The sequence below is a fragment of the Nocardioides turkmenicus genome (genome assembly GCF_011045035.1).
In the GTDB taxonomy this organism is placed as follows: Bacteria; Actinomycetota; Actinomycetes; order Propionibacteriales; family Nocardioidaceae; genus Nocardioides; species Nocardioides turkmenicus.
On record NZ_JAALAA010000010.1, the window covers coordinates 111,916 to 168,056 of the forward strand.

Sequence of the window (56,141 nt, forward strand, 5' to 3'; positions counted from 1 at the left end):
CGACGACCTCGTTCTTCTTCCCCTCCTCGATGACCTCGATGACGGACATGCCGCCAGTGCGGACCTTGTTCTTGACAGCAGCCCGCTCCTGGCGCGAGGCCGCGGCTTTGGCGAGCGCGGCAGCGCGCTGTTCAGGGGTGATGTCCGGAGGCAGAGCCACGAAGACTCCCTTTCACGATCAAATGTGTAGTCAACAGGGCAACCGGGTCGCGCGGTACAGGGATCGTGCCCCCCGGCCGAGCGCTGAAAGCAAGCGCTCGCGCCAATCTAGCCATTACGTTGCCAGGGCGGCAATCGGGGTCGCCTATCTGGTGTCCATCCGGTTCACAGCGTCAGCGATGTGTGACAGACGTCCCGTGCGTGCTGCTGGACGCGTACGGACGCCTCCTGCGTCTTCGTGCTGCTCACCTTCGTGGCCGCGTCGGCGATCTTCTTCGCCTCGGCGTCGCTGACACCCTCGGGCGGCTTCCCGTTCTCGTAGTCGTCGGCGGAGACCCCGGCGTCCTCCAGGGCAGTGCTGAGCCCCGAGACCGCCCCCGTGATCGTCGCCCAGTCCTTCTCGATGTCGTCGGGGGCGTTGCTCTCGAGGTCCTCGAACACGGGCAGCGCGGCGATCAGCCCGCCGGTGCCGCCCTCCCCCAGCGTCCGCGTCAGCTCCTCCTGGTGGCCCTTCAGGGACTCGCAGTAGCCCTCGATCGGGTCACCGCACGAGCTCAGGGTCGTGGCGAGGATCGGGAGTACGAGGAGGTGGGCGGCCATCCGGAGACTGGTCATCGGGCCAGTGTGCCAGCGATGTGGGTCACCCACATCCTCAGCCGAGCTCGTCCCGCAGCCGCAGCGCCTCGTCGCGCAGCGCGGCCACGTCGGGCCCCTTCCGGAGCAGCCCGCGGCTGGTGCTGGCGACGACGTGGGGGTTGGCGGGGCCGAAGATCCGGGCGAGGTCGCCCGGGGTGCCGCCCTGCTCACCGAAGCCCGGCGCCAGGATGGGGCCGTTGAACCCGAAGTCGTACGCCACGCCGGCACCGTCCGCGCCGTCGATCGTCGCGCCAACGACGGCTCCGAACGAGCCCAGGGGCGTCTCGGCCTCGTTCAGCCGTCGTAGGTGGTCGAGCATGACCCGCCCGACGCTGCGGCCGTCCTCCACCGTCGCGTGCTGCACCTCGGGGCCCTCCTTGTTGGAGGTCAGGGCGAGCACGAACAGCCCGGCGTCGAACTTGGTCGCCGTCTCGACGAAGGGCGTCAGCGAGCCGAACCCGAGGTAGGGGCTCACCGTCACCGCGTCGGAGCCCAGCGGGCTGGCCGGATCGAGGTAGGCGTCGGCGTACGCCTGGCTGGTGGAGCCGATGTCGCCGCGCTTGATGTCGAGGAGCACCAGCGCACCGGCGGCCTTCGACTCGGCGATGACGCGCTCCAGGACCGCGACGCCGCGCGAGCCGAAGCGCTCGTAGAAGGCGCTCTGCGGCTTCACCACCGGGACGTACGGCGCCAGGCCCTCGACCGCGGTCAGCGCGAACCTCTCCAGGCCGGCGAGGTCGTCGTCGAGCCCCCAGTCGAGGAGCAGCGAGGCGTGCGGGTCGATCCCGGCACAGAGCCGCCCACGCTCGGCGAGGGCGGAGGTGTAACGAGCACCGAAACTCATGCGCGGACTCCGTTCGCGATCCGGCGGGCGTAGAGCGGGCCCTCGTAGATGAACCCGGTGTAGCCCTGGAGCAGATCGGCCCCGGCCGCCACGCGCTCGCGGGCGTCCTCGACGGTGGCGATGCCGCCGACGCCGACGAGGGTCATCTCGGGGCTGACCCGGCTGCGGAGCAGCCGCAGGACGTCGAGCGCGCGCGCCTTGAGCGGGGCGCCCGAGAGGCCGCCGGCACCGGCCGCCGTGATCTCGGCGGGCGCCGAGGCCAGGTGTTCACGGCCGATGGTGGTGTTGGTCGCGATGATCCCGTCGAGCCCGATCGCGCTCGCCAGGTCGGCGACCTCGACCACGTCGGAGTCGGCCAGGTCGGGAGCGATCTTGACCAGCAGCGGGACCCGGTGCTTGGTGACCTGGTCGGCGATCGAGCGGACGTGCTCCAGCAGCGGCTGCAGCTTCTCGACCGACTGCAGCGTGCGCAGTCCGGGCGTGTTGGGCGAGGAGACGTTGACGACCAGGTAGTCGGCGTAGGGCGCCAGCAGCCGGGCCGACTTGGCGTAGTCGGCCTCGACCGCGGCCTGGTCGTCCTCGGGGACCACCTTGGTCTTGCCGATGTTGATGCCCAGGATCGGCCCGCCGGTGGCGGTGCCGCGCCGCTCCAGGCGGCTGGCCAGCCGCGCCGCGACCGCCTCGGCACCGTCGTTGTTGAAGCCCATCCGGTTGATCACGGCGCGGTCTGCGGGCAGCCGGAACAGCCGCGGAGCCGGGTTGCCCGGCTGGGCCTCGCCGGTGACCGTGCCGATCTCGACGTGGCCGAAGCCGAGCCCGCCCAGGGCGTCGATCCCGACCGCGTTCTTGTCGAAGCCCGCGGCCAGGCCGATCACGTTCGGGAAGGTGAGCCCCATCGTGTGGACCGGGGCTCCTGGCGTACGCGTCTTGGACAGCGCCGGGCCGGCGGCCCGGATCGCGGCGAACGCCTGCTGGTGGGCCCGCTCCGGATCCGTCTTCGTCAGCACCTTGTCGAACAAGGCGCGATAGGCCCTCACTTGGCCGACACCCCGCCGTCGTGGTGGCCGACGACGTCGCGCCACTCCTGCAGGCTGCGTACGTCGATCTCGCCGCGCCGCAGCGCCTCGATGCCCTGCACGGCGGCGCCGAGGCCCTGGACCGTGGTGATGCAGGCGATGTTGGCCATCACCGCGGCGGTGCGGATCTCGTAGCCGTCCATCCGGGCGGACTTGGCGTTGGAGGTGCCGTTGGGCGTGTTGATGACCAGGTCGACCTCGCCACCGAGGATCCGCTGCACGGTGGTCTTCTCGCCGTCGGGACCGACACCCTCGGAGTGCTTGCGCATCTGCCGGGTGGCGACGCCGTTGCGGCGCAGCACCTCGGCGGTGCCCTCGGTCGCGAAGATCTCGAAGCCGTGGTCGGCGAGCACCTTGATCGGGAAGATCATGGTGCGCTTGTCGCGGTTGGCCATCGAGACGAAGATCCGGCCCTGGGTCGGCAGCGGGCCGAACGACCCCGCCTGCGACTTCGCGAAGGCCCGGCCGAAGTCGGAGTCGAGCCCCATCACCTCGCCGGTCGACTTCATCTCCGGACCGAGCACCGTGTCGACCTGCTGGCCGTCGGGGGTGCGGAACCGGTTGAACGGCATGACCGCTTCCTTGACCGCGATCGGCTGGTTCGGCGGCAGCGCTCCCCCGTCGCCGGTGGCCGGCAGCACCCCGGCCGTACGCAGCTCCGCGATCGACTCGCCGAGCATCACCCGGGCCGCGGCCTTGGCCAACGGCGTCGCGGTCGCCTTGGAGACGAACGGGACGGTGCGGGAGGCACGCGGGTTGGCCTCGATGACGTAGAGGACGTCGGAGCCGAGCGCGTACTGGATGTTGAGCAGGCCGCGTACACCCACGCCTTCGGCGATCGCCAGGGTGGCCGCGCGGATGCGCTCGACCTCGGCGGCGCCGAGGGTGATCGGCGGCAGCGCGCACGAGGAGTCGCCCGAGTGGATCCCGGCCTCCTCGATGTGCTCCATCACGCCGCCCAGGAACAGCTCGGTGCCGTCGTAGAGGGCGTCGACGTCGATCTCGACCGCGTCGTCGACGAACTTGTCGACCATCACCGGCTTGTCCGGGGTGACCTCGGTCGCCGCCTCGATGTAGGAGCGCAGCGCCTCGTCGTCGTAGACGATCTGCATGCCGCGGCCGCCGAGGACGTAGGAGGGGCGCACCAGGACCGGGTAGCCGATCTCGGCGGCGATCTCGCGGGCCTCGTTGAACGTGGTCGCCATGCCGTGCTTCGGCGCGACCAGTCCGGCCTTGTGGAGCACCCGGCCGAAGGCACCGCGCTCCTCGGCGAGGTGGATGGCCTCCGGCGAGGTGCCGACGATCGGCACGCCGTTGTCCTTCAGCGCCTGCGCGAGACCCAGCGGGGTCTGGCCGCCGAGCTGACAGATGACGCCGACCACCGGGCCGGCCAGCTGCTCGGCGTGGACGATCTCGAGCACGTCCTCCAGGGTGAGCGGCTCGAAGTAGAGCCGGTCGGAGGTGTCGTAGTCGGTCGAGACCGTCTCCGGGTTGCAGTTGACCATGACGGTCTCGTAGCCGGCCTCGCTCAGCGCGAGGGAGGCGTGGACGCAGGAGTAGTCGAACTCGATCCCCTGCCCGATCCGGTTGGGCCCGGAGCCGAGGATGATGACCGCTTCCTTCTCGCGCGGCGCGACCTCGGTCTCCTCGTCGTAGGAGGAGTAGTGGTAGGGCGTACGCGCCTCGAACTCGGCCGCACAGGTGTCGACCGTCTTGTAGACCGGCCGGATGTTCAGCGCGTGGCGTACGCCTCGGACGACGTCCGCGGTCATGCCACGCATCTTGCCGAGCTGGTAGTCGGAGAAGCCGTGGCGCTTGGCGTAGCGAAGCACGTCGGCGGTCAGCTCCGGCGCCGCGATGATCTCCTGGGCGATCTCGTTGATCAGGAAGAGCTGGTCGATGAACCAGGGGTCGATCTTGGTCGACTCGAAGATCTCCTCCGGCGTCGCGCCGGCCCGGATCGCGTCCATGACCCGCTTCAGACGGCCGTCGGTCGGGGTCTTGATCTCCTCGAGCAGCGCGGGCTTGTCGAGCTCGACGACCTCCTGGGTCCAGTCGAAGACCGCCTCGGGCTTCTCCAGCGACCGCAGGGCCTTCTGGAGCGCCTCGGTGAAGTTGCGGCCGATCGCCATCGCCTCGCCCACGCTCTTCATGTGGGTGGTCAGGGTGGTGTCGGCGCCCGGGAACTTCTCGAACGCGAACCGCGGGACCTTGACCACGACGTAGTCGAGGGTCGGCTCGAAGGACGCAGCGGTCGATCCGTTCGGGCCGGCGGTGATGTCGTTCTCGATCTCGTCGAGGGTGTAGCCGATCGCCACCTTGGCGGCGATCTTGGCGATCGGGTAGCCGGTCGCCTTGGAGGCCAGCGCACTCGAGCGGGAGACGCGCGGGTTCATCTCGATGACGATGATCCGGCCGTCGGCCGGGTTGACGGCGTACTGGATGTTGCAGCCGCCGGTGTCCACGCCGACGGCGCGGATGATGCCGATCGCTAGGTCGCGGAGCTTCTGGTACTCGCGGTCGGTCAGCGTCATCGCCGGGGCGACCGTGATCGAGTCGCCGGTGTGCACGCCCATCGGGTCGAGGTTCTCGATGGAGCAGACGATGACCGAGTTGTCCTTGCGGTCACGCATGACCTCGAGCTCGTACTCCTTCCAGCCGAGGATCGACTCCTCCAAGAGCACCTCGGTGGTCGGGCTGGCGGCGAGACCGGCGCCGCCCAGACGCCGCAGGTCGGCCTCGTCGAACGCGAAGCCCGAGCCCGAGCCGCCCATGGTGAAGCTCGGCCGGATGACCAGCGGATAGCCGAGCTCCTCGGCGCCCTTGAGCAGATCGTCGATCGAGTGGCAGATCACCGACCTGGCGCTCTCGCCGCCGAGCTCGGCGACGATCTTCTTGAACTCCTCGCGGTTCTCACCGCGCTGGATCGCGTCGATGCTCGCGCCGATCAGCTCGACGTCGTACTTCTCCAGGATCCCGCGCTCGTCGAGCGCGACCGCGCAGTTGAGCGCGGTCTGGCCGCCGAGGGTCGCCAGCAGCGCGTCGGGGCGCTCCTTGGCGATGACCTTCTCGACGAACTCCGGGGTGATCGGCTCGACGTAGGTCGCGTCGGCGAACTCCGGGTCGGTCATGATGGTGGCCGGGTTGGAGTTGACCAGGACGACCCGGATCCCCTCCTCGCGCAGCACGCGGCAGGCCTGGGTGCCGGAGTAGTCGAACTCGCAGGCCTGGCCGATGACGATCGGGCCGGAGCCGATCACGAGCACGGACTTGATGTCCTCGCGCTTGGGCATCGCTCAGACCTCCTTCGCCATGAGAGAGATGAACCGGTCGAAGAGGTAGGCGGCATCGTGCGGGCCGGCCGCTGCCTCCGGGTGGTACTGGACGGAGAAGCCCTTGAGCTTCCCGGTCTCGGCGTCCTTGAGCTCGAGGCCCTCGACGCAGTCGTCGTTGAGGTTGACGTGGGAGACGGTCGCGATGCCGTAGGGCGTCGTGGTCTCCTCGCCGATCGGGGCGTCCACGGCGAAGCCGTGGTTGTGGGCCGTCACCTCGACCTTGCGGGTGGTGAGGTCCATGACCGGCTGGTTGATCCCGCGGTGGCCGTACTTGAGCTTGTACGTCCCGAAGCCCAGCGCTCGGCCGAAGAGCTGGTTGCCGAAGCAGATGCCGAAGTAGGGGATGTCCTCGGCCAGCGCCGCCTTCAGCAGTTCCACCTGGCCGGTGGTCGCGGCCGGGTCGCCGGGGCCGTTGGAGTAGAAGAGCCCGTCAGGGTTCACGCTCTTGACGTCCTCGAGGGTGGCGGTCGCGGGGAGCACGTGCACCTCGATGCCGCGCTCGGCCATCCGCTCCGGAGTCATCTCCTTGATGCCGAGGTCGAGGGCCGCGACGGTGAACCGCTTCTCGCCCTTGGCCGGGACGACGTACGCCTCCTGGGTGCTGACCGCGTCGGAGAGGTTCGCACCGCTCATCTCGGCGGAGGCGAGCACCTTCTTCAGCAGAGCCTCGGGGTCGGTCTCGATCGTGGAGATCCCGACGCGCATCGCGCCGCGCTCACGCAGGTGGCGGGTGAGGGCGCGGGTGTCGATCCCGCTGATACCGACCACGGACTGGTCGCGGAGGTCGTCGTCGAGGCTGCGCTGCGCGCGCCAGTTGGAGGAGACCCGGGCAGGGTCGCGGACGACGTAGCCGGCGACCCAGATCCTGCGCGACTCCGGGTCCTCGTCGTTCACGCCGGTGTTGCCGACGTGGGGCGCGGTCATCACGACCACCTGCTGGTGGTAGCTCGGGTCGGTCAGCGTCTCCTGATAGCCCGTCATGCCGGTGGAGAAGACCGCCTCGCCGAAGGTCTCACCCTCGGCGCCGAACGACTCCCCCCGGAACGATCGACCATCCTCGAGTACGAGGAGTGCTTCTTTGTGGGCATGCAGCGGCACGCCGTACCTCCTTCTCCGCCTCACGGGACGGTGCTTAAAGGATGTCGGTCAACTTGCTGGTGACAGTATCAAGCAGATGCCGGTTGACGGCAGTTGGCGTCCGCCGCGTACGCCAGCATGTGACGTACGCGGCAGTCGGCCCTGCTGGATCGCGCTCAGCTGTGCGAGTGGGGCGGGACGACCGCGCCCTCGGACGGCTGCACGATGACGAACCCGGCGCCCTGGAAGGCGACCTGGAACGCCTCGCCGCTGCCGCGGCCGATGAGCGCACCCGCGGTGAACGACTTCTGCAGGCTGGTCTGGAGGCCGAGCGACCAGCCGACGACCGCGTTGGTGTCGGTGAAGGTCGGCGCCTCGGCTGCGTTGAGGACCACGGGGTCGCCCTCGGTGGTGACCGCGACCCAGCCGGTGCCGCGCAGGGTCGTGTTGAAGAGGCCGCCGGTGAGCATGCCGGCACCCTGGACCCGCTCGATGTTCCACTGCAGGCCCCCGGAGAAGGCGAGCACGTGGTCGCCGTTGATCGAGATGCCGGAGTTGTTCAGCCGGAGGATGTGGACCTCCTTGGCCGCGTCGGCCAGGAACACGTCGCCCTGCCCCTCGACGCCCATCAGGCTGAGGCCCTCGCCGGTGACGGCCTTCTTGAGGAACTTGCCGACGCCGCCGCCCTGGTACTTGAACTGCACGTTGCCCTGGTAGGCCACCATCGACCCCTGGCGTGCCTGGAACGGCTCCCCGACGCGTACGCGCAGGAGCTTCTTGTTCTGCAGCACCGCCCCGTCGCCCTCGATCTCGGAGAAACGACCGTCGATCAGGTCACCTGAGATTCCTGCGAACGCGTCGCCGGCGGGCTGCTGGGAGTGGGCAGGCTGCTGCCCGTACTGGGCCTGCTGCGCCTGACCGCTGTCGCCGTACGCCGCCTGGGCGGCCTGCGCCGAACCGACCTGCGTCGGGGCCTCCTGCGCCACCGTCGCCTGCGGCGGCGTCAGCGGCGCCGTCGACTGCTGCCCGCCCGTGGACACGTGCTCGGTCCACTGGCTCCCGTCGTAGTATCGAAGCTCGGCCTGTCCGGTCGGGTCCGGGTACCACGCTGCGTCCGTCATCTCTAACCCTTGCGTTCACGGACCCACATCGGTCCTTCTCGGCTCCATCCTGGCATGCGGCCGATGTGCGACTCACCGGTGTTCCGCACGCTCGTCATATTCTGTGACCGTGGCGACCAGGTTCGGGGCGGCCGACGCCCGCTACCCGCTATCCGGCGGTGGGCATGCAGCGCTCGTGGCGAGCGACGACCCTAGGTTCGGCACGATCGTCGAGCAGCACACGGCGTGGCTCGACGAGGTGGCCGACTACGCCCCCGGCAGGTTCTACGAGCGGGAGCTGCCCGCACTGACGGCCCTCCTCTCCGACGTCGACCCGCTCGACGTGCTCGTCGTCGACGGCTACGTCGACCTCGACCCGGACGGACGGCCTGGCCTGGGATGGCATGTCTGGCATGCCGGGCTCGCTCCCGCGGTCATCGGTGTCGCCAAGACCAGCTTCCACGCCGCCACCCATGCCGCACCCGTCCTCCGCGGAATCTCGACCAGACCCTTGTACGTCACGGCCACCGGCATAGCGCAGGCCGATGCTGCCGACCTGGTTCGTGCCATGTCCGGTCCTGCTCGCCTCCCTGACGCGCTGCGACTCGTCGACCGCCTTGCTCGATCCATGTCCTGACGGTCTGGCTCTCGTTCAGCCGCCGGTGTTTGTGCAAGCACCCCTTGCACACTAGCGAGAGAGCCTGGACTGGGCATGGGTGTTTGCGCAACGGCCTGATGCACAAATACCCAGGTGACTGCGACACGATGTGACGGTTGTCGCAGGTCATTGCGTTGCATGTCGAGCGCCGCTAGCGTTCCGATGTTTCATCAGATTCCGTGCGGGGGTACGCAATGACCGAGACGTCGATCAGCATCGACAAGGAGCTGTTGGCCGAGGCGAGGAAGATCGCCGGCACGACGACCAACCAGGCTGCGATCGACCACGCGCTGCGTGACCTGGTCGAGCGGGAGGCCGCCTCCGCGGAGTTCGACCGCATCGTCGAGCGCGAGCTCGGAGACACCAAGGTCACGCTGGAGTTCTGACCTCGCCGAGCGCGTCCAGCGGGATCGGCCAGAAGTCCTGGTCGGTCGCGAGGTGGATGACGTCGATCGGCACCCCGGCCACGGCACACGCACCGTAGAGCTCGGCGGCGTTCCTCCGGTCCGACCGGTTCGGCGGGTCACCGCCCGGTCGGCAGAGCAGGAGCTCGACCCGGTCGAAGCCGTGCTCGTCGACCAGTTCACGCAGCAACGTGGCCAGCTTGGCAGCACCGTCGTCGGCGATCTCTGCCGGCACGGCCTCGATCTGGCACAGCTGCGGAAACGGGACGCCGTCGGCATCGACGAACATCAGCCACAGCCGCGGCTCCGGCCAGCCGAGCGGGTTGATCAGATGTCGCCAGGCGGCCTCGACGTCGGCCTGGGTGCGGAGGACTGGGGCGTACGGAATCTTGTCGGTCATGAGCCAACCGCACCACGACCCGCCGAGGAGGACAACGACGGTCCGAAGCCCTGTGGACAACGCTGCTCATCCACAGGGCTTCGCCCGTAAGTGGCCCGCCCGCGACCCGTTTCAGGGCACCAGGCGATGCTCCGGGCCCGACCAGCCGCGGCGCAGCCAACGGTCGTGTGAGGCGACCACCATGGTCCCCGGCGTGGCCGCGATCGCCTCCTCCAGCTCACCGGCCAGCGTGAGCGAGATGTGGTTGGTCGGCTCATCGAGGAGCAGCAGGTCCGGGCCGGTCGCGATGGCGATCGCCAGGTCGAGCCGGCGCCGCTGCCCGACGCTCAGGGCACCGACCGGGCGGTTGAGGTCGCGCGGATGGACGAGCCCGAGATCACGCAGCGGCACCTGGGTCGCCAGCACCTCCCCCACCGACTCGGTGTAGACGTCGGCGACCTTGCGCCGCAGGTCCCCGAACTGCGGGTCCTGGGTGAGCTCCTCGACGTGCCGCGCACTCACCTGGACCTCACCGGACGTCGGCTTGAGACGCCCGGAGATCACCCCGAGCAACGTGGACTTCCCGCTGCCGTTGGGGCCGGTGATCAGCAGGTGCTCACCCGCCGTGATGTCCAGGACGGGCACGCTGACCCGGTCCTCGACCACGAGGTCGCGGACCACGACCGTCCTTCCGCTCGCGCCCGCGGCCGACAGCGAGGCGTTCAGCCGCAGCGGCGGAGGCGGCTTGCGTACCTGCGCCTCCTCGGCCTCCTCCAACCGCCGGTGGGCGTCCTTCTTGCGGCGGGCGACGGTGCGCTCGACGTTGCTGCCCTTGAACTTGTAGATGAACTTGTCGTTGTCGGTCGGGCCGCGGTTGTGGGCGATCGCGTCGTTGCCGATCTTGGTCGCCGTGCGGAGTCGCTTGAGCTCCTCCTGCTGCTCCGCGTACGTCTGCTCCCACCGCTCCCTGGCGGCCTTCCGTGCCTCCTCGTAGTCGCTCCACCCGCCGCCGAAGAGCCGCCCACCGGCTCCGTCGGTGCCGAAGGCGGTCGGGTCGAGGTCGAAGAGCCCGGTGGCGACCTCGTCGAGGAAGACACGGTCATGCGAGGCCATCAGGACGACACCAGGCAGGTCGCGGAGGAACTCCCCCAGCACGCCGACCGCCTCGTCGTCGAGGTGGTTGGTCGGCTCGTCGAGCAGCAGCGCGTCCGGGCGGCGGGTGATCGCGGTCGCGAGCGCCAGCCTGGTGCGCTGCCCGCCCGAGAGCGTGCTGATCGGACGGTCGCGGTCGAGACCGCTCAGGCCGAGCCGCTCGGCGGCCAGGATGGCGCGCCGGTCGGCGTCCCAGGCGTCGTGGGCGACGGCGAAGTCGAGCGCGCTCGCGTACGTCTCGGCGACCTCGGGATCGTCGAGCCGGTCCGCGAGCGTCTCGACCGTGGCGACGGCCTCGCGGAGCGGCCGCAGGGTCGTGGCGAGTACGTCCTCGATGCTCGCCTCGTCGCGGAACGGCGGCTCCTGCGGCAGCCAGACGAGGTCGTCGGGCGCCTCGAGCGTGCCTGTGCGTTGGGCGGTCCGCGGCAGCCGGTGTGCGATAGCGCGGAGCGCTGTGGACTTTCCGGCGCCGTTCTCCCCGACGAGCGCGATCCGCTCGCCCGGGGAGACGGTGAGGTCGATCCCGGTGAGAACGGAGCCGCTGCGGAAGGAGACGGAGAGGTAGCGGACGACGATCGGGTTCATAGACATGAGCGCTGGCCTTCACGAGAGACAGGAAGACCCGCCGGGCGGTGCCGCGGTCGCGGGTCGAGGTCAGCGCTTGGTGATCATGATGAGACCAGCGTACGCGACCCCGACCCGCGACCGCGAATGATTAACGCGCGACCTCGTCGATGATCCCGGAGAGCCGCTTCATCCAGGTGTACTTCGAGGCGCTGATGGTGTCGTCGCCGTCCAGCTTGCCGTCGCGGTCGAGGGCGTAGCTGAAGATCCCGCCCTTCCCGCCGCCCTCGGGCTGCCAGTTGGCGTACGCCGCGGCCCGGCTCTCGCCGAACGGGACGGTGGTGTCGAGCCAGTGCCAGCCGCGCTCCTCGTAGAAGGAGAACCCGGGCAGGAACTGGCACGAGCTGATGTAGGGCGCGAAGGTCTCCCAGGTGCCCTGCAGGCGGCCCGGGTCACGGCCGTAGGCCTGCAGCAGGACGTAGTCGACGTACTCGGCGATCTGCGGGAAGAGCGGGTGGTTGCCGGTCATGTTGGTGTCGTAGATCAGGTAGCGCCCGGTACCGGACTGCGGGCCGAGATACTTGCCGAGCGCGCGGATGATGCCTGCCGCCCGCTCGGTCTGCTCGGGGTCCAGGCTGCGCTCGGTGTCGATGTCGAGACCGTCCAGACCGGCACGGTCGACGTACTCCTCCACCAGCCAGCGGGCATGGGCGTCGTAGGCCGCCTCGTTCAGCTCGACGTCGGCGTCGGCGATGTCGTCGATGAAGATCGTGAAGACGACCTCGGTGCCCTGGGCGTGGAGAGCAGGGACGTACGTGTCGCGCAGGGCCACCCAGAAGTCAGGGTCCTGCGCCGGCTTGGTGGCGAAGGCGGAGACGATGTCGAGCTGCGGCGGGATCTCGTCCATCCGCTGGACGTTGGGCGCGCGGTCCTCCTCCTTCGTGGTCTCGACATCGCGCCACTGACGGTAGTAGCCGAACGCGATCGGGTCCTTGCACTCGGTCGGCCCTGTGGTGGCTGTGGCGGACGGGACGGTTGCCGGTGCCGGCGCTGCGACCGCGGGCGCGGTCGCGGCACCGAGGGACGCGACGGCACCGGCGGCCACGGCGAGGCGAAGACTCTGGATCAGGCGGGGGCGATCAGACATCAGGCATTCCTCTCCTGGGCGCCCGGAACCCGATCGGCACTCTGCCGCCACCCGGACGCGACTGTGACTCGCCCCACAACCTGGCAGACTAAACCGATTTAGTCCAGAGGGCTCACAAACCTAGCCGCGCAGGATCTTCTCCATGGCCTTGCCCTTGGCCAGCTCGTCGACGAGCTTGTCGAGGTAGCGCACCTGGCGCATCACCGGGTCCTCGATGTCCTGGACGCGCACGCCGCAGACGACCCCGGTGATGAGCTCCGAGCTCGGGTTGAGGTCGGCGGCGGCGAAGAACTCCTCGAAGCTCGTCTCCGCCTCGATGTGCTTCGCGATCGTCTCGTCGTCGAAGCCGGTCAGCCAGGTGATGACCTGGTGCAGCTCGGCCGTGGTGCGGCCCTTCTTCTCCACCTTCGTCACGTAGTGCGGGTAGACGGAGCCGAAGGGCATCCTGTAGACGCGCTCGAGGTTATCCACGCGTGCGAGCCTAGGGCGTGTCCGGCCGCTCCGCGACGAGCTGGTACATCCCGGCGATGCGTACGAACGGCTCCTGGTCGCACAGCGCCCGCTCGAGCTCCAGGAGGCGGTCGAAGTAGTCGGGATCGTGCTTGGCGGCGTCGTCGGTGAGGAGGTCGTTGGCGACCCTGCTGCCGAAGCGACCGGTCACCCGGAGTCCGGAGGCGGCGATCTCGGCCTCGAGGTCGGCCATCGGCACCTTCCGTACGTCATGGTCGAAGGTGACCGTGCGCTTGGTGTCCGCGCGCAGCTCGGTGAGCGCGGCCTCGGGACCGCCGGTGACCAGCTGCCGCAGCACCATGCTCGCCGGGTTGGGGACCATCACCGACAGCCGGCCGCCGGGGCGGACGGCGGCCGCGAGGCGGTCTATGTCGCCGGCGTCAGCTGGGCGGTAGTGGAGCACGAAGTGGCACAGCACCAGGTCCCACTCGCCCTCGGGCAGGTCGTCGACGCCACCGACGAGAGTGGTAATCGAGGCGCCGGCCTCCGCGGCCCGCCGCTTGGCCTCCGTCAGCCAGGACTCCGACGGGTCGAGGATCGTGACGTCGTGCCCGGCGAGCGCCAGCGGCAGCGCGTCCATCCCGTCGCCGCCGCCGACGTCGAGGATCCGCAGCCGCTCCCCCAGCTCGGCGCACTGGCGCCGGAGGACCTCCTCGACCACGGTGTAGCGGATCCGGCCCCACGGGGTCGCAGTGTAGGCGCGCCACTGTGCCAGCTTGTCGGAGAAGACGTCGGTCATGGCCGGGGAGCCTATCCGCACGTCTCGCCGAGTCGGGTTGAATCCTGCGCCGGGCGTGGCCCCCGCGACTGCTCACCGAGGTAACTCGGCCAGCAACCACTTCCTTCGTGGAGTCCCACGAAGGAAGTAAGCCCTCACCGAGTTACCTCGGTGAGCATCCAGGGCTATCCGGCGTAGGTCTGCTTCCCTCGCAGGAAGGTGGAGACGACGCGGCCGGTGAGCTTGCGGTCGTGCCAGGGGTTGTTGCGGGAGAGCGAGCGCGAGCGGTCTCGGTCCACGACGTAGGTCGCAGCCGGGTCCACCAGGGCCAGGTTGGCCGGCTCGCCGACCGCGATCGGGCGGCCGTGGCCCTCCAGACCGGCGATACGGGCCGGGGTCGTGGACATGACTCGGGCGACGCCGGCCCAGTCGAGCAGCCCGGAGGAGACCATGACGGTGGACACGACCGAGAGCGCCTCCTCGAGCCCGAGCATCCCGAAGGCGGCGTCGACGAACGCGTGTTCCTTGTCCTGGCGGGCGTGCGGGGCGTGGTCGGTCGCGACGGCGTCGATGGTGCCGTCGGCGAGCGCCTCGCGCAGCGCCTCGACGTCCTCCGCGGGACGCAGCGGCGGGTTGACCTTGAAGGTCGGGTCGTAGCCGGCGAGCAGGTCGGTGGTCAGCAGCAGGTGGTGAGGCGTGACCTCGGCGGTGACCGCCCAGCTGCCGTCCTTCTCGGCCTGGGCCTTCGCCCAGCGGAGCACCTCGACGGTGCCGGCGGTGGAGGCGTGGGCGACATGGACGCGCGAGCCGGTGTGGCGGGCGAGCATCACGTCGCGGGCGACGATGACCTCCTCGGCGACGCCCGGCCACCCGGGCAGACCGAGCCGTCCGGAGAGCTCGCCCTCGTGGCAGCAGGCCGAGCCGTACGGCGCCAGCGAGGGGTCCTGGGAGTGTTGGGAGATCACGCCGCCGAACGCCTTGACGTACTCCAGCGCGCGCCGCATCACCCGCGGATCAGAGACACAGCGACCGTCGTCGGAGAAGACCTTGACCGCGGCTCGGGAGCGGTTCATCAGGGCGAGCTCGGCGAGCTCCTCGCCGCCGAGGCCCTTGGTCACCGCGCCGACCGGGAACACGTCGGCCAGCCCTGCCTCGCGGCCGAGCTCCCACACCGAGACCGCGGCCTCGGCGGTGTCGGTGACCGGCGAGGTGTTGGCCATCGCGAGCACGGCGGTGTAGCCGCCCGCGGCGGCCGCGGCCGCACCGGAGGCCACCGTCTCGGCGTCCTCACGGCCCGGCTGGCGCAGGTGGGTGTGCAGGTCGACCAGGCCCGGAAGGAGGACGAGGCCGGAGGCGTCGACGACCTCGTCCACGGAGTCGCCGGAGACCGAGACCGTGCCGATCTCCCGGATCACTCCCCCGTCGACGTAGACATCGGTCGGCTCGGCCCCGAGGACAGAGGCTCCCTTGATCAACAGGCTCATGCGGACTCCTCGCCGGCAAGCAGGTGGTAGAGGACGGACATCCGGATCGCGACACCGGCCGAGACCTGGTCGAGGATCCGGGAGGAGGCGGCATCGGCGGCCTCGGGAGAGATCTCCAGGCCACGGTTCATCGGGCCGGGGTGGAGGATCGGGACACCGTCGCGCAGCAGGCCGAGCCGCTGGCGGGTGAGCCCGTAGCCCACGGTGTACTCGCGCGAGGTCGGGAAGTAGCCGCCGCTCATCCGCTCGCGCTGGACGCGCAGCATCATCACCGCGTCGACCTCGGGCAGCACGTCGTCGAGCGTGTAGGAGGTGGCGAAGCCGTCGGCCTTGGCCCACTCGGCGATGCCCGAGGGCATCAGCGTGGGCGGGGCGACCGCCACCACGGAGGCGCCGAGCTTGCCCAGCGACTTCACGTTGGAGCGGAACACCCGCGAGTGGGTCAGGTCGCCGACGATGGCGATCCGCTTGCCCTCCAGCGAGCCGGGGCTGCCGAGCTGGCGCTGCAGCGTGTAGCCGTCGAGCAGGGCCTGGGTCGGGTGCTCGTGCATCCCGTCGCCGGCGTTGATCACCGGGATGTCGAGCCAGCCGGCAACCTGGTGGGCCGCGCCGGAGGCCGAGTGACGCATCACCAGGCCGTCGACGCCCATCGCGGTCACGGTCAGCACGGTGTCGCGCAGCGACTCGCCCTTCGAGGCCGAGGAGCCCTTGGCCGACAGGTTGATCACGTCGGCCGAGAGCCACTTCCCGGCGATCTCGAAGGAGGACCGGGTGCGGGTCGAGTCCTCGAAGAAGAGGTTGATCACTGTGCGCCCGCGCAGCGCCGGCAGCTTCTTGACCTCACGCTTCTGGACGTCGTGCATCTCGGCGGCGGTCGCGAAGAGCTGCTGGATCTCCTCGGCACTCACGTCGTCGATGGACAGCAGATGGCGCGTCATGCGGTCACCCCTTCGAGCTCCACGATGCGTACTTCGTCGATGCCGTCGGTCTCCTCCAGCCGCAGCCCGACCCGCTCGGAGCGCGCCGTCGGAAGGTTCTTCCCGACGTGGTCGGCCCGGATCGGCAGCTGCCGGTGGCCGCGGTCGACGAGCACCGCCAGACGTACGACGGCGGGGCGGCCGTAGTCGGCCAGCGCGTCGAGCGCGGCGCGGACCGTGCGGCCCGAGAAGAGCACGTCGTCGACCAGCACCACGGTCTTGCCGTCGATGCCGCCCGGCGGGATCTCGGTGTGGTGCGGCGCCCGGGTCGGATGGGTGCGCAGGTCGTCGCGGTACATCGTCACGTCGAGCGCACCATGGGCCACCGGATGGCCCTCGGCCGCCTCGATCCGCGCCGCGATCCGCTTGGCCAGCGGCACGCCGCGGGTGTGCAGGCCGAGGAGCACCAGGTCCTCGGCGTCGCGGTTGCGCTCCAGGATCTCGTGGGAGATCCGGGTCAGCGCCCGGGAGATGTCACGGGAGTCGAGCACCACGCGACCATCGGTCGCGGGCTCGGACACGGCGTCAGACAAGGTTGTGGTCTCCTTCTCCGCCTCACGGGACGGCTCGTTAAAGGATCGGGCCAACCTTATCCTCACTCCAGGTCGATCAGCACTTTCCCGATCGCGCCCGCCTCGACCGCGTCGTGGGCGGCGGCCGTCTCCTCGAGCCGGTAGTGGTGCAGAGGTACGCCGGCCTCCGCTCCCACGCGCAGCGCCCCCGCCGCCACGGCGGCGGCGACGTCTTCGGCCGCGGCCTGGATCTGCTCCGGCTCGATGCCGTAGAGCTGGATGAACTGGTAGCGGAGGTTGAGCGAGAAGGTCGCCCGCAGCGGCATGGTGAGCTCGTCGCCGCCGTTGTTGGCGTAGATCGCGATCGTGCCGCGCTTGGCGATGACGGCGCGGTCGAGGTCGTTGTTGTCCGCCGGCGCGACCTCGACGATCTGGTCGACTCCGTCCGGCGCGATCTCGCGGATCTCCGCGGCCGGGTCGCCCTCGCGGTAGTTCACGATGTGGTGGGCGCCCGCCGCCTTCGCCAGCGCGGCCTTCTCCGGGGAGCTGACCGTGGTGATCACCGTCGCGCCCGCCCACACGGCCAGCTGGATGGCGGCGTTGCCGACCGCTCCGGCGCCGCCGTGGACCAGGATGGCGAGGCCGTCGAACGAGCCCGGCGCCACCCGCTCCACCTTTCCGCAGGTCAGCGCCCGGTGGGCGGTCATCGCCGGGACGCCGAGCGAGGCCCCGAGGTCGTAGGACGCACCCGGTGCCAGCTCGACGGCCTTGTGGGCGGGGACCGTGACGTACTCCGCCGCGGTGCCCCACGCCTGGCCGTGCTGGACCATGAAGAGCCAGACCTGCTGGCCGACGACGTGGGTGGTGACCCCCGCGCCGATCTCCTCGATGACGCCGGCGCCGTCCTGGCCCGGAGTCGCCTCGGGAGTCGTGAGGGTCGCGCTCAGGCCGGCGCGTACCTTCCAGTCGGTGGGGTTGACCCCGGCCCGCACCAGCCTGACCAGGACCTCGCCCGGGCCGGGCTTCGGCACCGGGCGCTCGGTCAGACGCATCACGGAGGAGGAACCGTTCTCGGAGTAGACGACTGCGCGCATGACTCCGACGTTAGGGCATGCCGGCTAGAGCGCGTGCGCCATCCCAGCGCAGGCCTTCAGCCACGACATCTTGGTGTCCTCCGAGAGCTGGGAGTACTGCACCGTGGAGCCCGCGACGAGCACCGGGTCGAACGGGACCCGGTAGACCCCGCGGGTGCGCTGCTGGTAGACCTCGGTGAGATCACGGGCCAGGTTGGTGTCGACCTTGGGTGACGGGTCGGAGAGCACCGTGATCGTCTTCAGCTTGAGGTCGGCGTAGCCCGACTCCTGGAGGGCGTCGAGCATCCACAGGCCGCTGTAGCCGGTGTCCTCACGCACGGTCGAGGTCACCACCAGCAGGTCGGCGGTGTCGGCGGCGGCGAGCCAGTTCTCGGCCCGCATGTTGTTGCCGGTGTCGACCAGGATCACCTTGTAGAAGCGCTCCAGCAGGTGGTGCACCTGCCCGAAGTCGTCGGCGTGGATCTGGCCGGTGACGTCGGGGCGCTCGTCTGAGGCGAGCACGTCGAAGTGGGCGTCGCCCTGGGAGCGTACGAAGGCACCCAGGTCACCGATTCGGGACTGGTAGACGTTGTTGAACGCGGCCAGGTTGTCGAGCAGCTCCCGGGTGGTGTTGCGGTGGGTGCTGCGCATGCCGCGGATGCCGAGGGTGCCCCGGGTCTCGTTGTTGTCCCAGGCCACGACCCCGCCGCCGCGTACGGTGCCGAAGGTGTAGCCCGCGGCGAGCACGCCGGTGGTCTTGGCGGCGCCGCCCTTGGGGTTGATGAAGACGATCGTGCGCGGACCGTCGAAGTCGCGCTGGATCATCGCCCGGTCCTGCTCGTAGGCGATCTCGGCGGCGCCCATCTTCGGGCTGATCAGCCCGCCGGACATCTTGCGGATCGCGCCTCGCCAGCCCCAGGTCGCGGGGCCGAACCCGGCCGACTCCGCGCGCCGGTCGAGGAAGTCGGTCGCGCTGGGGACCTCCTGCGCGTGGACGCTCGGGGGCGGCGGTGTCACCACGGTCGCCGGAGGGGGCGGCGCGGGTGTCGTGGTGACCTGTGGGTTGGTGATGCGGGTCGCCTCCTGACTCGGGTCTGGCTGGGGGTAGGGCTGGGCCGGCCGTGAGGGCTGGAGCGGCTGTCCCGCCGAGCTCGGCGGAGGTGGTGTCACCCAGTGCGAGGGTGCTCCAGTCGGCCGGGTGCGCGAGTCCGGCTCGTCGTACGGGTTGTTCTCCTGCGTCATGCGCTCTCCGAATACGGGTGCTGGGTTGCGGCCTCCATCTCAGCCTCGGGTCCAAACATACGGTCCCGACCGAAGCAATCGTCGATAACCGGAAAACACACGCGTCGCGCCGCACCCAGAAATGACGTCACGCCTGCCCGGATCGTCCCGGACAGGCGTACGTCACCTGCTGGTCAGCGCTTCGCGACGTCCTTCGCGACCGCGGCGAGCACTCCGTTGACGAAGGAGGGGGACTCGTCGGTGGACAGCTCGGTCACCAGCGCCGTCGCCTCGCTGATCGCCACCTCGGCCGCGACGTCGCCGTCGAGGATCTCCCAGACGCCGATGCGGAGCACGTTGCGGTCGACCGCCGGCATCCGGACCAGCGTCCAGTCCTTGGCGAAGGCGGAGATCAGGGCGTCGATCCGCTCGGCCTCGGCGACCACGCCCCTGACGATCTTGACCGTGAACGGGTTATTGGGCACCTGGCCCTCGCCGATCTGCTGGTCGAGCAGATCGCCGGCGGAGATCCCGCGGGCCTCGGCGGCGAAGAGCACATCCAGGGCCCGCTTGCGGGCCTTGGAGCGTGCGGTCGCGACGTGGGCAGCCAACGTCAGCCCTTCACGCGGGAGAGGTAGGAGCCGCCCTCGCGGGTGTCGACCTTGATCTTCTCGCCCTGCTCGATGAAGAGCGGCACCTGGATCTCGGCGCCGGTCTCGAGGGTCGCCGGCTTGGTGCGGCCGGTGGCGGAGTCGCCCATGACGCCCGGCTCGGTGTAGGTGATGGTCAGCTCGACCGACGGCGGCAGCTCGATGAAGAGCACGCGGCCCTCGTTGGTGGCCACGATCGCCTCGCTGTTCTCCAGCATGAAGTTGGCGGCGTCGCCGACGATCTCCGGGGCGACCTCGATCTGGTCGAAGTCCTGCACGTCCATGAAGACGAAGGAGGTGCCGTCGTTGTAGAGGTACTGCATCGTGCGCTTGTCGACGGTCGCGGTCTCGACCTTGACGCCGGCGTTGAAGGTCTTGTCGACGTTCTTGCCCGACTCGACGTTGCGGAGCTTGGTGCGGACGAACGCCGGGCCCTTGCCGGGCTTCACGTGCTGGAACTCGGTGACCTGCCAGAGCTGGCCTTCGATCTTGAGCACCATGCCGTTCTTGAGGTCGTTCGTCGTCGCCATAACCGTCCGTCAGCCTTCGTCTTCGTCGTCCTGCAGCGGTGCAGGCCTCGTTGTCAATGTTCGGGGGCCCACAGGGCCACGCTGAATCCTAGTCAACGAGACGTACGCCCACCCAATCCGTCAGGGCGTGCCGAGCTTCGACGCGATGACCTGGAGCGCCTCGTGGTAGCCGTCGATGCCCTTGCCCGCGACGACCGCGGTGGCGTGGGGGGTGACCACGCTGGTGTGCCGGAACACCTCGGGCCGCTCGAGCGGCTCGGAGATGTGCACCTCGATCAGCGGAGCGGTCAGCTGCGCGCAGGCGTCGTAGATGGCGTAGGAGTAGTGGGTCCAGGCGGCGGCGTTGAGCACGACCGGGATGTCCTTGTCGGCGGCGGCGTTGAGCCAGTCGACCATGTCGCCCTCGTGGTTGCTCTGACGTACGTCCACGGCGAAGCCGAGCGCGTGGCCCCAGTCGATGCACATCGCGGCGAGCTCGTCGTGGGTGGTGTGCCCGTAGATCTCGGGCTGACGCTTCCCGAGGCGCCCGAGGTTGGGGCCGTTGAGTACCAGGACCTTCTTCAACGCGTTGCTCACGCCCGCATCCTCGCACGATTTTCGCGAGCCGAATCTAAGCGCTCACTTACCTTTGTGCCAGACTGAGGGGCATGAGCGACGTACGCACCAGCACCCAGGCACGCGGAGACCGCAGCCGCGCGCGTCTGCTCGACGCGGCGGTCCAGGCATTCTCCGCCAAGGGGTTCCACGGCACCAGCACTCGCGACATCGCCACCGCGGCGGGGCTGAGCCCGGCAGCGGTCTACGTCCACCACCGCTCCAAGGAGGAGCTCCTGCACGCGATCGCGGTACGCGGCCACGAGATCATCCTCGAGGCCGTCACCGAGGCGACCCGCACCGACGCCGCGCCCGCCGAACGGGTCGCCGCCGCCGTACGCACCTATGTCCTCTTCCACGCCCGCTCCCACACGACGGCCCGGGTCATCAACTACGAGCTCGCAGCGCTGACCGAGGAGCACTTCCGCGAGATCGCGGGCATGCGCCGCGCCATCGACACCGTCATGCGTGAGGTCGTCGAGGAAGGCGTACGCAGCGGCGACTTCGACACCCCCGACCCCGCCAAGGCGGCCACCGCCCTGCTCTCGCTGGGCATCGACCTGGCCCGGTGGTACCGCGACGACGGCTCCTGGACCCCGGAGTCTCTCGCCGACTTCTACGCCGACCTCGCGCTCCGCGTCGTCGGCGCCCGCCCCTGAGGCTCCGCCCGACTTCCGTTTCGACCCCGAGAAGAAAGCACGATTGATGCGCCGCACCATCTACACCGAGGACCACCAGTCCTTCCGCGAGACCATCCGCTCGTTCATCGAGAAGGAGGTCGTCCCCGTCTACGACGAGTGGTACGAGGCCGGGATCGTCCCCCACGACTTCTACCTCAAGCTCGGCGAGCTCGGCGTGTGGGGCATCCAGGTGCCCGAGGAGTACGGCGGCGCCGGGATCGAGTCGTTCAAGTACTCCGCCGTCATGACCGAGGAGCTCGCCCGCGCCGGCGTCTCCTTCGGCGGCTCGAGCACCCACGTCGGCCTGTGCCTGCCCTACCTCCTCAAGCTCGCCACCAAGGAGCAGATGGAGCGCTGGATGCCCGGCTTCGTCTCCGGTGCGGAGATGTGGGCGATCGCGATGACCGAGCCCGGCACCGGCTCGGACCTGGCCGGCATGACCACCAACGCCAAGCTCACCGAGGACGGCAAGCACTACATCCTCAACGGCGCCAAGACCTTCATCACCGGTGGCGTCAACGCCGACCGGGTGATCGTCTGCGCCCGCACCGCGCCGGCCACCCCCGAGGACCGTCGCGGCGGCATCACGCTCCTCGCCGTCGACACCAAGCTGCCGGGCTACGAGGTCGGCCGCAAGCTCGACAAGCTCGGCCTCAAGGTCTCCGACACCGCCGAGCTGTCCTTCACCGACGTGCAGGTCCCGGTCGAGGACGTGCTCGGCGAGGTCGGCAAGGGCTTCTCCTACCTCGGCCAGAACCTCCCGGTCGAGCGTCTCGGCATCGCCGTCGGCGCCTACGCCCAGGCCGCGGCCGCCGTCGAGTTCGCCAAGAAGTACGTCCAGGAGCGGAAGGTCTTCGGCACCACCGTCGCGTCCTTCCAGAACACGAAGTTCGAGCTGGCCGCGTGCAAGGCCGAGGTCGACGCCGCCGAGGCCGTGGTCGACCGCGCCATCGAGGCCGAGGACGCCGGCACCCTCACCGCCGCAGAGGCCGCCTCGGCGAAGCTGTTCTGCACCGAGGTCGCCCACCGTGTCGTCGACCGCTGTCTCCAGCTCCACGGCGGCTACGGCTACATGAACGAGTACCCCATCGCCCGCCTCTACGCCGACAACCGCGTCAACCGCATCTACGGCGGAACCTCCGAGGTCATGAAGCTCATCATCGCCAAGGACATGGGTCTGTGACCTGCTAGAACCCTGCCGAGTCGGCTCGTCATGACGAGCCGACTCGGCATACGCTCGGGCATGTGACACCGCGCGAGGACGAGAACCGCCGCCTGCTGCGGGCGCGCGACGCGATGGACCGGCACTACGCCGAGCACCTCGATGTGCCGGCGATCGCGCGGGTCGCCCATGTGTCTTCCGCGCACTTCACACGCAGGTTCAAGGCGGTCTTCGGCGAGACGCCCCACCGCTATCTGCAGCGCCGCCGGATCGAGCGGTCCATGGCACTGCTGCGAGACACCTCGATGCCAGTCACCGAGGTCGCGCTCACGGTCGGCTTCACCAGCCTCGGCACCTTCAGCCGTACGTTCCGCGACATCGTCGGCACCTCCCCCAGCGGCTACCGCGCCCGGGCCGACAGTCCCGCGGTGCCTGGGTGCGTGGCCCGCGCCTGGATGCGGCCGGCGAGCTGAGCAGTTTCGGAGAAGCGCTCGGTGCCGAAGGCGCCGCAGACTGGTCGCATGCTGACCAACATCAACATCACCGGAATCTACGTCCTCGACCAGGACGAGGCCCTCGACTTCTACGTCGGCAAGCTCGGCCTCGAGGTCGGCAGCGACGTCGACATGGGCTTCATGCGCTGGCTCACCGTCCACCTTCCCGGCGACCCCGACCACCAGCTGCTGCTCGAGGTGCCCGGAGGCTCCCCCGCCCACAGCGCCGAGACCGCCGCCCAGCTGCGCGACCTGGTGACCAAGGGTGCGATGGGCGCCGCGGTCATCTTCAACACCGACGACTGCCAGAAGCTCTACGAGGAGCTCTCCGCCAAGGGCGTCGAGTTCACCGACAGGCCCACCCAGCAGCCCTACGGCATCGACTGCGCCTTCCGCGACCCCTTCGGCAACCACATCCGCGCCACCCAGCGGGTCGAGGGTCCCGTCGAGATCACCGACGAGGACATCGCCCGCTGGTCGGGGAAGTGAGTCGAACCCCGCATCCATCCGCGCTCGCGTCAGGAGGCTGCTACGACGTCCTCGGCGGGCGCATCCGATCCGATGGAGAACCACGCGAGGACCGAGCTCGAGTGGAGCAGGGCGACCGACGCCAGCGCGGCGAGCGCCACCACCCCGAGGATCGTCGCAACGAACGGGTCTGACGGGGCCACGGTCCCTACAGCGTGGCGCAGGTAACCGATCGCGACGGCCGCGGACAGCACTATCAGAGCAGGCGCGAACCGTACCCGCCGGAAGCACGCCAGCGCGGCTACGAATGCCGGCAAGGAGAGCGCGACCATCTCGAGGCCAAGGAGTAGCGCGATGTCGCCGCCGATGAGAAACGGAAAGAGCGATTCGAACCACGGCTGCGCCGCCCTGTAGGACCAATCCACCCTGGCGACGAAGAAGATCGCGACAACCAGGAGCGGAAGCGACCAGACCAGCGCTGTCAGGGCACCGAGCGTGGCCTGCAGAGGGCGGCGCGGCTCGTGAGCGTCCCTCGGCATCGGCGCCAACCAGCGGTTCACCCCGGGCAGGTGGAGCAGCACGATCACGGCCACCGAGATCATGGTCGGTGGAACTGCTCCCGCGATCTCGTACATGTCGGGAGTCAGGGACAGAAACGTCACGACGAAGCTGGCCATGCATGCAGCGGTGAGGACTGCTCGGGCTGCTGCCGACCGACGGAGCAGCAACGCCGCAGCGACGACCTCGATGATGCTGCGAGCAATCACCACGACCGTGATGGTCGCGACGCTGACCTCGTCGACGGCGGGGACGAGTCCGGGTTCCGCCCCGAGCAACAAGACCGGGATCAGCTTGAACGGTAGCCCGAGCCCCGAGGTGATGAAGACAGTGACGACGGCGAGGATGACGGGCACCGGGATCCCCGTACGAACTCCAGTCGTGGCAGTGGGCTGCGGGGTCATACCCGAACCCTAGGGGGCATCGATCGTCGATGCGTGTCGGTCCATCCGATCCGCCCGATTCGTAGGTTCGCCAACGGGGTCGTATGACAGAGGGTCCGACCTTGTGAACGTTTCACAAGGTCGGACCCTCTGTCATAGTCGGCGCCGTCGCCTCGCGAGCCGCGGCTCCTGCTGGTCGAGCTCTGGCTAGCCTCCGACGACTGCGTACGCCTCGCGCAGCTGCTCCTCGGTCGGCCCGGTGAGGATGCGCGGGACGGCGAGGTCGTGGAGGACGAGGAAGCGGAGGACGGAGCCGCGGGTCTTCTTGTCGACCCGCATGGCACCGATCAGGTCGTCGAAGCCGGCCTCGACACCGAGCTCCTTGACGGTGGTCGGGAGACCGACCTTCGCGAAGGCCGGCGCGTGCCGGGCGGCGACGTCGTCGGAGAGGACCCCGGCGATGCGGGCGAGCTCGGCGGCGTAGACGCAGCCTACGGCGACCGCGTCACCGTGGCGGATCGAGAAGCCGGAGTGCTTCTCGAGCGCGTGGGCGAGGGTGTGGCCGTAGTTGAGGGTCTCGCGGCCGGGGTGGCCGTCGGCGCCGCCGGTCTCCTTCAGGTCTGCGGCGACGACCTCGGCCTTGACCCGGATCGCGCGCTCGACGAGCTCGGCGAGAACGGGCGAGTCGGCGGTGATCTCGTCGCTCTCCTCGACCAGCCGCAGGATCTCCGGGTCGGCGATGAAGCCGCACTTGACGACCTCGCCGAGCCCGGCGACCAGGTCCTCCCGGGGCAGGGTCTTCAGCAGGGCGAGGTCGCAGAGCACGCCGGCGGGCTCGTGGAACGCGCCGACGAGGTTCTTCCCAGCAGCGGTGTTGACACCGGTCTTGCCGCCGACCGCGGCGTCGACCATGGCCAGCACGGTCGTGGGCATGTGCACGACGCGTACGCCCCGCAGCCATCCGGCCGCGACCCAGCCGCCGAGGTCGGTGGTCGCGCCGCCGCCGAAGGTGACGACGGCGTCGGAGCGGGTGAAGCCCTTCTCCCCCAGCGCCTCCCAGCAGTCGTTGGCGACCGCGACCGTCTTCTGGTCCTCGCCGCTGGGCAGGCCGAGGCCGAGCACGTCGTAGTGCTTCAGCAGCTCCTCGAGCACGGGCTCGGCGTACTCGGCGAGCTCGGCGGCGTACAGGAACGCCACCCGCTGGACGCTCTCGCCCAGGAGTCCCTGGAGCCGGTCGGCGAGGCCGCTGCCGATGATGACGTCGTACGCCGCGGCGCTCTCGACCCGGATGACTGTGTCGCTCATGCCCGCACCTTCTCGACCAGCTCGTCGGCCACGTCCTCGGCCGACCGGTTGTCCGTGTCCACGACGAAGGTCGCCACCGACTCATAGATCGGCGCGCGCTCCTCGAGCAGAGCCTTGATCCGGCCGCGTACGTTGCCGAGGAGCAGCGGACGGCCCGAACCGAGACCGACCCGCTTGACCGCGTCGGCGACGCCGACCCGCAGGTAGACGACCGTGTGCTCCTTGAGCAGGATCCGGGTCTGGTCTGCGAGAACAGCGCCGCCACCGAGCGAGACGACGCCGTCGTGCTCGGCCAGCGCCGCGGCGACCGCCTCCTCCTCGACGCGACGGAAGTGCTCTTCCCCCTCGTCGACGAAGATGTCCTGCACGCTCTTGCCGGCGGCCGCCGCGATGTCCTGGTCGGTGTCGCGCAGCGTGACCCCGAGCCGGGACGCGAGCAGCGCCCCGACCGTCGACTTCCCGGCGCCCATCGGGCCGACGAGCACGACTGCCGGCATCAGGAGTACCTCAGGTTCTCGAGGTAAGACTTGGCGTTGCGTGCCGTCTCGGCGACGGAGTCGCCGCCGAACTTCTCCAGCGCCGCCTCGGCCAGCACGAGCGCGACCATCGCCTCGGCGACGACACCCGCAGCAGGCACAGCACAGACGTCGGAGCGCTGGTGGTGCGCCACCGCGGACTCACCGGTCGCGACGTCGACGGTACGCAGCGCCCGCGGCACGGTCGCGATCGGCTTCATCGCGGCGCGGACCCGCAGCACCTCACCGGTCGACATGCCGCCCTCGGTGCCGCCGGAGCGCCCGGAGGCGCGGCGGATCCCGTCGGCGGACGGGACGATCTCGTCGTGGGCCTTGGACCCGGGCGTCGCGGCGAGCTCGAAGCCGTCGCCGACCTCGACCCCCTTGATCGCCTGGATGCCCATCAGCGCGCCGGCCAGGCGCGCGTCGAGGCGACGGTCCCAGTGGACGTGGGACCCGAGGCCCGGCGGCAGGCCGTGGACGGCGACCTCGACGACGCCGCCGAGGGTGTCACCGTCCTTGTGGGCCTCGTCGATGCGGGCGACCATCTGCTTGGAGCCGTCGGGGTCGAGCACCCGCACCGGGTCCTCGTCCAGGCGCGCAACGTCCTCGGGCGAGGGGACCTGGTGGCTGGGCGTACGGACGCCGCCGATCTCGAGGACGTGGGACACCAGACGTACGCCGAGCGCCTGCTCGAGGAAGGCCGAGGCGACCGCGCCGAGCGCGACCCGGGCCGCGGTCTCGCGGGCCGAGGCACGCTCCAGGATCGGACGGGCGTCGTCGAAGTCGTACTTCTGCATCCCGACCAGGTCTGCGTGACCGGGCCGCGGCCGGGTCAACGGGGCGTTCCGGGCCTGCCCGGCGAGCACCTCGGCGTCGACCGGGTCGGCGGACATCACGGTCTCCCACTTGGGCCACTCGGTGTTGCCGACCTCGATCGCGACCGGACCGCCCTGGGTCTCCCCGTGGCGTACGCCACCGGTGATCCGCACCTGGTCCTTCTCGAACTTCATCCGAGCACCGCGGCCATAGCCGAGCCGGCGCCGAGCCAGGGCATCAGCGATGTCGTCAGAGGTGATCCGGACGTGGGCGGGCAGACCCTCCATCACGGCCGTCAGGGACGGACCGTGGGACTCGCCCGCAGTGAGCCAACGCAACATGGGAGCAGTCTTTCATCCTCCCCACGCAACCCCGTGCACCCGGGCTCACAGCGAGACGCCGAGCACCCCGACGAGCATGCCCCAGATCATGAACGGCCCGTACGCCAGGGGCTCGCGCATCGCCGTGCGCGAGCGCTGCGCGACCGCACGCCCGATGCCCCAGACACCGAAGATCGCCAGCCCGGCCCACAGCCCGACCGCCAGGTGATCCCAGCCGAGGCGGCCGAGGACGAGGCCGACGAGCGCGGCGAGCCGTACGTCGCCGAAGCCCATCGCGTGCGGCAGGATCCGCCACAGCAGCCAGAACGCCGAGCGGGCGATCACCAGGCCGGCGAGCGCACCGAGGGCGACCTCGGTCCCGCGGGTCCAGAGCCACTCGGCGCCGAGCAGCGCGAGCCCGACCCCGGTCGCCGCCAGGATCGGCAGCTTCGGCAGCCGCTGCACCCGCCAGTCGACGTAGGCGAGCATCACGAGCAACGGCGCGAGCGGCACCACGGCCACCATCAGGCGGGAGGGCTCCACCCGCCAGGCCAGCAGCCCGGCGAGCGCAGCCGAGACAGCCACCGCGAGCGGCAGCAGCGGCCGCCAGGCGGCGAGAGTGGGGTACGGAACCGCGGGCGGGTCGTCGGCGGGCTCGGGGAGACGACGGAGCACTGCCGGCATGCCGAGGGCGAGCACGCCGGCGACGGCCGCACTCACCAGCACGACCGCCCCGGGGCTCATGCCGGTGAGGGCTCCGTGATGCCCAGGGCCTTCTCCCCCGCGGCCCGCATCGCCTCGAGCGGGGCGGGACGGCTGGTGAAGAGCTCGAACTGCAGCACCGCCTGGTGCACGAGCAGGTCCAGGCCGCTGACGGTCACGCCGGGCGCGACCGAGAGCAGCGGCGAGGGCCACGGGTCGTAGACGACGTCGAAGACGACCGGCGTCGACGCCCAGCGGTCGACGAGCTCAGGAGTCTGGGCCTTCGCCGGGACGGTGGAGACCACCGCATCCACTCCGTCGACCACCGAGTCGAGCGGGAGCACGGACACGACCGGCTTGCTGCGGTGACGCGAGATCATCTCGATCGTCTCCCCCGCCGCACCCGGGTTGCGGGCCAGCAGGGTGATCCGGGAGGCACCCAGCTCGGCGAGCGCCAGCCCCGTCGAAGCAGCCGTGGCGCCGGCGCCGAGGATCGCACCATGGGAGCAGGAGACATCGTCGCCGGCCCGCTCCCGGATCGCCGCGACCGCGCCCGGCAGGTCGGTGTTGTCCCCCACCCAGCCGTGCGACGAGCGCACCAGGGTGTTGACCGCTCCCACGAGCCGCGCCCGGGGAGAGACCGACCGCGCCAGCTCGAACGCCTCCCGCTTGAGCGGCATCGTCACCGACAGCCCCCGCCACCGGCTCGGCGGCCAGTCGCCGCCGAGGCTGTCGACGTAGGCCACCAGGCCACCGGCCTGCACCCGGGTGGAGGTGTAGGACCAGTCGGACATCTCCAGCTCGGCGTACGCAGCCTGGTGGAGGGCCGGGGAGAGCGAGTGACCGATCGGGTCACCCAGGACGGCACATTTCACTCAGGCCTCCTCCTCAACAGCTCTTCGACTCGGTTTCGCAGTAGTTCTTGTACTCGGCCTTGAACTTCAGGAACTGGTCGTAGTTCTTGGCGAACTTCGTCTCACCGGTCTTCAGGTTGACCGTCACGTAGTAATACCAGTCACCTTCCGCAGGGTTGAGCGCAGCCTGGATCGCGTGGTCACCCGGCGCACCGATCGGCCCCGGCGGCAGGCCCTTGTTGGTGTAGGTGTTGTAGGGCGAGTCGACGGTCTGCACGTCGACACCCCCGAGCTCAGTGCTCCCGGACTTTCCGAGGGCGTAGTTGACCGTGGCGTCGATCTGCAGGAAACCCGCCTGGCCGGCCGTGCCGGGGTTCTCCACGCGGTTGTAGATCACCCGGGCGATCTTGGCCATGTCATCGCCACGGCCCTCGGCCTCGACGAGCGAGGCCACGGTCATGATCTGCTCGGGCGTGCACGCCTTGCCGTCGCCGCACTTCAGCTGCTTGGCGCGCGCCTCGATGTCGTTGTCGCCGAGCGCCTGCTCCCACCGATCGACCATCATCGCCAGCATCTCGGTAGGCGTGGCGTCGGGCGGGAAGGCGTACGTCGCCGGGAACAGGTAGCCCTCGACGTTGCCCTTGGCGTAGTCGGGCAGCCCGATCGCCTCGGTGTCCTCGGCGGCCTTCTTGAACTCGGCGGGCTTCTTCTTGGTCTTCTCCGCGAGCACCTTGTAGATCGCCTTGGCACGCGAGCCTTCGGTGATGGTGACGTTGATCGTGTCGATGTTCTCAGGGTTGGCGAGGATCTCGACGACGTCCTTGGACGCCATCTTCTTCTTCAACGGGTAGAAGCCGACCTGGACGCTCAGGCCCTTCTCGTTGGCCGCGTCGATGAACGCGTCGACCGACTCGACGACGCCGGCCTCCTTGAGGTTGCGACCGACGGCGGCGACCGAGTCGCCCTGGTGCACCTCGAACGAGACCGGGTCGGTGCCCGGGCCGGGATAGTCGGCGGGCGGTGCCAGCTGGTCCTTCACGTAGTCGATCGCGCGGTCACCGGCGACGTAGAAGCCGCCGAGAACGACCGCCAGGGCGACGAGCACTGCCAGGCAGCCGCCGAAGCGGCGTTTGCGCGTGGGCGGCTCCTCGTCGAAGTAGTCGTCGTGCTCCGAGGGGCCGGCGTCGAAGAAGCCGGGGTGCTGCTGGTAGGTCGGCCCACCGTAGCCGTCGGGACCCCGCGGGGGCTCCTGGCGACCGTAGCCCGGCGGGGGTGCGCCGGCTCCCGGCATCGGTCGAGGTGCGGGGCGTCGACCGGGGTGTCCCTGCTGCTGCGGAGGCATCTGGCCGCCGGGCATCTGCGGCGGCATCCGGCGCGGGTCTCGAGGATCCTGCGGAGGCTGCTGCCTTGGCGGGTAGCCACCGCGCGGATCGCGACCGTATGACCCCGGACCAGGGCGACGCGGGTCGCGCGGGTCCTGAGGGTAGTTGCGCTCACTCAATGACCGACCTCAACGATCTCTCCAGGCGCGACCCCCGAAGCGCGCTCACTGTCCAATGCGTGTTGCAGGATCACAACCGCCGCGGCCATGTCCACTACTGCTCGACGGTCCTGCCCCTTGCGACCTCGGTCTCGCAGCATAGCCTCCGCAGAAACAGTAGTAAGTCGCTCGTCTACGAGACGCACCGGGACCGGGGCCACCCGCCGCGCCAAGGACGCGGCGAAGTCCCGGACCTTAGCAGTCGCCGGATTCTCCCCTCCCTTGAGGGACCGGGGCAGCCCGACGACCACCTCGAGCATCGTCGACTCCTCGGCGATCTCGGCGACGATCTCCTTCAGCCGCGCCAAGTCGCCACGGCCCTTCTTGACCGTCTCGAGCGGCGTCGCCAGGAACCCCGTGGGGTCACTCCTGGCGACGCCGATCCGGGCGTCGCCAGGATCCAGACCGAGGCGTACGCCGTGCCGCATCAGGCTCCAGTCACTGCATCGGTCACCAGCGAGGCGACCTTGGTGACGGCCTCGTCGATCTTGCCGACCTCGGTGCCACCACCCTGGGCGAAGTCGGGCTTGCCGCCACCACGTCCGCCGACGACCGGCGCGAGCTCCTTGATCAGGTCGCCCGCCTTCACCCCGGCAGCGATACCGGCCGGGTTGACCGCGGCCACCACCGCGACCTTGTCGTCCGCGTCACCGAGGAGCACGACGGCCGCGGGCGCGTCGCCGAGCCGGGAGCGTACGTCTTGGGCGAGCGTACGCGCGTCGCCGCCGCCCACACCCGGGACCCGCTGGGCGACGACCCGGACGCCGTTGACGTCGATCGCGGACGCCGCGATCGAGCCACCGGAGGCGAGCAGCTGAGCCGTACGCGCCCGGGCGATCTCCTTCTCGGCAGCCTTGAGCCGCTCCATCAGGTCGGAGACCCGGCCGACGACGTCGTCGGACTTCGTCTTGAGGAGCAGGTTGAGCTCGGAGACCACGTCGCGCTCGCGGGCGAGGTAGTTGAAGCCCTCGACGCCGGTGTAGGCCTCGATGCGGCGGTTGCCGGACCCGACCGAGGCCTCCGAGGTGACCACGATGGTGCCGATCTGGGCGGAGTGGTCCACGTGGGTGCCACCGCACAGCTCGCGCGACCAGGGGCCGCCGATCTCGACGACGCGCACCTTGGAGTCGTCATAGGTCTCGCCGAAGAGCGCGATCGCGCCCCACTCCTTGGCCTGCGGGAGGGTCATGTAGTCCCAGGAGACCGGCAGGTCGGCCCGCAGCGCGTTGTTGGAGACCTCCTCGATCTCGCGCATCTGCTCGGGGGTCAGACCCTTGGTCCAGCCGTAGTCGAGACGCAGGTAGCCGGGGCGGTTGAACGACCCGGACTGCAGCGCGGTCGGGCCGAGCACCTCGCGCAGCGCCGCGTGCACCACGTGGGTGCCGGAGTGGGCCTGGCGGGCGCCGAGGCGCCACTCGGGGTCGACCTTCGCGTGCACGAGCGACTCGCCGCCGTGGAACTCGCCGTCGACGACGCGGACCTGGTGGACCACGAGGCCCTTGACCGGGCGCTGCACGTCGACGACCTCGAGCCGGCCACCGTCGAACTCGATGATTCCCGCGTCGGCGGACTGACCACCGGACTCGGCGTAGAACGGGGTGCGGTCGAGGACGATCTCGCCGATCTCGTCGGGACCGAGCACGTCGACCGGCTTGCCCTCACGCAGGAGCGCCACCGGCTTCGACTCGGTGTCGAGCGTCGTGTAGGCCTGCCAGTCCGTCGGGCCGTTGCTGTCCAGGATGCCGCGGTAGACCGTCAGGTCGGCGTGCTGTCCCTTCTTGGCGCGCGCGTCGGCCTTGGCCCGCTCGCGCTGCTCGGTCATCAGACCGCGGAAGCCCGCCTCGTCGACCTCGAGGCCCGCCTCGGCGGCCATCTCGAGGGTCAGGTCGATCGGGAACCCGTACGTGTCGTGGAGCTGGAACGCCTTGTCACCGGTGAACGTCGTGGATCCGCTCGCCTTCACCTCGGTCGCGGCCAGGTCGAAGATCTGGGTGCCGGCGGCGAGGGTCTTGCGGAAGGCCTCCTCCTCGGCGTCGGCGACGCGCTTGATCCGGTCCCACTCGGTGTGCAGGTCGGTGTAGGTCTCCCCCATCTTGTCGCGGGAGATCGGCAGCAGCTCGGGCATCGCCGGGTCCTCGTAGCCGAGCAGCCGCATGTTGCGGATCGCGCGGCGCATCAGCCGGCGCAGCACGTAGCCGCGGCCCTCGTTGCCGGGGGTGACGCCGTCGCCGATGAGCATCAGCGAGGAGCGCACGTGGTCGGCGACGACACGGAAGCGGACGTCGTCCTCGTAGGCGGCGCCGTACTTCTTGCCGGTCAGCTCCATCGCCTTCTCGATGACCGGGAAGACGACGTCGGTCTCATACATGTTGGACTTGCCCTGCATGAGATAGGCGACGCGCTCGAGACCGAGGCCGGTGTCGATGCCGGTCTGCGCGAGCGGGCCGTCGATGTCGACGTCGTACTTGGACCGCGCCGCGACGACGTTGTCCTGCATGAAGACGAGGTTCCAGAACTCCAGGTAGCGGTCACCCGCGTCCCAGTCGCGGTCGGCGCCGAACTCGGGACCGCGGTCGATCAGGATCTCCGAGCACGGACCGCCCGGGCCGGGCACGCCCATGGACCAGTAGTTCTCGCTCGGGGGCAGCCGGACGATACGGTCGTCGGGCAGGCCGGTGATCTTCTTCCAGAGCGCGACCGCCTCGTCGTCGCCGTTGAGCACGGACGGGTAGAGGACCGACTCGTCGAAGCCGAAGCCACCGTCGGCGACCGACTTGGTGACCAGCTCCCAGGCGAGCGTGATCGCGCCCTCCTTGAAGTAGTCACCGAAGGAGAAGTTGCCGCACATCTCGAAGAACGTGCCGTGGCGGGTGGTCTTGCCGACCTCCTCGATGTCGGGCGTGCGGATGCACTTCTGCACCGACGTCGCCCGGTCGTAGGGCGGGGTGGCCTGACCGAGGAAGTAGGGCTTGAAAGGCACCATGCCTGCGTTGACGAAGAGCAGGTTGGGGTCGTCGAGCAGGAGCGATGCCGACGGCACCACCGTGTGCTCGCCGACACTCGTGTTCTCGGCGAAATGCGCCGTGAAACGGCCGCGGATCTCCGCCGTGCTCAACCACTCCATCAGGGGGTACTACCTTCCGTGTTCTTCCTCGGGTCCTCGGTTGGCCCGTTCAGTCCAAGTCTCTGCTGCTCGGCACCCGCGGCGCCAATCTGTTTCGGTCCCGCGGTGCGGGCCTCGATCCACTCGCGGAGCTCGAGCTCCTTCTCGGCCTTCCCGGTGGCCAGCTCCTCGCGGAAGATCCGCGCGCCGACCCCGAGCGCCTGGGCCCGGTCGCGCAGCCCGTCGGCGGTGAACGCCTCGGCGGCACGCCGCCCCTTGACCATCGCGTACACGCCCGCGCCCGCACCGACCACGAACCAGATCGCGCCCCTCATCGGGAGTCCTCCATACGTACGTCCTCGTCAACTGCCGCGCGCTGGCGCGCCCGGTATTCCCGCAGCGCCTCGCGCATCTCGCTCTTCCGGTCCTTGCGAGCCCGCTTGACCTCGCGGTGCATCTCGTAGCGGATCTTGAACCGCACCTCCGGCGAGAGCGCCCGGCGCACCCCGTGGACCAGCGCGGCGCTGTGCACCATCGTCTCCCGGAAGACGGCGTCCGCGAAGGCCGGTGCGGTCAACGTACGCTGCACCACCTGCTCCACCTCGGCAGGCTCGCCGTCCTCTCCCAGGGAGGTGATGACGTATTCCTTCTCGTCCCGGCGCCGCCGCCTGACCTCGGGCTGGGCCAGCCGCTTCTCCAGCGCCTCGAGCCGCTCGCGCAGCTCGGCCTCGCTGGCCTCGGCCTCCTCGAGCCGGCGCCGCGCGCGGCGGCGCGCGCCGAGCGCGAGCAGCACGACCATCAGCGAGATGAGGACCAGAACCCCCACCGCGATCAGGGTCGCCACCAGCGCCCACCCGGGCATGCTCGAGTTCGTCATGGTGGGCCTACCTTATCCATCCTGTCCGCGCACGATTTTCCGGACACGCTCCCACCGTTCCTTCACCCCGGCTTCGGCTCCGTGGGTCGTCGGGCGGTAGTACTCCGCGTCGGCCACCGCCTCCGGCGCGTACTGCTGCGTCGCGATGCCGAACGGCTCGTCGTGGGCGTACTTGTACGCCTCGCCGTGCCCGATCTTCTTGGCGCCCTCGTAGTGGGCATCGCGCAGGTGCGGCGGGACGTTGCCGATCTTCCCGGCCGCGACGTCGGCGCGCGCCGCGAAGATGGCGTTGGTGACCGCGTTGGACTTCGGCGCCACCGCGAGCGCGATCGTCGCGTGCGCCAGCGTCAGCTGGGCCTCGGGCATACCGATCAGCTGCACCGTCTGCGCCGCGGCGACAGCGGTCTGCAGCGCCGTCGAGTCGGCCAGGCCGATGTCCTCGGAGGCTAGGATCATCAGCCGGCGGGCGATGAACCGCGGGTCCTCCCCCGCCTCGATCATCCGTGCCAGGTAGTGCAGCGCGGCGTCGGCGTCCGACCCGCGCACCGACTTGATGAAGGCGCTGACCACGTCGTAGTGCTGGTCGCCCTGGCGGTCGTAGCGCACCGCCGCCTGGTCGACCGCCCGCTCGGCGGCCTCGAGGGTGATCTCCCCCTCGGACGCCGCTCCCGCGGCGGCCTCCAGATAGGTCAGCGACCGGCGCGCGTCACCGCCGGCGAGGCGTACCAGATGGTCGAGCGCCTCGTCGGAGATGGTCACCGAGCCACCGAGCCCGCGCTCGTCCTCCAGAGCCCGCAGGAGTACGCCGCGGATGTCGTCGTCGGTAAGCGACTCGAGCCGCAGCAGCAGCGAGCGGGACAGCAGCGGGGAGATCACCGAGAAGAAGGGGTTCTCCGTGGTGGCGGCGACGAGCGTGACCCAGCGGTTCTCCACGCCCGGCAGCAGCGCGTCCTGCTGCGCCTTGCTGAACCGGTGGACCTCGTCGACGAAGAGCACGGTCTCCTTGCCGGTCGCGACCAGCTCGGCGCGCGCGGCGTCGATCGCCGCCCGGACCTCCTTGACCCCGGCCGAGACCGCAGAGATCTCGACGAAGCGCCGGTCGGTGGAGCGGCTCACGATCGAGGCGATCGTCGTCTTCCCGGTCCCCGGCGGTCCCCACAGCAGCAGCGAGAGCGACTGCCCGCCCTCGACGACCTGGTGCAGCGGCGACCCGGGAGCGCGCAGCGAGCTCTGCCCCACCAGCTCCTCGAGCGTACGCGGCCGCATCCGCACCGCCAGCGGCGCAGCCGCATGGTCGCTGTGGCTCAGCGAACCGCCGCGCGAGGCACTGGCGGCGCCCATCTCGAACAACCCATCCACACGCCAACCCTAGTGGGCGGCACCGACAGGACTCAGGAGAGGCGTACGCGGGGATCGAGGACGCTGTAGAACAGGTCGACCACGAGGTTGGTGATCACGATGATCACGGCGGAGATCAGGGTGGTCGCCTCGATGACGGGCAGGTCGCTCTGCCCGACGGCGTCGAGGGCGCGAAGACCCAGGCCGTTGATGCCGAAGATCTTCTCGGTGAAGATCGTGCCGGTCAGCAGGGCACCGAAGTCGAGGCCGAATATGGTCACGATCGGGACGACCGCGGCGCGCAGCGCGTGCTTGTTGACGATCGTCCGCTCCGGCAGGCCCTTGGACCTCGCGGTGCGGACGTAGTCCTCGTTGAACGCCTCGATCATCGAGCCACGGGTGAAGCGGGCGTACTTGGACGAGTTCACCAACCCGAGAGCGAGCCAGGGCAGCAACAGCGCCCATGCCCACTTCAAGGGCGAATCGGTCAGCGGCTGGTAGCCGTCCTGCGGGAAGATCCCGGCTCCGACGGCGAGGTAGAGGAAGGCCAGCAGCACGAACAGGTAGTACGGGATCGACTCGATCACCAGAGTCGCACCGATGACCGCCTTGTCCGCCGAACTGCCCCTGCGTCTGGCCGCGAACATCCCGATCGGCACCCCGATGAGCAGGATGGTGACGCCGGCGCCGACCGCGACCGACACCGTCGGCCCGATCCGGTCCTTGATGTCGTCCCAGACGTTGACCCGGTAGATGAAGCTGACCCCGAAGCACGGGGCGTCGCAGTCGTACGACTCGGAGCCGAACGCGATCTCGCGGCCGTTGACGATGCCGGACATGTATTCGCCGTACTGGACGTAGATCGGCGCCTCCAGGTTGAGCGCCTCCCGGATCGCGTCCTGGCGCTCGGCGGTGCACTTCGGCTCGGGGCACATCGCGTCCGCCGGGTCGCTCGGGCCGTAGGTGAAGAGCGCGACCACCGCCACCGAGATGACGAACAGCACGAGAAGTGCCGAGATCAGCCGGCGTACGACAAAACCGAACATGGGACGGAGGTCTCGCTTCCTAGAAGTTCGTGCGCGGGCGCTGGCCCGGTGTTTTCCGAATTCGGGGTTCCGGCCGGCGTGGGGATCGCCCACGCCGGCCGGCTCACCTCACTTGAGGTACATGATGGAGAAGCTCGGCATGCCCTTGACCGGGTCGTTGACGACCCCGCCGACCTGCGAGCCCTTGATGAAGGCGTTCGCGTCGTAGCCGGCGTTGATCTCGACCATGTAGGTCTCCTGCATCCACTTGTCGAACTCACCCCAGGCCGCGGGCACCTCGTCGGCGTCCATCTTCAGGATCTCGGCCTGCTTCGCGTCGGCGTCATCCTCCTTGAAGTTGGTCGGGTTCGGCATACCCGGCTTGTTGGCGTTGGAGCCGATCCACTGCGCCGGGAACCACGAGCCGCCCGAGGGCCAGTCGGAGCACCAGCCGCCGTAGCGGAGGTTGACCGGGGCGTCCAGGTTGCTCTCGTCGTCGCGGTAGGTCTCGTCGGTCGAGGCCACCGGGGTCGCCTTGAAGCCGGCAGCCTCGAAGCCCTTGACCATCTGGTCCTTCTTGGCGACGGAGTTCTCGTCGTCACGCTGGTAATGCCACTTCAGTTCGAAGCCGACAGCACCGGCCTCCTCCAGGAGTGCCTTGGCCTTCTCAGGGTCGGTGGTCTGGCCGTCCTGACCCTTCGGGTACTGGTACTCGACACGGCCCGCGGTGCCCGGGGGCAGGAGCGAGGTGCCGGGCTGGATGGTGACGCCGACGATCTCGCCGGACGCCTTCCAGGCGGCCTGGTAGGGGTAGGCCCAGCTGATGGCCTCGCGGATCTTCTTGTCCTTGATCTTGGTCTGGTCCGGACGGTACATGTAGGTGCACGGCGAGGTGCCCTCGATGAGGTTGTCCGGAGCGCTCTCCTTGATCGACTTGTAGGTCGGAGGCGTGACGTCGTCGTACGTCATCATCGTCTGCGCCGCGCCCTTGTCGCCGAGGATCTGGTTCTCGAGCTTCGCGGTGTCCTGAGCGAACCGGAAGTCGAAAGCGTCCGCGGCCTGGATGCGGCCCGGGTCGGTGTCGGGATCCCAGTGCTCGTTCTTGACCAGCTTCAGCGAGACACCCGGCTTGTAGGACTCGAACTTGTAGGGGCCGGTCGCCATCGGGTGGCTCTCGTAGGCCAGCGGGTCCTTGTCCTTGGCCTTCGGGATCGGCGAGAAGACCGGGAACGAGGCGTAGTAGTCGAGCTCGGGGAACGGCTGGGCGAGGTGGATGATCACCTTGTTGCCGTCGGCCTCGACGCCGTCGTAGTCCTCGCCGCCGTACCAGCCGGCGCTGGCGTCGTAGTCGGGCAGCTTCTTCAGCTCGGCGTCGGTGTCCGCGAACGGACCCTTGTACTTGTCGCCGTCCTTGAAGAACGTCAGCTGGTAGGTCGGACCGTCGGTCAGGGTGTCCACGGCGAAGGAGCGCTTGATGCCGTAGACGACGTCCTCGGCGGTGACGTCAGTGCCGTCCTCGTACTTGAGCCCGTCCTTGAGCTCGAAGGTCCAGGTCAGGCCGTCCTCGGAGACCTGGCCGAGGTCGGTGGCGAGGTCGGGGACGAGGATCGAGTCGCCGCTCTTCTCGTCGTAGACGTACTGCGTGAGCGATCGGGTCACCAGGCCGGACATGATCGCACCGGAGTCGGTGTAGTAGGTCCGGGTTGGGTCGAGGGTGTGGGGCGCGTTGTTCGACAGCACCGTGATGGTGCCGCCCTTCTTGGCGTCCGACGGGATCTCCAGCGGTCCCTCGGCCGTCGCGTCCTTACCGGCACCGGCGCCGCCGCCGGCCTTGAACTCGCCGGTCGAGTCCTCGCCACTCCCGCTCCCGCCACCACACGCAGCGGTGAGCGTCAGCGCAGCGATCGCGCTGGCGGCGATCACTGTTCTCTTCAATCGCATCGTAGGTTTCCACCTTCCATGGTTGATGCCTCTCTCCGACGACGTGCTCACCGGAAAGACTTGGGGTCGAAGGCGTCGCGGATGGCGTCTCCGAGCAGGTTGAGCGCGAAGACCAGGACCACGATCCCGACGATCGGCGCGTAGAGGAACAAGGGGTATTCGTCGAACCAGTTCTGGGCACGCAGGATCGTCTGGCCCCACGACGGGCGTCCGGTGACGCCGACGCCGAGGTAGGCCAGCGTCGCCTCCGCGGCGATCGTGGCCGGCAGGCTCAGCGAGAACGAGACGACGATCGGCGCCACCAGGTTGGGCAGCAGCTCACGGAACAGGATCCGGTGGGTGGGCATGCCGAGCACACGCGCGGCCTCGATGAACTCGCGCTCGCGCAGCGAGACCACCTCACCGCGGATCAGCCGCGCCAGGCCCATCCATCCGAACACCGAGAGGATCACGATCAGCGCGATCAGGGACGCGTTGTCGAGCATCGCCGGGTTCTCCTTCCAACGCTCCACGAGCATCGGCGAGACGGCGATCGCGACCAGCAGGAACGGCAGCGTCAGGAAGAGGTCGGTGGCGAAGGTGACCAGGCGATCGCCCCAGCCGCGGCTGTAGCCCGCGATCAGGCCGAGAACCACTCCGACGATCGTCGAGACGATGGTGGCGACCGTGGCGACCAGCAGGGACGTACGGGCGCCGTAGAACCACTCGGCGAGCAAGTCGTTGCCGGAGTTGGGCTCGAGCCCGAGCGGCGCCTCCCAGGTGAACCCGTAGTTGGGCGGCCCGATGACCGGGTAGTTGAAGGAGTCGGTGTCGGTGACCGGGTCGCCGGCACGCACCTCGACGCCGAAGAGCTTGCACAGCAGCGGCGCGAAGATCGCGATCAGGACGAAGACCAGCACGATCCCGGCGCAGACCATCGCGACCTTGTCGGAGCGCAGCCGGTCCATGGCGATCCGCATCGGCGAGCGGCCGGCGACCTCGCTGGAACTCGGCTCCGGATTGATCTCGGGATCACGGCCGCCCTTGATCAACACTTCGGACACAGTCATACGTTCGGATCTCCGTTCGAATGCCTCGGGCTCGGCTCGCCCAAGACCAGATCACTTGGCGCAGTCCCGAACCAGCGCGCTGGCTCAAGTTATGCCAAGTTCCAGCAGTTGGGGCGGGCCTACAGATAACGGTTCGATACCGACAGTGACGCGTGACACATCCGTAACAAAGACGGCCCGCAGCCGATGGCTGCGGACCGTCTCTCGTGATCCTGCTGAAATGCGGAAGATCCTCAGGCGCGTCCGCGGGTGTTGTTCGCCAGGTCGTACCAGGTGTCGGCGTACCCCGGACCGTCGCCAGGGACCTCGGCCGGGCTCGCGCCCGGGTCCGGTGCGCCGAACTCGTCGACGCCCAGGAGCGGGGCGGTCACCGGCTTCTCCGGGTGCTGGTGGATCTCACCCGGGAAGTGGCAGGCGACCTTGTGCTTCTTGCCGATCTGCAGCAGCGGCGGCTCGACCACGGAGCAGATGTCCTTGGCGAACGCGCAGCGGGTGCGGAAGTGGCAGCCCGAGGGCGGGTTGATCGGCGACGGTACGTCGCCCTGCAGCCGGATCCGCTCACGACGGCCGCCGATGGCGGCCTGCTTCACGTCCGGCACCGCGGAGAGCAGCGCCTGCGTGTAGGGGTGGTGAGCGTGCTCGTAGATCGACTCCCGGTCACCGATCTCCACGATCTTGCCGAGGTACATCACCGCGACCTCGGGGCAGAAGTGGCGGACGATCGCGAGGTCGTGCGCGATGAACAGGTAGGAGATGTCGAACTCCTTCTGCAGGTCCTGCAGAAGGTTGATCACCTGGGCCTGGATCGACACGTCGAGCGCGGAGACCGGCTCGTCGGCGACGAGCAGCTTCGGCTGCAGGGTCATCGCCCGGGCGATGCCGATGCGCTGGCGCTGACCGCCGGAGAACTCGTGCGGGTAGCGGTTGTAGTGCTCTGGGTTCAGTCCCACGAGCTCGAGCAGCTCCTGGACCCGGCCGAGCACCTTGTCCTTCGGCACCATGTTGTGGATGCGGAGCGGCGCGCCGATGATCGAGCCGACCGTGTGACGAGGGTTCAGCGACGTCGACGGGTCCTGGAAGATCATCTGGATCTCCCGGCGCATCGGGTGCAACTGCCGTCCCGTGTAGCTGGCGATGTCGGTGCCCTCGAAGTTGATCTTGCCTTCGGTCGGCTTGTAGAGCCGGGTCACCATCCGACCGGTGGTGGACTTGCCACAGCCGGACTCGCCGACGAGGCCCAGGGCGCTGCCCTTGGCCACCTCGAAGGAGACCCCGTCCACGGCCTTGACGTGCCCGACCGTACGCCGGATCACACCGCTGCCCTTGACCGGGAAGTGCATCTTCAGGTTCTCGACGGAGAGCACCGTCTCCGTGCTCGACGGCGCGACCGAGGCCGCGGTGGCAGTCGTGGTGTCGCTCATCAGTCCTCCACCAGGTCAGGGGCGATCTCGGGCAGGATCTCTGCCTCATAGACCTTGTCGGCGTTCTTGATGTGGCAGCGCTTGGTGTGGTTGCCACCGCTGGTTGCCGGGGTGAGATCCGGGAGCGTCGTACGGCACAGGTCACCACCCACCTTCGCCACGTGGTCACAGCGCGGCTCGAAGGCGCATCCCGGCGGCGGGTTGAGCAACGAGGGCGGGTTGCCCCGGATCGGGAGCAGCTTGGCCTCGGTCGACGCCGTCAGGTCCGGCACGCTGGAGAGCAGACCCCAGGTGTAGGGCATCTGCGGGTGGGTGAGGATCTCCTTGCACGGGCCGTACTCGACCGCCCGGCCGGCGTACATCACGAGTACGTCGTCAGCCATCTCGGCCACGACGCCGAGGTCGTGGGTGATGATGATGACCGCCGCGTCGAAGTCGCGCTGCAGGTCCTGGAGCAGGTCGAGGATCTGTGCCTGGACGGTCACGTCCAGCGCGGTGGTCGGCTCGTCGGCGATGAGCAGGCTGGGGTTGTTGATCAGCCCCATCGCGATCATCGCGCGCTGGCGCATACCGCCGGAGAACTGGTGCGGGTAGTCGTCGACGCGACGGTCGGGCTGCGGGATGCCGACACGGTCGAGCATCTCGATGGCGCGCTTGCGCGCCTCCCTCTTCGTCACGTCGTTGTGGACCTGGTAGGCCTCCATGATCTGGTTGCCCACCGTGTAGTAGGGGTGCATCGCGGAGAGCGGGTCCTGGAAGATCATCGCCACGTCGCGGCCGCGGCGCTTGCGCATCTCCTCGTTGCTCACCTTGAGCAGGTCGACCCCGTCGAGGAGGATCTCGCCGCTGAGCTTGGCGTTGGTGCCGCGGTGCAGCCCCATGATCGCCGAGCTGGAGACCGACTTGCCGGAGCCGGACTCACCCACGATGCCGAGCGTCTTGCCGCGCTCGAGGTCGAAGGAGAGGCCGTCGGTCGCCTTGACGATGCCGTCGGAGGTCGAGAAGTGGACCTTGAGGTCCCGCACCGAGAGGAACGCGCCACCTGTGGCCGGCGTCGCCTCGTGCGTCTTGGAAAGGTCAGTCATGGTTCAGATCCCTCCTCAGGCGACGCGCACGCGCGGGTCGATGAAGGCGTACAGGATGTCGACGATGATGTTCGCGACGATCACCAGCGCGCCGAGGAGAAGCACCAGACCCACGATGGTGGGCAGGTCGAAGGTCTCGTTCGCGGTCACCGCGAGCTTGCCGAGGCCGTAGTAGTTGAAGACCTCCTCGGTGATGATCGCGCCGCCCAGGACAGCAGCGAAGTCCAGACCGAACATCGTCACAAGAGGGGTCAACGCAGCGCGCAGGGCGTGCTTGAAGAGCACCTTGCCGCCCTTGACGCCCTTGGACCTGGCGGTGCGGATGTAGTCCTCGCTCATCGACTCCAGGACGAACGCACGGGTCATCCGGACGTAGCCGGCCATGTAGACCGCCGCGAGGGTGAACCCGGGGAGCAGAAGCTGCAGCAGCCACTGACCGACGCCGCCTTCGGCGATCGGCACATACCCCGGAGCTGGGAAGAGTCCCCACTTGATCGCAACGAAGTTGATCAGCAGAGCACCCACGAAGAAGGTCGGGAACGCGTAGAGGGACAGTGTCGCGCCAACCACGCCGCGGTCCACGAGCGTGCCTTTGAAGACCGCTGCGAGCACACCGAACAGGACGCCGAAGATCACCCAGATCACCACCGCCACCAGGGCGATCGAGATCGAGATCGGCGCTGCCTCGGCGATCTCCTCGTTGACCGTCATCTGCAGCTGCTGGGAGAAGCCCAGGCAGGGTGCGGCGCACTCGGTGACCAGCTCGGGGTTGGCCTCGCGCATCTTCTCGTCAGCCGGGTATTCACGGCCGACGACGACGCCCTTGAGGAAGCTGCTCCATTGGACCATCAGGGGCTGGTCATAGCCAAGAGCCTGACGCGTCTCCTCGATGCGCTCGGGGGGACAGTTCCTGCCGCAGGAGAACTGCGCAGGGTCGACCGGGTTCTTCATGAACAGTGCGAAGACGATGAAACTCATCGCCACCAGCATGAGCAAACCGACGATCACGCGCCGGATGATGTAGGCGACCATCGGTGGGTCTCACCTTCATTGGGATCGGCCGGACCACCGTCGTGGGGTGACGTCCGGGGGGAATCGTGTCCAGGTACATGGGGGGAGGCGGGGCTCTGGCGAGCCCCGCCTCCAGGTCAGGACGGCTCAGCGCGTCCTAACGGTGTTGCTTAGCTGGAGGATCAGTCCTCGACGTCGATGCCAGCCAGGTCCGGGTAGGACGAGGAGGCGTCGGTGGTGACGAAGTTCTTCACCTTGGAGCCATAGACCCAGTTGAAGGTCGCGATCTCCAGCGGGATGTAGGCGACGTCCTCACCGAGGGCGGCGTCTGCCTCCTGGAGGAACTTGTTCTGCTCCTCGATGGTGGCGGAGTTGGCGGCCTGGTCGAACAGCTTGTCGACCGCCGGGTTCTTGTAGTTGCCGTAGTTCTGACCGTTGGTGGTCTTCTCGATCTGGCGGCTGTCGAACAGCGCCGCGGTGACGGTCATCGCGGAGCCCCAGTCGGCACCCCAACCGCCCCAGATCACGTCGGCCTTGTTGGAAGGCTTCTGGATGTTGGAGTAGTAGACGTCGCCCAGCGGGTCGAGGGTGACCTTGAAGCCAGCGGCCTCCCAGCCCTCCACCAGCGCGGCGGCCTGCTTGTCAGCGGTGTCGCTCTGCGGGTAGGAGAAGGTGATCGGGTACGGCGTCTTGACGCCGGCGTCGGCCAGCATCTTCTTGGCCGCGGCCGGGTCACCCTTGAGGTTGCGGTCCTTGTAGGCCGGGTTCGGGACGTAGCCCGGAACGGCCGGGTTCACGATCGAGTCGGCCGGGGTGTAGGCCTTCTCGCCACCACCGGCGGCGATCCAGGACTCGACGTCGGTCGCGAGCGCCAGCGCCTTGCGGACGTTCTTGTCCTTCATCTGGTTCTGGTTCGGCACCAGGTAGTCGACGTACGGCGACTGGACCTGGACGTAGCGGTCCTTGACGCCGGCCTCGGTGAGACGCGGGTAGAACTCCGGCGGGACGCGCGAGCCGCTGACGATGGTGGTCTGCGAGTCGGGGCTGTCGGAGAACAGCTTCTCGTAGGTCGTGGTGGCCTTCTCGCCGAACTTCCAGACGATCTTGTCCGGGAGCGCCTCACGGAGCGACTTGTCGTCGGTCTCCGGGTCGTAGTGCTCGTTGCGCACCAGCGTGCCGCCCTTCTGGGCGTTCCACGACTCGACCTTGTAGGGGCCGTTGGAGAAGATCTTGTCGTCGTTCTTGGCACCCTTGTCGAAGGACTTCTTGTAGGGGTCCATCATGTGCAGCGACGAGATCGCCAGCGGGAAGTCAGGCCACGGGGACTTGAACTTGTAGGTGATGGTCTTGCCATCGCAGGACACAGCCTGGTCGAAGTCGGCCTGCTGCTCCGGCGTGGCGGCGTACGGGCCCGGGTACTCACCCTTGAGGGCGAGCTTTGCGGTCAGGTAGAAGCCCGGACCACCGGTGAGCTCGTCGGCCGCGAAGTTGCGCGAGGCGCCGTAGGCGAAGTCCTCACACGTGATGTCGGAGCCGTCCTCCCACTTCACGCCGTCCTTGATCGTGAACGACCAGGTCTTGGCGCCGTCGGTCGAGGTGCCCTCGTCGGTGGCGAGGTCAGGGATCGGCTTGCTCGAAACCTTGGGGTCCGTCGACGACGGCGGCGAGAGCAGCTTGCGGTAGACCAGACGCGTGGTGTGCGAGATGGTCTCACCGACGTAGATGCGCTGCGGGTCCAGGTGGTCGACCGGGTCCTCGGCGACGATGGTCAGCGTCTTACCCGAGCCCGAGCCACCGCCGTCCCCGCCGCCACAGGCAGCCAGGCCCAGCGAAAGGCCGAGCACGCCCGCGGCACTGACCGCAACGTACTTAGCTCGCTTCTTGAGCATTCGTTTCTCCTTGATGTGGTCGCCGTCAGCCTCTGACAGCTGACGCCGTGATGGTGTCCCGGGCGGGTCACCTGTGTGTGTTCGGAGCCCCGAGGCTCACCTGTCACCCTTGGGGTCAAGGGCGTCTCGCAACCCGTCCCCGAGAAGGTTGAACGAGATCACGATGATCGCGATCAGGATCGCGGGCATGAAGAAGTAGAACGGGTCGACCTGCGCGTACTTCAGGGAGTCCGTGAGGACGTTACCGAGCGTGGGGGTCGGCGGCTTGACGCTGACCTGGAGGTAGCTCAGCGCGGCCTCCGCCGAGATGTAGGCGGGCATCATCAGGGTCACCAGGACCAGCAGCGGCGCCCACAGGTTGGGCAGGATCTCCTTGAAGTAGATCCGCGGCTTGGAGGCGCCGAGGACGATCGCGGCCTCGACGAACTCGCGTTGCTTGATCGAGAGCACCTGGCCCCTGACCACGCGAGCGGTGCTCGTCCAGCCGAAGAGCGCGAGCACCACGGTGCAGTAGATCCCCTGGGCCAGTGGCCCGTTGGGTAGACCCGTCACCTGCTGCACGAGCTCGAGACCGAGGGCGGAGAGCGCCAGCAGCATCAGCGTCGAGGGGAAGGAGAGGGTGAGGTCGGTGAAGCGGCTCAGGACGGCGTCGAGCCAGCCACCGCTGAAGCCGGCGATGATCCCGATCACCGCGCCGATGACCACCGAGAGGATCGCAGCGGTCAGCGCGATCATCAGCGAGAAGGTGATCCCGTACCAGAACCGCGACATCGCGTCGCGGCCGGTGCCGGGCTCCACGCCGAGCGGGTGAGAGGCGCTCGCGCCGCTCCAGCCGCCCTCGGGAATGGTGTTGGCGTCGAGCAGCTCCTGGTTGTAGCCGAACGGGTCCAGCACACCCATCTTGACGAGAAGCGGGGCCAGGACCGCCGCAACGACCACCAGGACGACGACGGTCAGTGAGACCATCGTCAGCTTGTCCTTGCGGAGTCGCATCATCGCCAGCTTCATCGGCGACTTGCCGGCGATCGCCTTCGCCTCTCCCGGTGCGACGGGAGGTGTCGATCCACCCGAGAGTTCTTCACCTTCGAACACGGTGGCCGATTCGCTCATGGTTCCTCTGTCTAGTCGTCATTTGTGGGTGCCGCCGTCGCATGGCAGCGTCCGACCCACGAGGTCGACGGATGGAACTCTATGTGATCCCTTTGCTCGGATGGAGCCCGGAGCGGTAACGATCCGATTTCATCCAGTGATACGCCAGACCGGGACTCCTTGTCGCCATTTCCGGCAAGACAGCAAGAGTCTCCGGGACCGGCGGACCGGTCCCGGAGACTCTGTTGGCTTTACCTGAGGTGACCTCAGTTGGCCGATTCGCCCTCGGCGGGCGCCGAAGGCTTCGCGTCGACGCCAGCCTCCTTGCGCTGCTCGGGGGTGATGGGAGCCGGAGCGGCGGTGAGCGGGTCGTAGCCGGCACCCGTCTTCGGGAACGCGATCACGTCGCGGATCGAGTCGGTGCCGGCCAGAAGGGCGACCACGCGGTCCCAGCCGAAGGCGATGCCGCCGTGGGGCGGGGCGCCGAACTTGAACGCGTCGAGCAGGAAGCCGAACTTCTCCTCGGCCGCCTCCTCCCCGATGCCCATCAGGTCGAAGACCCGCTTCTGGACGTCCTCGCGGTGGATACGGATCGAGCCGCCGCCGATCTCGTTGCCGTTGCAGACGATGTCGTAGGCCCAGGCGAGCGCGTTGCCGGGGTCCTTGTCGAAGCCCTCGACGTCCTGCGGGCTGGTGAAGGCGTGGTGGACCGCGGTCCACTCCCCCGCACCGACCGCAACGTCGCCGGACTCGACCGCCTCCGAGGCGGGCTCGAGCAGCGGAGCGTCGACGACCCACAGGAAGCTCCACTCACCGTCCTTGCGCAGGTCGAGACGGTTGCCGATCTCCAGACGGGCGGCACCGAGCAGCGAGCGGCTCGACTTGGGCGCACCGGCCGCGAAGAAGATGCAGTCGCCGGGGTTGGCGCCGACGTGGGCGGCCAGGCCGGCGGCCTCGGTCTCGGAGAGGTTCTTGGCGACCGGACCGGTCAGCGAGCCGTCCTCCTGGACCAGGACGTACGCCAGGCCCTTGGCCCCGCGCTGCTTGGCCCAGTCCTGCCAGCCGTCGAGCTGACGCCGCGGCTGGCTGGCGCCGCCCGGCATCACCACGGCACCGACGTACGGGGCCTGGAAGACGCGGAACGTGGTCTCGGAGAAGTAGTCGGTGCACTCGGTGATCTCGATGCCGAAGCGCAGGTCGGGCTTGTCGGAGCCGTACTTCGCCATCGCGTCGGCGTAGGTCATCCGCGGCAGCGGGAGCGGCACGTCGTAGCCGATCAGCTTCCACAGCGCCGCCACGATCTCCTCGCCGAGCGCGATCACGTCGTCCTGCTCGACGAAGCTCATCTCGATGTCGAGCTGGGTGAACTCCGGCTGACGGTCGGCGCGGAAGTCCTCGTCGCGGTAGGCGCGGGCGAGCTGGTAGTAGCGCTCCATGCCCGCGACCATGAGCAGCTGCTTGAACAGCTGCGGGGACTGCGGCAGGGCGTACCAGGAGCCCGGCTGGAGGCGGGCCGGAACCAGGAAGTCACGCGCGCCCTCGGGGGTCGAGCGGGTCAGCGTCGGGGTCTCGATCTCGACGAAGTCGTGGGCCGCGAGCACGTCGCGGGCCGCCTTGTTGGCCTTCGAGCGCAGCCGGATCGCGTTGCCGGGTGCGGTGCGGCGCAGGTCGAGGTAGCGGTGCTTGTAGCGGACGTCCTCGCCGACCTCCACGTGGTCGTCGATCGGGAACGGGAGGGGCGCGGAGGCGCTGAGGACCTCGAGGTCCTTGGCCACGACCTCGATCTCGCCGGTGGCGAGGTTGGGGTTGCGGTTCTCCTCGGTGCGCGCGACGACCTCGCCGGTGACCTTGATGCAGTATTCGTTGCGGAGCGCGTGGGCGATCTCCTCGTCGCGGACGACGACCTGGACCACGCCGCTGGCCTCGCGCAGATCGAGGAACGCGACCCCGCCGTGATCGCGTCGGCGGCCTACCCAGCCGGCGAGGGTCACGGTCTGGCCGACGTGCTCGGCACGCAGCGTGCCGGCGTCGTGGGTGCGGATCACTTCTTCTCCTCGTTGTTCGCGACGACCTGGGGCTTCAGGTCGCTCTCGTTCTGCGGCGTCCAGGTGGCCGGGTCGGCCGGGACCTGTTCGCCGGTGCGGATGTCCTTGATCTCGTAGCCGCCTTCGGTGGCGAAGAGGACGTACGGGATGCCGCGGCGCTCCGCGAAGCGGATCTGCTTGCCGAACTTGGCGGCGTTGGGCGAGACCTCGCAGGCAACATTGTGGGCGCGCAGCTGCTGCGCCGCCGCATCGGCGTCGCCCCGGCTCTCCTCGTCGGCGACGGCGACCAGCACCGTGCTCGGGACCTTGCGGTCACCGTCGAGCACGCCCTTCTGCACCAGCGGGACCAGGACCCGGCTGACGCCGAGCGAGATCCCGACACCCGGGTAGGTCGTCTTCCCGTCGCTGGCGAGCGCGTCGTAGCGGCCACCGGAGCAGATGCTGCCGAGGCTCTCGTAGCCGTCGAGGCGGGTCTCGAAGACGGTGCCGGTGTAGTAGTCGAGGCCGCGGGCGATGCTCAGGTCGGCCACGACGCGGACGGACTCCGTGTTGAGCGGCGCGGTCGCGTTGATCAACGTGGCCAGCTCGGCCAGGCCCTCGTCGAGCAGCTCGCTCTCGACGCCGAGGCCACGGACCTTCTCCACGAAGGAGTCGTCGGTGGCGGTGATCGTGGCGAGCTCGAGGCACTTGGCGGCCTGCTCGTCGGTCAGCCCGGCCTCCGAGACCAGCAGCTTGCCGACCTCCTCGGCCGGCATCTTGTCCAGCTTGTCGATGAGCCGCATGGTCTCCTCGACGTCGGGGGCGCCGAGGCCGGCGTAGAAGCCCTGGATCAGCTTGCGGTTGTTGACCTGGAGCGTGAACCCGGGCAGGAACGTCAGCTTGCCGAGCGCCTCGAGCATCACCCGGGCGACCTCGACGTCGTGGTGGAACGGCAGCGTGTCGCGGCCGACGATGTCGATGTCGGCCTGCGCGAACTCGCGGAAGCGGCCCTCCTGCGGGCGCTCGCCGCGCCAGACCTTCTGGATCTGGTAGCGGCGGAAGGGGAACTCCAGCTTGCCGGCGTTCTCGAGCACGTAGCGGGCGAAGGGGACGGTGAGGTCGAAGTGGAGCCCCATCCCCTTGTCCCGACTGCTGTCGTCCTCCTGCAGCCGGCGCAGGACGTAGACCTCCTTGGAGGTGTCGCCCTTGCGCAGCAGCTGGTCCATCGGCTCGACGGCACGGGTCTCGATGTTGCCGAAGCCGTGGAGCTCGAAGGTGCGGCTCAAGGTCTCGATGACCTGGCGCTCGACGGTGCGCTGGCTCGGCAGGAACTCCGGGAAGCCGGAGAGGGGTGTTGGCTTGTTCATGGTGTGGTGATCAGGTCCTGGAGGAAGGGGTTCGTCGCGCGCTCGCGACCGATGGAGGTCTGTTCGCCGTGTCCGGGGAGCACCACGATGTCGTCGGCGAGAGGCAGCACCTTGGTCGTCAGGGACTGCAGCATCGTGGCGTGGTCACCGCCGGGGAGGTCCGTACGCCCGATGCTGCCCGCGAAGAGCAGGTCGCCGGAGAACATCACGTCACTGACCTCGGCGTGGTCGGGGTAGGGAGTCCGGAAGGTGACCGACCCCTCGGTATGCCCGGGCGTATGGTCGATCAGGAAGCTCATCCCGGCCAGGTCGATGAGCGCCCCGTCGCCCAGCTCGCGGACGTCGTCGGGCTCCACGAAGTCGTAGGTCCCCGCCGGCATGCCGAGCAGCATCTGCGCGGACTCCGGCGAGATGCCCTGCAGCGGGTCGGCCAGCAGGTGACGGTCGTTGGGGTGGATCCAGGCGGTGGCGTCGTACGTCTTGCTCACCGGGGTCACGGACCACATGTGGTCGACGTGACCGTGGGTGAGGAGCACCGCGACCGGCTTGAGGCGCTGCTCGCGGACGATCTCCTCGATCCCCTTCGCTGCGTCCTTGCCGGGGTCGATCACGACACACTCGGAGCCCGGTCCGGTGGCGGCGACGTAGCAGTTGGTGCCCCACGGACCGGCGGGAAAGCCTGCGATCAACACGAGAAACACCCTATCCAGCGGTACAGTGCAGCGCCGCATCGTGGCGTCTGACTACGATGGGCATCCCGAGGTGTGTCGGGACACCACGGGGACCTGCAAGTTGAGCCGACCGGGACTGTGACGAGCACGGTGTCCGGCGGGGGAGATTTCATAAGAGGTTAGCGCCTCATGCGAAGAGTAGGGACATTGTGACCAGCGAGCAGTGGGGTCGGGTCGAGGAAGACGGAACGGTCTACGTGAAGACCGCAGAGGGCGAGCGCTCCGTGGGGCAGTACCCGGAAGGCACGCCAGAGGAGGCGCTTGCCTTCTTCACCAACCGGTTCGACCAGCTCGCCTTCGAGGTCGAGCAGCTCGAGCGGCGGGTGCATGCGGGCAAGACGTCGCCCGACGAGGCGACTGCGGCGGTGAAGACCGTCGTGGAGAAGGTGACCGACGCCAACGCCGTCGGTGACCTCGCGTCGCTGGTCGCGCGGCTGGAGGCGCTGGGGCCGGTGATCGCCACCCAGCGCGAGGCCCGCAAGGCCGAGCGGGCCGCCAAGGCGGCCGAGGCGAAGGTCGCCAAGGAAGCCCTCGTCGCGGAGGCCGAGAAGCTGGCCCAGAGCAACGACTGGCGCAACGGCGCCAACCGGCTGCGCGAGCTGCTCGACCAGTGGAAGGCGCTCCCCCGGATCGACCGCGGGTCGGACGACGCGCTGTGGCGGCGCTTCTCGACGGCGCGTACCGCCTACACGCGACGCCGCAAGGCTCACTTCGCCGAGCTCAACGCCCGGCGCGAGGACGCCAAGGTGATCAAGGAGCGGATCATCGTCGAGGCCGAGCAGCTCTCCTCCTCCACCGACTGGGGCCCCACCGCGGGCCGCTACCGCGACCTGATGCGCGAGTGGAAGGCCGCCGGCCCCGCTCCCAAGGACGTCGACGACAAGCTCTGGAAGCAGTTCCGGGCCGCCCAGGACGTCTTCTTCGGTGCCCGCGACGCCGCCAACGCGGCGCTCGACGCCGAGTTCGCGCAGAACGCCGTTGTCAAGGAGGGTCTCCTCGCCGAGGCCCAGGCGCTCCTTCCGCTGCTCGAGAAGGGCGACGATCTCGACGCCGTCAAGCGCTCCTTCCGCGACATCGCCGACCGCTGGGACGAGGCCGGCAAGGTCCCGCGCGACCGCATCAAGGAGCTCGAGGGCGCGATGCGCAAGGTCGAGCAGGCCATCAAGTCCGCCGAGGACGACCAGTGGCGCAAGTCCGACCCCGAGAAGTCCGCTCGCGCCGACGACATGATCGCCAAGCTCGAGGACGCCATCGCCGGTGTCGAGAAGGACATCGAGAAGGCCCGCGCTGCAGGCGACGACCGCAAGGTCAAGAGCCTCGAGGAGAACCTCGAGTCCCGTCGTCAGTTCCTGGAGATGGCCAAGCGCGCCAGCGCCGACTTCTCCTGACCCACACTCGCCCGAGTCGGCGCGTCATGACGCGCCGACTCGGCGTCGGGTCACATGCCGGCGCCGCCGTAGTAGTCGCCCCTGGCTGCGTTGTCGCGTTTGATGTTGCGTACGTCCTCGGCGTCGACACCCTTGGGCGCCATGCCGATCGTGGTCCAGGCGAGCCCCAGGAAGAGAAGTACGCCGCCGATGATGAGGATCCAGGTGAACATGCCGTGCTCCCTCTGCCAGGCGCCCGAGTCGACGCGTTCGCTTTACCTTACAACGAACGACGCGGCGCGGTTGTCCCCATCGACGACCGCCCCCGCCTCGGCTACTGCGTGACGCGGTAGGCGTCGAAGACGCCGGGGACGGTGCGTACCTGCTTCAAGACGGTGTCCAGGTGCTTGGAGTCGGCCATCTCGAAGGAGAACCGGGACTTCGCGACACGGTCGCGCGTCGTGGTGAGCTGGGCGCTGAGGATGTTCACGTGGGCGTCGGAGAGCGCCATCGTGATGTCGGACAGCAGCCGGGCTCGGTCGAGCGCCTCGACCTGGATGTTGACCAGGAAGACCGAGTTGGACGTGGAGCCCCACTCGACCTCGAGCAGGCGCTCCGGGTGGGAGCGGAGCTCGGCGGCGTTGGTGCAGTCGGTGCGGTGGACCGACACTCCCCCACCCTTGGTGACGAAGCCCAGGATCTCGTCGCCGGGCACCGGGGTGCAGCACTTGGCGAGCTTGACCCAGACGTCCGGGGAGCCCTTGACGATCACGCCCGCGTCGGAGTTGGCGGTGGAGACCTTGCCGTGACGGCGGCGGCCGACGTTGATGGCCTCGGCGAGGTCCTCGGCGGCTCCGTCGTCTCCGCCGTGGTCCTCGATGACGCGGCGTACGACCGCCTGGGCGGAGAGGTGGCTCTCGCCGACCGCGGCGTAGAGCGCCTCGACGTCGGCGAGGTCGAAGTGGTCGGCGGCGAGCATGAGCGACTCGCGAGACATCAGCCGCTTGAGGGGCAGGCCCTCCTTGCGCATGAGCCGCGCGATCGCGTCCTGGCCCTTCTCGATGGCCTCGTCACGACGCTCGCGGGTGTACCACTGCCGGATCTTGGCCTTGGCCCGGTTGGACTTGACGAAGGACATCCAGTCCTTCGACGGACCGGCGTTGGGCGACTTGGAGGTGAAGACCTCGACGACGTCGCCGCTCTCCAGCGTCGACTCCAGCGGCACCAGCCGGCCGTTGACCCGGGCGCCGATGGTCTTGTTGCCGACCTCGGTGTGGACGGCGTACGCGAAGTCGACCGGGGTCGCATCGGCGGGCAGCGCGATCACGTCACCCTTGGGTGTGAAGACGTAGACCTCGGTGCGCTTCATCTCGAAGCGCAGCGACTCCAGGAACTCGCCGGGGTCGTTGACCTCGGACTGCCAGTCCATGAGCTGCTTGACCCAGCTCATGTCGTTGTCCATCGGCCGGTCGGTGTCGACACCGTTGCGGCCGTCCTCCTTGTATTTCCAGTGCGCGGCGACACCGAACTCCGCGCGGCGGTGCATCGCGAACGTGCGGATCTGCAGCTCGACCGGTTTGCCCTGCGGGCCGATCACGGTGGTGTGCAGCGACTGGTACATGTTGAACTTCGGCATCGCGATGTAGTCCTTGAACCGGCCGAGGACGGGGTTCCACCGCGAGTGCAGGATGCCGAGGACGGAGTAGCAGTCGCGCTCGTCCTCGACCAGGATCCGGATGCCGACCAGGTCGTTGATGTCGGAGAAGTCCTTACCGCCGACGATCATCTTCTGGTAGATCGAGTAGTAGTGCTTCGGGCGTCCGGTGACGGTCGCCTTGATGCGGGCGTCGTGGAGGTCGCGCTCGACCTGGTCGATGACCTGGGCCAGGAACTTCTCCCGCGACGGGTTGCGGTCGGCGACCAGGCGGACGAGCTCGTCGTACATCTTCGGGTAGAGGGTCGCGAAGGCGAGGTCCTCGAGCTCGAACTTGATGGTGTTCATGCCGAGCCGGTGGGCCAGCGGCGCGTAGATGTCGAGCGTCTCGCGCGCGCTGCGCTCCTGGCTCTTCTGCGGGACGTAGCGCAGCGTACGCATGTTGTGCAGGCGGTCGGCGAGCTTGATCACCAGCACCCGGATGTCGCGTGACATCGCCACGACCATCTTCCGGATCGTCTCGGCCTGGGCCGAGTCGCCGTAGGTGACCTTGTCGAGCTTGGTCACGCCGTCGACGAGGTGGGCGACCTCCTCACCGAAGTCGCGGGTGAGCTCCTTGAGCGTGTAGGGCGTGTCCTCGACGGTGTCGTGGAGCAGCGCCGCGACGAGGGTCGGCTCGGTCATACCGAGCTCGGCGAGGATCGTGGTCACCGCGAGCGGGTGGGTGATGTAGGGGTCGCCGCTCTTGCGCATCTGGGTGCCGTGGAGGCGCTCGGCGGTGACGTAGGCCCGCTCCAGGAGGGCCAGGTCGGCCTTCGGGTGGTTGGACCTCACCGCCCGGAACAGCGGCTCCAGCACAGGATTGCCCGGCGTGCCCCTGCCACCGATCCGGGCCAGGCGCGCACGGACGCTGCGACCCGACGGGGCCGGGCCACTGCTCTCCCGGGCCTCGATGTTGTGCGCACGAGGCTGCGCGACGATGCGATCCTCTGCCATAGCCAGAGTCTACCGGCCGCACCCGGAGCATTGGCTAGGACGGCACCTGCATACTGGACCTGTCAACTGACCAACAGCGAGTGCACCTGCGTGCCCGGCAGCTTGCTGCGCGGGTCGAGGAAACCGAGCTCGAGCAGCACCGAGACCCCGGCGACGACGCCGCCGCAGCGCTCGACGAGCTCGATGGTGGCGGCCGCGGTGCCACCCGTCGCGAGGACGTCGTCGATGACCAGCACCCGCTCCCCCGGCGCGACCGCGTCGGTGTGGATCTCCAGGGTGGCCTCGCCGTACTCCAGCGAGTAGGAGACCGCGTGGGTCTCGCGCGGGAGCTTGCCGGCCTTGCGTACCGGCACGAAGCCGACGCCGAGGTGGAGCGCCGCCGGCGCGCCGAGGATGAAGCCTCGAGACTCCATGCCGAGCACCTTGGTGACGGTCACGTTGCCGTCGGCGTCGCGCCCGGGAGCGGCGAGCGCCTCGACGACCTGGGTGAAGCCCGCGTGGTCGGCGAGCAGCGGGGTGATGTCCTTGAACCCGACGCCCGGCTCGGGGAAGTCGGGGACGTCGGCGACCAGCCGCTCGAGGGTTTCCTCGAGCGACCGGCCGTCGGCGGCTGTCTCGGAGACGGTCACTTGCGCTTCGACCTCGACTCGCGCTTGGGCTGCGGACGCCCGGCGGCGCCGCTGTCGGTCACCTCACGCTGCGAGGTCGGCACGTTGCGACCGCGTCCGAGCGCGGCGCTGTTCGGGCTGGTGCCCCGGCTGACGCCGGCCTCGTGGAGGTCCTCCGACGGCGCTTCGCGGAGCTCGTCGGGCTCGCCCTCGGCGAGGGCCATGCCCTCGTCGAAGACCGGGACCGCGGCGTACTTGTCGGCTTCTTTCATCCGGGCGGCGGCCCGCTTCTCGGCGTCGACGATCTCCTTCTCGCCCGACTTCAGGTGCACCAGCATCGGCGTGGCGATGAAGATCGAGGAGTAGGTGCCGACGGCCATACCGACGAACAGCACCAGCGAGATGTCCTTGAGCGAGGACGTGCCGAGCTGGACGGCGCTGACGTAGAGGATCGCGACGACCGGCAGCAGACCGACGATCGAGGTGTTGATCGAGCGCACCAGGGTCTGGTTGACCGCCAGGTTGGCCGCCTGGGCGTAGGTCTGCTTCTTCAGGCTCAGGTTGCGGGTGTTCTCCTTGACCTTGTCGAAGACCACCACGGTGTCGTAGAGCGAGTAACCGAGGATCGTCAGGAACCCGGTCACGGTCGCGGGCGTCACCTCGAAGCCGACGATCGCGTAGACGCCGACGGTCAGGAGCACGTCGTGGGCCAGGGCCACGACGGCCGCGACCGACATCTTCCACTCCTTGAAGTAGATCCAGATGAACGCGATCACGCCCAGCAGGAAGATGCCCAGCGCGACACCGGCCTTGGTGGCGACCCGCTCACCCCAGCTCGGACCGATGCCGGTGCGCGAGATGTCGTCCTCGGGCACGTCGGCGGTCTCGGTGATCGCCTTGATCATCGTCTGGTCGTCCGCGGAGCCGTCCGGGATCGCCTCGGTCTCGATCACGATCGAGTCGGAG

General features: G+C 69.0%; 54 protein-coding genes (2 of these 54 only partly in view). 7 read left to right on the forward strand and 47 right to left on the reverse strand.

Translation table 11 applies throughout. The features are described 5' to 3' along the window. The 7 genes from mihF to G5C66_RS13675 form a co-directional block, all read right to left on the reverse strand. Nucleotides 1–160 carry the beginning of an integration host factor, actinobacterial type gene (gene mihF / locus G5C66_RS13645; RefSeq protein ID WP_008356752.1) on the reverse strand. Its footprint begins 161 nt before the window's first position, so the window shows 160 of its 321 coding nt (coding positions 1–160); its start codon is at nucleotides 158–160; its stop codon lies off the left edge, out of view. Between the two features lie 164 nt (nucleotides 161–324). Beyond that, complete coding sequence (locus G5C66_RS13650; RefSeq protein ID WP_165111509.1) at nucleotides 325–774, reverse strand: hypothetical protein; 450 nt, start codon at nucleotides 772–774, stop codon at nucleotides 325–327. Nucleotides 775–811: 37 nt separating this feature from the next. Further along, entirely contained in the window at nucleotides 812–1,639 is an 828-nt protein-coding gene (pyrF, locus tag G5C66_RS13655) for an orotidine-5'-phosphate decarboxylase (RefSeq protein ID WP_165111510.1), read from the reverse strand. Next, the gene (locus G5C66_RS13660) at nucleotides 1,636–2,676 is read right to left on the reverse strand and encodes a quinone-dependent dihydroorotate dehydrogenase (protein WP_165111511.1); all 1,041 of its coding nucleotides are present in this window, start codon (nucleotides 2,674–2,676) and stop codon (nucleotides 1,636–1,638) included. The genes pyrF and G5C66_RS13660 overlap by 4 nt, the downstream gene beginning before the upstream one ends. Further along, the gene (gene carB, locus G5C66_RS13665; RefSeq protein WP_165111512.1) at nucleotides 2,673–6,008 is read right to left on the reverse strand and encodes a carbamoyl-phosphate synthase large subunit; all 3,336 of its coding nucleotides are present in this window, start codon (nucleotides 6,006–6,008) and stop codon (nucleotides 2,673–2,675) included. Before carB ends, G5C66_RS13660 begins: the two co-directional genes overlap by 4 nt. 3 nt (nucleotides 6,009–6,011) lie before the next feature. Further along, nucleotides 6,012–7,148 carry a glutamine-hydrolyzing carbamoyl-phosphate synthase small subunit gene (gene carA / locus G5C66_RS13670; protein ID WP_165111513.1) on the reverse strand — a complete coding sequence of 379 codons (1,137 nt, stop codon included), beginning with the start codon at nucleotides 7,146–7,148 and terminating at the stop codon, nucleotides 6,012–6,014. A gap of 155 nt (nucleotides 7,149–7,303) precedes the next feature. Continuing rightward, nucleotides 7,304–8,248: an AIM24 family protein gene (locus tag G5C66_RS13675; RefSeq protein WP_165111514.1), complete on the reverse strand. Its 945-nt coding sequence runs from the start codon at nucleotides 8,246–8,248 to the stop codon at nucleotides 7,304–7,306. 109 nt (nucleotides 8,249–8,357) lie between these two features. Between G5C66_RS13675 and G5C66_RS13680 the strand changes: the two genes are divergently transcribed. Beyond that, entirely contained in the window at nucleotides 8,358–8,864 is a 507-nt protein-coding gene (locus G5C66_RS13680) for an endonuclease V (protein WP_206444083.1), read from the forward strand. Nucleotides 8,865–9,079: 215 nt separating this feature from the next. Continuing rightward, nucleotides 9,080–9,271 (forward strand): type II toxin-antitoxin system VapB family antitoxin, encoded by a 192-nt coding sequence (locus tag G5C66_RS13685; protein ID WP_008356770.1) that lies wholly within the window; start codon nucleotides 9,080–9,082, stop codon nucleotides 9,269–9,271. On the opposite strand, the gene G5C66_RS13690 is transcribed toward G5C66_RS13685, so the two are convergent. The 13 genes from G5C66_RS13690 to G5C66_RS13750 form a co-directional block, all read right to left on the reverse strand. Beyond that, nucleotides 9,255–9,689, reverse strand: coding sequence for a hypothetical protein (locus tag G5C66_RS13690; RefSeq protein WP_165111516.1), 435 nt, complete (start codon nucleotides 9,687–9,689; stop codon nucleotides 9,255–9,257). The genes G5C66_RS13685 and G5C66_RS13690 overlap by 17 nt on opposite strands. A gap of 111 nt (nucleotides 9,690–9,800) precedes the next feature. Beyond that, nucleotides 9,801–11,411 (reverse strand): ABC-F family ATP-binding cassette domain-containing protein, encoded by a 1,611-nt coding sequence (locus G5C66_RS13695; protein WP_241248497.1) that lies wholly within the window; start codon nucleotides 11,409–11,411, stop codon nucleotides 9,801–9,803. 124 nt (nucleotides 11,412–11,535) lie between these two features. After that, nucleotides 11,536–12,531: an endo-beta-N-acetylglucosaminidase family protein gene (locus G5C66_RS13700; protein WP_165111517.1), complete on the reverse strand. Its 996-nt coding sequence runs from the start codon at nucleotides 12,529–12,531 to the stop codon at nucleotides 11,536–11,538. A gap of 120 nt (nucleotides 12,532–12,651) precedes the next feature. After that, nucleotides 12,652–13,002 (reverse strand): DUF2200 domain-containing protein, encoded by a 351-nt coding sequence (locus G5C66_RS13705; RefSeq protein ID WP_338144169.1) that lies wholly within the window; start codon nucleotides 13,000–13,002, stop codon nucleotides 12,652–12,654. Between the two features lie 10 nt (nucleotides 13,003–13,012). Beyond that, nucleotides 13,013–13,780 (reverse strand): methyltransferase domain-containing protein, encoded by a 768-nt coding sequence (locus G5C66_RS13710; protein ID WP_165111518.1) that lies wholly within the window; start codon nucleotides 13,778–13,780, stop codon nucleotides 13,013–13,015. A gap of 164 nt (nucleotides 13,781–13,944) precedes the next feature. Then, nucleotides 13,945–15,243, reverse strand: coding sequence for a dihydroorotase (locus tag G5C66_RS13715; protein WP_165111519.1), 1,299 nt, complete (start codon nucleotides 15,241–15,243; stop codon nucleotides 13,945–13,947). Continuing rightward, the gene (locus tag G5C66_RS13720; RefSeq protein WP_165111520.1) at nucleotides 15,240–16,181 is read right to left on the reverse strand and encodes an aspartate carbamoyltransferase catalytic subunit; all 942 of its coding nucleotides are present in this window, start codon (nucleotides 16,179–16,181) and stop codon (nucleotides 15,240–15,242) included. The genes G5C66_RS13715 and G5C66_RS13720 overlap by 4 nt, the downstream gene beginning before the upstream one ends. After that, the gene (pyrR, locus tag G5C66_RS13725; RefSeq protein ID WP_165111521.1) at nucleotides 16,178–16,753 is read right to left on the reverse strand and encodes a bifunctional pyr operon transcriptional regulator/uracil phosphoribosyltransferase PyrR; all 576 of its coding nucleotides are present in this window, start codon (nucleotides 16,751–16,753) and stop codon (nucleotides 16,178–16,180) included. The genes G5C66_RS13720 and pyrR overlap by 4 nt, the downstream gene beginning before the upstream one ends. Before the next feature lie 62 nt (nucleotides 16,754–16,815). Continuing rightward, nucleotides 16,816–17,826 carry an NADPH:quinone reductase gene (locus tag G5C66_RS13730; protein ID WP_165111522.1) on the reverse strand — a complete coding sequence of 337 codons (1,011 nt, stop codon included), beginning with the start codon at nucleotides 17,824–17,826 and terminating at the stop codon, nucleotides 16,816–16,818. 24 nt (nucleotides 17,827–17,850) lie between these two features. Continuing rightward, nucleotides 17,851–19,047 carry a hypothetical protein gene (locus tag G5C66_RS13735; RefSeq protein WP_206444084.1) on the reverse strand — a complete coding sequence of 399 codons (1,197 nt, stop codon included), beginning with the start codon at nucleotides 19,045–19,047 and terminating at the stop codon, nucleotides 17,851–17,853. 173 nt (nucleotides 19,048–19,220) lie between these two features. Continuing rightward, on the reverse strand, nucleotides 19,221–19,637 hold the full coding sequence (gene nusB / locus G5C66_RS13740) for a transcription antitermination factor NusB (protein ID WP_165111523.1): 417 nt from the start codon (nucleotides 19,635–19,637) through the stop codon (nucleotides 19,221–19,223). Between the two features lie 2 nt (nucleotides 19,638–19,639). Continuing rightward, nucleotides 19,640–20,206, reverse strand: coding sequence for an elongation factor P (gene efp, locus G5C66_RS13745; RefSeq protein ID WP_165111524.1), 567 nt, complete (start codon nucleotides 20,204–20,206; stop codon nucleotides 19,640–19,642). Between the two features lie 120 nt (nucleotides 20,207–20,326). After that, nucleotides 20,327–20,782: a type II 3-dehydroquinate dehydratase gene (locus G5C66_RS13750; RefSeq protein WP_165111525.1), complete on the reverse strand. Its 456-nt coding sequence runs from the start codon at nucleotides 20,780–20,782 to the stop codon at nucleotides 20,327–20,329. Between the two features lie 71 nt (nucleotides 20,783–20,853). On the opposite strand from G5C66_RS13750, the gene G5C66_RS13755 reads away from it, so the two are divergent. The 4 genes from G5C66_RS13755 (at nucleotide 20,854) to G5C66_RS13770 (ending at nucleotide 23,625) form a co-directional block, all read left to right on the forward strand. Beyond that, nucleotides 20,854–21,459, forward strand: a complete 606-nt coding sequence (locus G5C66_RS13755) for a TetR/AcrR family transcriptional regulator (RefSeq protein WP_165111526.1) — start codon at nucleotides 20,854–20,856, stop codon at nucleotides 21,457–21,459. 46 nt (nucleotides 21,460–21,505) lie between these two features. Then, nucleotides 21,506–22,663 (forward strand): acyl-CoA dehydrogenase family protein, encoded by a 1,158-nt coding sequence (locus G5C66_RS13760; RefSeq protein ID WP_165111527.1) that lies wholly within the window; start codon nucleotides 21,506–21,508, stop codon nucleotides 22,661–22,663. A 62-nt stretch (nucleotides 22,664–22,725) separates the two neighbouring features. Next, nucleotides 22,726–23,115 carry a helix-turn-helix domain-containing protein gene (locus tag G5C66_RS13765; RefSeq protein WP_165111528.1) on the forward strand — a complete coding sequence of 130 codons (390 nt, stop codon included), beginning with the start codon at nucleotides 22,726–22,728 and terminating at the stop codon, nucleotides 23,113–23,115. A gap of 48 nt (nucleotides 23,116–23,163) precedes the next feature. After that, on the forward strand, nucleotides 23,164–23,625 hold the full coding sequence (locus G5C66_RS13770) for a VOC family protein (RefSeq protein WP_165111529.1): 462 nt from the start codon (nucleotides 23,164–23,166) through the stop codon (nucleotides 23,623–23,625). A gap of 29 nt (nucleotides 23,626–23,654) precedes the next feature. Here the strand turns inward: G5C66_RS13770 and G5C66_RS13775 are convergent, their stop codons facing one another. The 23 genes from G5C66_RS13775 to G5C66_RS13885 form a co-directional block, all read right to left on the reverse strand. Beyond that, nucleotides 23,655–24,566 (reverse strand): hypothetical protein, encoded by a 912-nt coding sequence (locus tag G5C66_RS13775; RefSeq protein ID WP_165111530.1) that lies wholly within the window; start codon nucleotides 24,564–24,566, stop codon nucleotides 23,655–23,657. A gap of 186 nt (nucleotides 24,567–24,752) precedes the next feature. Next, the gene (aroB, locus tag G5C66_RS13780; protein WP_165111531.1) at nucleotides 24,753–25,850 is read right to left on the reverse strand and encodes a 3-dehydroquinate synthase; all 1,098 of its coding nucleotides are present in this window, start codon (nucleotides 25,848–25,850) and stop codon (nucleotides 24,753–24,755) included. Beyond that, entirely contained in the window at nucleotides 25,847–26,347 is a 501-nt protein-coding gene (locus G5C66_RS13785) for a shikimate kinase (protein WP_165111532.1), read from the reverse strand. The genes aroB and G5C66_RS13785 overlap by 4 nt, the downstream gene beginning before the upstream one ends. Then, on the reverse strand, nucleotides 26,347–27,525 hold the full coding sequence (gene aroC, locus G5C66_RS13790; RefSeq protein WP_165111533.1) for a chorismate synthase: 1,179 nt from the start codon (nucleotides 27,523–27,525) through the stop codon (nucleotides 26,347–26,349). Before aroC ends, G5C66_RS13785 begins: the two co-directional genes overlap by 1 nt. Nucleotides 27,526–27,570: 45 nt before the next feature. Further along, entirely contained in the window at nucleotides 27,571–28,248 is a 678-nt protein-coding gene (locus tag G5C66_RS13795) for a prepilin peptidase (RefSeq protein WP_165111534.1), read from the reverse strand. Beyond that, complete coding sequence (locus G5C66_RS13800; RefSeq protein ID WP_165111535.1) at nucleotides 28,245–29,081, reverse strand: shikimate dehydrogenase; 837 nt, start codon at nucleotides 29,079–29,081, stop codon at nucleotides 28,245–28,247. The genes G5C66_RS13795 and G5C66_RS13800 overlap by 4 nt, the downstream gene beginning before the upstream one ends. A 13-nt stretch (nucleotides 29,082–29,094) precedes the next feature. Continuing rightward, entirely contained in the window at nucleotides 29,095–30,351 is a 1,257-nt protein-coding gene (mltG, locus tag G5C66_RS13805) for an endolytic transglycosylase MltG (RefSeq protein WP_165111536.1), read from the reverse strand. A gap of 206 nt (nucleotides 30,352–30,557) precedes the next feature. Next, nucleotides 30,558–31,028, reverse strand: a complete 471-nt coding sequence (gene ruvX / locus G5C66_RS13810; protein ID WP_165111537.1) for a Holliday junction resolvase RuvX — start codon at nucleotides 31,026–31,028, stop codon at nucleotides 30,558–30,560. After that, a complete protein-coding gene (gene alaS / locus G5C66_RS13815) occupies nucleotides 31,028–33,715 on the reverse strand; it encodes an alanine--tRNA ligase (protein ID WP_206444108.1) in 2,688 nt (895 codons plus the stop codon). The genes ruvX and alaS overlap by 1 nt, the downstream gene beginning before the upstream one ends. A gap of 8 nt (nucleotides 33,716–33,723) precedes the next feature. Then, nucleotides 33,724–34,038: a DUF6167 family protein gene (locus tag G5C66_RS13820; RefSeq protein ID WP_165111539.1), complete on the reverse strand. Its 315-nt coding sequence runs from the start codon at nucleotides 34,036–34,038 to the stop codon at nucleotides 33,724–33,726. Continuing rightward, nucleotides 34,035–34,580 carry a hypothetical protein gene (locus tag G5C66_RS13825; RefSeq protein ID WP_165111540.1) on the reverse strand — a complete coding sequence of 182 codons (546 nt, stop codon included), beginning with the start codon at nucleotides 34,578–34,580 and terminating at the stop codon, nucleotides 34,035–34,037. The genes G5C66_RS13820 and G5C66_RS13825 overlap by 4 nt, the downstream gene beginning before the upstream one ends. Nucleotides 34,581–34,592: 12 nt before the next feature. Next, the gene (locus G5C66_RS13830) at nucleotides 34,593–35,921 is read right to left on the reverse strand and encodes a replication-associated recombination protein A (protein WP_165111594.1); all 1,329 of its coding nucleotides are present in this window, start codon (nucleotides 35,919–35,921) and stop codon (nucleotides 34,593–34,595) included. 50 nt (nucleotides 35,922–35,971) lie between these two features. Further along, on the reverse strand, nucleotides 35,972–36,964 hold the full coding sequence (locus G5C66_RS13835) for an ABC transporter permease (protein WP_165111541.1): 993 nt from the start codon (nucleotides 36,962–36,964) through the stop codon (nucleotides 35,972–35,974). A gap of 108 nt (nucleotides 36,965–37,072) precedes the next feature. Further along, nucleotides 37,073–38,884, reverse strand: coding sequence for an ABC transporter substrate-binding protein (locus G5C66_RS13840; RefSeq protein WP_165111542.1), 1,812 nt, complete (start codon nucleotides 38,882–38,884; stop codon nucleotides 37,073–37,075). 47 nt (nucleotides 38,885–38,931) lie between these two features. Further along, a complete protein-coding gene (locus G5C66_RS13845; protein WP_165111543.1) occupies nucleotides 38,932–39,933 on the reverse strand; it encodes an ABC transporter permease in 1,002 nt (333 codons plus the stop codon). 233 nt (nucleotides 39,934–40,166) lie between these two features. Next, the gene (locus G5C66_RS13850) at nucleotides 40,167–41,354 is read right to left on the reverse strand and encodes an ABC transporter ATP-binding protein (protein WP_165111544.1); all 1,188 of its coding nucleotides are present in this window, start codon (nucleotides 41,352–41,354) and stop codon (nucleotides 40,167–40,169) included. Then, the gene (locus G5C66_RS13855) at nucleotides 41,354–42,439 is read right to left on the reverse strand and encodes an ABC transporter ATP-binding protein (RefSeq protein WP_165111545.1); all 1,086 of its coding nucleotides are present in this window, start codon (nucleotides 42,437–42,439) and stop codon (nucleotides 41,354–41,356) included. Before G5C66_RS13855 ends, G5C66_RS13850 begins: the two co-directional genes overlap by 1 nt. Nucleotides 42,440–42,454: 15 nt before the next feature. Further along, entirely contained in the window at nucleotides 42,455–43,471 is a 1,017-nt protein-coding gene (locus tag G5C66_RS13860) for an ABC transporter permease subunit (protein ID WP_165111546.1), read from the reverse strand. A 161-nt stretch (nucleotides 43,472–43,632) separates the two neighbouring features. After that, entirely contained in the window at nucleotides 43,633–45,339 is a 1,707-nt protein-coding gene (locus G5C66_RS13865; protein ID WP_165111547.1) for an ABC transporter substrate-binding protein, read from the reverse strand. Nucleotides 45,340–45,435: 96 nt separating this feature from the next. After that, nucleotides 45,436–46,449 (reverse strand): ABC transporter permease, encoded by a 1,014-nt coding sequence (locus tag G5C66_RS13870; protein WP_165111548.1) that lies wholly within the window; start codon nucleotides 46,447–46,449, stop codon nucleotides 45,436–45,438. A gap of 245 nt (nucleotides 46,450–46,694) precedes the next feature. Further along, complete coding sequence (gene aspS, locus G5C66_RS13875; RefSeq protein WP_165111549.1) at nucleotides 46,695–48,473, reverse strand: aspartate--tRNA ligase; 1,779 nt, start codon at nucleotides 48,471–48,473, stop codon at nucleotides 46,695–46,697. Beyond that, nucleotides 48,470–49,819 carry a histidine--tRNA ligase gene (hisS, locus tag G5C66_RS13880; protein WP_165111550.1) on the reverse strand — a complete coding sequence of 450 codons (1,350 nt, stop codon included), beginning with the start codon at nucleotides 49,817–49,819 and terminating at the stop codon, nucleotides 48,470–48,472. The genes aspS and hisS overlap by 4 nt, the downstream gene beginning before the upstream one ends. Next, entirely contained in the window at nucleotides 49,816–50,511 is a 696-nt protein-coding gene (locus G5C66_RS13885; RefSeq protein ID WP_165111551.1) for an MBL fold metallo-hydrolase, read from the reverse strand. The genes hisS and G5C66_RS13885 overlap by 4 nt, the downstream gene beginning before the upstream one ends. A 188-nt stretch (nucleotides 50,512–50,699) precedes the next feature. Here G5C66_RS13885 and G5C66_RS13890 point away from each other — a divergent pair, with 188 nt between their 5' ends. Continuing rightward, nucleotides 50,700–51,938, forward strand: a complete 1,239-nt coding sequence (locus tag G5C66_RS13890) for a DUF349 domain-containing protein (RefSeq protein ID WP_165111552.1) — start codon at nucleotides 50,700–50,702, stop codon at nucleotides 51,936–51,938. Nucleotides 51,939–51,988: 50 nt separating this feature from the next. Here G5C66_RS13890 and G5C66_RS13895 read toward each other — a convergent pair whose 3' ends face one another. From G5C66_RS13895 to secF, 4 genes are all read right to left on the reverse strand, one after another. Continuing rightward, nucleotides 51,989–52,150, reverse strand: a complete 162-nt coding sequence (locus G5C66_RS13895; RefSeq protein ID WP_165111553.1) for a hypothetical protein — start codon at nucleotides 52,148–52,150, stop codon at nucleotides 51,989–51,991. A 101-nt stretch (nucleotides 52,151–52,251) separates the two neighbouring features. Next, nucleotides 52,252–54,567 carry a RelA/SpoT family protein gene (locus G5C66_RS13900; RefSeq protein ID WP_206444086.1) on the reverse strand — a complete coding sequence of 772 codons (2,316 nt, stop codon included), beginning with the start codon at nucleotides 54,565–54,567 and terminating at the stop codon, nucleotides 52,252–52,254. A gap of 62 nt (nucleotides 54,568–54,629) precedes the next feature. Then, nucleotides 54,630–55,196: an adenine phosphoribosyltransferase gene (locus G5C66_RS13905; RefSeq protein WP_165111554.1), complete on the reverse strand. Its 567-nt coding sequence runs from the start codon at nucleotides 55,194–55,196 to the stop codon at nucleotides 54,630–54,632. Then, nucleotides 55,193–56,141 carry the 3' portion of a protein translocase subunit SecF gene (gene secF / locus G5C66_RS13910; RefSeq protein WP_165111555.1) on the reverse strand. The gene runs 290 nt beyond the window's last position, so 949 of the gene's 1,239 nt are visible here — the last part of the coding sequence; the start codon falls outside the window, past its right edge; the stop codon is at nucleotides 55,193–55,195. The genes G5C66_RS13905 and secF overlap by 4 nt, the downstream gene beginning before the upstream one ends.

What these genes read in the sequence shown, in the direction of transcription:
- G5C66_RS13650 (WP_165111509.1), bottom strand. Translation starts at nt 774, where the DNA reads ATGACCAGTCTCCGGATGGCCGCCCACCTCCTCGTACTCCCGATCCTC.
- pyrF (WP_165111510.1), bottom strand. Translation starts at nt 1,639, where the DNA reads ATGAGTTTCGGTGCTCGTTACACCTCCGCCCTCGCCGAGCGTGGGCGG.
- carB (WP_165111512.1), bottom strand. Translation starts at nt 6,008, where the DNA reads ATGCCCAAGCGCGAGGACATCAAGTCCGTGCTCGTGATCGGCTCCGGC.
- G5C66_RS13675 (WP_165111514.1), bottom strand. Translation starts at nt 8,248, where the DNA reads ATGACGGACGCAGCGTGGTACCCGGACCCGACCGGACAGGCCGAGCTT.
- G5C66_RS13685 (WP_008356770.1), top strand. Translation starts at nt 9,080, where the DNA reads ATGACCGAGACGTCGATCAGCATCGACAAGGAGCTGTTGGCCGAGGCG.
- G5C66_RS13690 (WP_165111516.1), bottom strand. Translation starts at nt 9,689, where the DNA reads ATGACCGACAAGATTCCGTACGCCCCAGTCCTCCGCACCCAGGCCGAC.
- G5C66_RS13695 (WP_241248497.1), bottom strand. Translation starts at nt 11,411, where the DNA reads ATGTCTATGAACCCGATCGTCGTCCGCTACCTCTCCGTCTCCTTCCGC.
- G5C66_RS13700 (WP_165111517.1), bottom strand. Translation starts at nt 12,531, where the DNA reads ATGTCTGATCGCCCCCGCCTGATCCAGAGTCTTCGCCTCGCCGTGGCC.
- G5C66_RS13710 (WP_165111518.1), bottom strand. Translation starts at nt 13,780, where the DNA reads ATGACCGACGTCTTCTCCGACAAGCTGGCACAGTGGCGCGCCTACACT.
- G5C66_RS13715 (WP_165111519.1), bottom strand. Translation starts at nt 15,243, where the DNA reads ATGAGCCTGTTGATCAAGGGAGCCTCTGTCCTCGGGGCCGAGCCGACC.
- G5C66_RS13720 (WP_165111520.1), bottom strand. Translation starts at nt 16,181, where the DNA reads ATGACGCGCCATCTGCTGTCCATCGACGACGTGAGTGCCGAGGAGATC.
- G5C66_RS13730 (WP_165111522.1), bottom strand. Translation starts at nt 17,826, where the DNA reads ATGCGCGCAGTCGTCTACTCCGAGAACGGTTCCTCCTCCGTGATGCGT.
- G5C66_RS13735 (WP_206444084.1), bottom strand. Translation starts at nt 19,047, where the DNA reads ATGACGCAGGAGAACAACCCGTACGACGAGCCGGACTCGCGCACCCGG.
- efp (WP_165111524.1), bottom strand. Translation starts at nt 20,206, where the DNA reads ATGGCGACGACGAACGACCTCAAGAACGGCATGGTGCTCAAGATCGAA.
- G5C66_RS13755 (WP_165111526.1), top strand. Translation starts at nt 20,854, where the DNA reads ATGAGCGACGTACGCACCAGCACCCAGGCACGCGGAGACCGCAGCCGC.
- G5C66_RS13760 (WP_165111527.1), top strand. Translation starts at nt 21,506, where the DNA reads ATGCGCCGCACCATCTACACCGAGGACCACCAGTCCTTCCGCGAGACC.
- G5C66_RS13770 (WP_165111529.1), top strand. Translation starts at nt 23,164, where the DNA reads ATGCTGACCAACATCAACATCACCGGAATCTACGTCCTCGACCAGGAC.
- G5C66_RS13775 (WP_165111530.1), bottom strand. Translation starts at nt 24,566, where the DNA reads ATGACCCCGCAGCCCACTGCCACGACTGGAGTTCGTACGGGGATCCCG.
- aroB (WP_165111531.1), bottom strand. Translation starts at nt 25,850, where the DNA reads ATGAGCGACACAGTCATCCGGGTCGAGAGCGCCGCGGCGTACGACGTC.
- G5C66_RS13785 (WP_165111532.1), bottom strand. Translation starts at nt 26,347, where the DNA reads ATGCCGGCAGTCGTGCTCGTCGGCCCGATGGGCGCCGGGAAGTCGACG.
- aroC (WP_165111533.1), bottom strand. Translation starts at nt 27,525, where the DNA reads ATGTTGCGTTGGCTCACTGCGGGCGAGTCCCACGGTCCGTCCCTGACG.
- G5C66_RS13795 (WP_165111534.1), bottom strand. Translation starts at nt 28,248, where the DNA reads ATGAGCCCCGGGGCGGTCGTGCTGGTGAGTGCGGCCGTCGCCGGCGTG.
- mltG (WP_165111536.1), bottom strand. Translation starts at nt 30,351, where the DNA reads ATGCCGGGAGCCGGCGCACCCCCGCCGGGCTACGGTCGCCAGGAGCCC.
- ruvX (WP_165111537.1), bottom strand. Translation starts at nt 31,028, where the DNA reads ATGCGGCACGGCGTACGCCTCGGTCTGGATCCTGGCGACGCCCGGATC.
- G5C66_RS13820 (WP_165111539.1), bottom strand. Translation starts at nt 34,038, where the DNA reads ATGAGGGGCGCGATCTGGTTCGTGGTCGGTGCGGGCGCGGGCGTGTAC.
- G5C66_RS13825 (WP_165111540.1), bottom strand. Translation starts at nt 34,580, where the DNA reads ATGACGAACTCGAGCATGCCCGGGTGGGCGCTGGTGGCGACCCTGATC.
- G5C66_RS13830 (WP_165111594.1), bottom strand. Translation starts at nt 35,921, where the DNA reads ATGGGCGCCGCCAGTGCCTCGCGCGGCGGTTCGCTGAGCCACAGCGAC.
- G5C66_RS13835 (WP_165111541.1), bottom strand. Translation starts at nt 36,964, where the DNA reads ATGTTCGGTTTTGTCGTACGCCGGCTGATCTCGGCACTTCTCGTGCTG.
- G5C66_RS13840 (WP_165111542.1), bottom strand. Translation starts at nt 38,884, where the DNA reads ATGCGATTGAAGAGAACAGTGATCGCCGCCAGCGCGATCGCTGCGCTG.
- G5C66_RS13845 (WP_165111543.1), bottom strand. Translation starts at nt 39,933, where the DNA reads ATGACTGTGTCCGAAGTGTTGATCAAGGGCGGCCGTGATCCCGAGATC.
- G5C66_RS13850 (WP_165111544.1), bottom strand. Translation starts at nt 41,354, where the DNA reads ATGAGCGACACCACGACTGCCACCGCGGCCTCGGTCGCGCCGTCGAGC.
- G5C66_RS13855 (WP_165111545.1), bottom strand. Translation starts at nt 42,439, where the DNA reads ATGACTGACCTTTCCAAGACGCACGAGGCGACGCCGGCCACAGGTGGC.
- G5C66_RS13860 (WP_165111546.1), bottom strand. Translation starts at nt 43,471, where the DNA reads ATGGTCGCCTACATCATCCGGCGCGTGATCGTCGGTTTGCTCATGCTG.
- G5C66_RS13865 (WP_165111547.1), bottom strand. Translation starts at nt 45,339, where the DNA reads ATGCTCAAGAAGCGAGCTAAGTACGTTGCGGTCAGTGCCGCGGGCGTG.
- G5C66_RS13870 (WP_165111548.1), bottom strand. Translation starts at nt 46,449, where the DNA reads ATGAGCGAATCGGCCACCGTGTTCGAAGGTGAAGAACTCTCGGGTGGA.
- hisS (WP_165111550.1), bottom strand. Translation starts at nt 49,819, where the DNA reads ATGAACAAGCCAACACCCCTCTCCGGCTTCCCGGAGTTCCTGCCGAGC.
- G5C66_RS13895 (WP_165111553.1), bottom strand. Translation starts at nt 52,150, where the DNA reads ATGTTCACCTGGATCCTCATCATCGGCGGCGTACTTCTCTTCCTGGGG.
- G5C66_RS13900 (WP_206444086.1), bottom strand. Translation starts at nt 54,567, where the DNA reads ATGGCAGAGGATCGCATCGTCGCGCAGCCTCGTGCGCACAACATCGAG.